Genomic DNA, 45737 nt, shown 5'->3' on the forward strand with positions numbered 1-45737 from the left:
CTGCTGGATGGTCAGGGTGCGTCCCTGGCCGTCCACAAGGCTCAGCTCATTGTCCAAGCCGGCGTTGGAGGTGCCTGTGCTCGCGAACAGCGCCGCGATGGAGGCGATCATCGCCACCAGCACCCGAACGATTACCTTCATGTTCTCCCCTCCGAATTCAACCGCGCCCGCCCAGATTAGGGGTTGATCAAGGTGCGGTTCCGCCGAAGATATAGCGGATTCGGTTCGAGTGGGTCGGATTGGGGCGCATTGGATGCTGTGAGTTGAATGCGGATGACGTTGCCAAAGGCCGCTTTTGAATTCAGGGTTGAGGCAAATTCAGGTCGAGGGCATCGGCAGGATGACGCGGTCAGGGCGGCTGTAGATGTTCATCGAGGTGCCACGCAGGAAGGCGACGAGGGTGATCCCGGACTGTGACGCCAGATCCACTGCCAGCGACGAGGGGGCAGAGACTGCGGCCATGAGGGGAATCCCGGCCATGACACACTTTTGGGTGAGCTCGAAGGATGCGCGACCACTGACCAGTAATACAGTGCCGGTCAACGGTATCCGACCCTGCTCCAGCGCCCAACCGATGACCTTGTCCACCGCGTTGTGCCTGCCGATGTCCTCGCGCAGCACCAGCTGGGTGCCGTCCGCGGTGAACAGTGCCGCTGCGTGCAGTCCGCCGGTGCTGGCAAAGACCTTCTGGCCGGCGCGCAGCTTCTCCGGCAGGCCGGTCAGGGTTTCGGCGGCGATGGTGGTGGGGTCGTCACCAGGGGCGTGACGGCTGATGGTGGCGACCGCATCCAGCGAGGCCTTGCCGCAGATACCGCATGACGAGGTGGTGTAGAAGTTGCGGCGCACGTCCACATCCGGCAGCGGCACCCCGGGCGCCAGCGTCACATCCAGGACGTTGTAGCTGTTGACGCCGTCGTCATCGGCGCCGCGGCAGTAGCGCACCGTGAGTACTTCATCGCGATTGCCGATGACACCTTCGGTGAGCAGGAATCCTTGTGCCAGTTCGATATCGGCACCAGGTGTGCGCATGGTGACGGTCAGCGGGCTGCCGTTGAGCCGGATTTCCAGCGGCTCCTCCACCACCAGGGTCTCCGGCCGCTCGGTGATGTGTTGGGCCGTGACGTGACTGGCCGGTCGACGTGCGGTGACTCTACCCATCTGCGGCTTCCACCCGGATGACCACGGCCTTGGACACCGGCGTGTTGGACTTTTTTGCGGTGTGGTCAAGGGGGACCAGCGGATTGGTCTCCGGGTAGTAGGCGGCGGCGTTGCCGACCGGGGTGGGGTAGGACACCACCACGAAGTCTTCGGCGCGACGTTCCTCGATACCGCCGGCGCCGTCGGGGAACTCGCTGACCAGGTTGACTCGGGCGCCGTCGCGCAGGCCCAGGGTCACGATGTCCTCAGGGTTCAGGAACACCACCCGCCGGCCGCCTTTGACGCCGCGGTAGCGGTCGTCGAGCCCGTAGATGGTGGTGTTGTACTGATCGTGGCTGCGCAACGTCTGTAACACCACGCGCCCCTGCGGTATCGGAACCCATTCAAGTGGGTTCACCGCAAAGTTGGCTTTTCCTGTGCTGGTGGGGAACTCGCGTGCATCGCGGGGTGGATGGGGAAGTTGGAACCCGTCGGGCCGGCGGACCCTGGTGTTGTAGTCTGCGCATCCCGGTACGACGGCGGCGATCGCGTCGCGCACCAGGTCGTAATTGTCGACGAATGACAACCAGGGGACGGGGTGGTCGGCGCCGAACATGGCATGAGCGAGTTGGCAGACGATGGCGACCTCGCTGCGCAGCTGGTCACTCGGCGGGTGCAGGCTGCCTCGCGACAGGTGCACCATCGACATCGAATCTTCCACGGAAACCAGTTGTTTGCCGCCGGCCTGGATGTCTCGGTCGGTGCGGCCGAGTGTCGGCAGGATCAGTGCCGTGCGGCCATGTACCACATGGCTGCGGTTGAGTTTTGTCGAAATCTGGACGGTCAGTGAGCAATTGCGCAGCGCTGCTTCGGTGACCGTGGTGTCGGGGGTGGCTGAGGAGAAGTTGCCGCCCATCCCGATGAACACCTTGCCGTGTCCGTCGCGCATGGCGCGGATGGCCTCGACGGTGTCCATACCGTGCTTGCGCGGGCTGACGATGCCGAATCGTTTGTCGAGTGCGGCCAGGAAGGAGTCGGGCATCTTCTCCCAGATGCCCATGGTGCGGTCGCCCTGCACGTTGGAGTGTCCGCGCACCGGGCAGACCCCGGCTCCGGGCTTGCCGATCATGCCGCGCATCAGCAGCAGGTTGGTGGCTTCACCGATGGTGGCCACGGCATGGCGGTGTTGGGTCAGCCCCATCGCCCAGCAGAACACGGTGCGCTCGGAGTCGATCAGCAGCCGTGCCACATGCTGTAGCTGTTCGAGGCTGATGCCGCTGGCCTCGACCACGGTGTCCAGATCGACAGCCCGGGTCTGGGCCTCGTATTCGGCGAATCCCGCGCAGTGCGCCTCGAGGAACGCTCGGTCGAGCACGGTGCCGGGTGCGGCGTCCTCGGCCTCCAGGAACAACCGTCCGAGCCCGGCGAACAATGCCATGTCGCCACCGAGGCGGATCTGCACGAACTCGTCGGCGATCGGGACGCCGTCGCCGATGACGCCGTTGACTTTCTGCGGATCCTTGAACCGCATCAGCCCTGCTTCGGGCAGCGGATTGACCGCGATCACGATGGCGCCGTTGGCTTTTGCCTTCTCCAGTACCGACAGCATCCGGGGGTGGTTGGTGCCGGGATTCTGGCCGGCGATCAGGATGCAGTCGGCATGTACGACGTCGTCGACGGTCACCGAGCCCTTACCGATACCGATCGACTCGACCAGCGCGGAGCCGGAGGATTCGTGACACATGTTGGAGCAGTCCGGCAGATTGTTCGTTCCGAAGCTCCGGACCAGCAGCTGGTAGAGGAAGGCGGCCTCGTTGCTGGTCCGGCCTGAGGTGTAGAACAGGGCCTCGTCGGGGTCGGCCAGGTTGTGGAGCTCCTCGGCGATCAGCCGGTACGCGTCATCCCAGTCGATCGGCTGGTAGTGGTCGGAGCCGGGCCGCAGCACCATCGGATGTGTCAGCCGCCCCTGCTGGGACAGCCAGTATTCGGGTTTCCCGGCAAGTTCGGTGACCGAGTGGCGGGCAAAGAACTCCGGGGTCACGACCCGTTTGGTGGCTTCTTCGGCGACGGCTTTGGCCCCGTTTTCGCAGAATTCGGCGATCTTGCGGCCGCCGTGTTCCTCGGGCCACGCGCACCCGGGGCAGTCGAATCCGTGCCGCTGGTTCAACCGGGACCACACGGCCGCGGTCCGCAGCGGACCCATCTCCTTCATGCTGCGCTGCAGCGAGACCAACACTGCTTTCACGCCGGCGGCCTCGTGCTTGGGATCGGAAGTGACCAGCGCCCGCTCGTCGACGGTTGCGTTGATGTCCCGATCGAGATGACGGCGCCGGCTCATCTCACCAGCCTAGGCGCCGGGTCCACTGTGACCGGTGGGGCGCCGGTGACCGGATGTTGGCGAGTTTGCCACCTCGACGGGCTGGCGGCGCCACCGCCGCATTCTGGCGTTGACTTCTGCGTAACAAGTTTGCCATCGAACGTTCCTACAGTGGGTCGGTCACGCGTCCACCAGTCAGCCGGGGACGCTTCGCAGTGAGGAAGTCCATGAGCGGAAATGCTGTCCGTCTGCAGGCGATCAACAACGTCGAGGCCTACCTGCCTCCGGCCATCAGCTTCGACCCGGCCGAGGAACCCGGTGAGATCTTCGGTGCCAACGTCTTCACCAAGGCCGAAATGCAGCTTCGCCTGCCCAAGTCGGTCTTCAAGTCTGTCGTCGCCACCATCGAGAAGGGTGCCACGCTGGACCCGGCGGTGGCCGATTCGGTGGCGTCGGCGATGAAGGACTGGGCGCTGTCGAAGGGGGCCACGCACTACGCGCACGTGTTCTACCCGATGACCGGGCTGACGGCCGAGAAGCACGACAGCTTCCTCGAGCCCGTCTCCGACGGGCAGACGCTTGCGGAGTTCGCCGGTAAAACGCTCATCCAGGGTGAGCCGGACGCCTCCAGCTTTCCCTCGGGTGGACTGCGGTCGACCTTCGAGGCGCGTGGTTACACGGGCTGGGACGTGACCAGTCCCGCCTACATCTTGGAGAACCCGAACGGCAACACCCTCTGTATCCCGACGGTGTTCGTGTCGATGACCGGTGAGGCGCTGGACTACAAGACGCCGCTGCTGCGCAGCCAGCAGGCGATGGGCACCCATGCCGAGCGCATCTTGGCGGCATTCGGCCACGAAAAGCTGGAGAAAGTGGTGTCGTTCTGCGGTCCGGAGCAGGAGTACTTCCTGGTCGACCGACACTTCTTCCTGGCTCGCCCGGATCTGGTGAACGCCGGGCGCACGCTGTTCGGTGCCAAACCCCCCAAGGGGCAGGAGTTCGACGATCATTACTTCGGCGCGATTCCGGAGCGGGTGCTGGGCTTCATGATGGATACCGAGCGGGAGCTGTTCAAGCTCGGTATCCCGGCCAAGACCCGGCACAACGAGGTGGCGCCCGCACAGTTCGAGGTGGCGCCGATGTTCGAGCGCGCCAACATCGCCGCCGACCATCAGCAACTGTTGATGACGGTGTTCAAGACCATCGCCAAGAAGCACGGCATGGAGTGCCTGTTCCACGAGAAGCCGTTCGCCGGTGTCAACGGCTCGGGCAAGCACGTGAACTTCTCGGTGGGCAACGCCGACCTGGGGTCGCTGCTGGTGCCCGGTGACACCCCACACGAGAACGCCCAGTTCCTGGTGTTCTGTGCCGCGGTGATCCGCGCGGTGCACAAGTTCGGCGGGTTGCTCAGAGTGTCGGTGGCCTCCGCCACCAATGACCACCGGCTCGGGGCCAATGAGGCACCGCCGGCGATCATCTCGATTTTCCTCGGCGATCAGCTGGCCGACGTCTTCGATCAGATCGCCAAGGGTGCGGCCACCTCGTCAAAGGGTAAGGGCACCATGATGATCGGTGTCGACACCCTGCCGCATCTGCCCACCGATCCGGGTGACCGCAACCGCACCAGCCCGTTTGCGTTCACCGGCAACCGGTTCGAGTTCCGGGCCCCTGGATCGGGGCAGACGGTGGCGGTGCCGATGATCATCCTCAACACGATCATGGCCGACTCTTTCGACTACATGGCCACCGAGCTGGAGAATGCGCTGGCCGAGGGTGTGGAGTTCGACACGGCGGTGCAGCAGCTGCTGACCGAGGTGATCACCGAGCACGGCGCGGTGGTGTTCAACGGCGACGGGTATTCGGACAACTGGCAGATCGAGGCTGCCGAGCGTGGCTTGCCGAACCTCAAGACCACCTTGGACGCGATCCCCGAGCTGATCAAGCCGGAGGCCGTCGAGCTGTTCGAGCGATACGGTGTGTTCAACGAACGTGAGCTGCACAGCCGGTATGAGGTGCGTCTGGAGCAGTACGCGCTGACCATCGCCGTGGAAGCCAGGCTCGCCCTGGAGCTGGGGTCCACGGTGATCCTTCCGGCCGCGCTGCGCTACCAGACCGAGCTGGCGCAGAATGTCGCGGCGCTCAAGGCCGCCGGGGTGCAGCCCAGCATCACTCTGCTGGAAGATGTTTCGGCGCCGTTGGCGGAGCTGGCCGGGGCGCTGACCGTGCTGAAGGCGGCACTCGGCGAGCATGCTGACGGCTCGCTCGCCGAGGCAACGCAAGCCCGCGATGTGCTGCTGCCGGCGATGGCCGCGGTCCGCGCCGCCGCCGATACTCTGGAAAGTGTTGTGGCCGACGACTTGTGGCCGCTTCCCACCTATCAGGAGATGCTCTACATCCTCTGAGCATCTCTCTCGGCCCCAATCCCCGCGAGCGTGCGTGTCGGTACGGCGACACGCGGTGATTCTCGTACAACAACGCACGTTCGTGGGGCTGGCGGTCAGTGTCTCGGTGTTCGCGTCAGGCTGCAGGTGTGTTTGCGGTGCCCGACGGACTAGCCTCGCAGTCATGCCGAAGAGCAAGAGTCGGAAGAAGAAGTCCAATGGCAAGGCTTGGCGGACGGGCCGCGTCGGTTCGGAGTACGACGACAACTCGGATGCGGGTGTTCCGGAGCCCGACTACACGTCGCCGGCCGACATGCTCCTCGCCGACGCGCTGATGGCAGCATTCATCGAGAACGAGGTCTACGGCGACGAGAAGCTCGGCCGGATACTGATCCGGCGCGGCTGGGAGCCGATCCATGTCCACTTCGAGAATCTGTCCGACACGTGGGCGTGGCCGCCGTCGGCTACCGGCGAGGGCTGGGTGCACACGACGGTGACGGTTGAGGAGTTCGGATACGCGGTGGATTACGCGAGTACCGAGGAGACGTCCGACGACGTCGTCGAGGAATTCAGCAGTCGTGAAGAGCTGCTCGAGGTCATCGAGGTCATCGAAGCGTATCGGCATCCGGACGACGCTCGGCCCTGACGGACGGCTTCTCAGCGTTGGTGTTTGGTGATGAAGTCATTCATGGTCGCCAGCTGATACCGCGAAACCTGTTGGGAATTCTCGTCTTCGGCGAACACTGAGGAGACCATGACGGTGTCGGACCGGTCGTAGAAGTTGATATCGGCCAGCGCGGCGAAGAAGGTGTCCCAGTCGATGTCGCCATCGCCGATCTTGAGGTGCTGGTGCACCCGGACGGGATTGCCCGGCGGGTTGGTGATGTAGCGCAGTCCGTGTGAGCGGTGGTGATCCATGGTGTCGGCAACGTGTACCAACCTCAGCTTGTCGCCGGCCGCGCGGATGATCTCACCCATGTTCCCACCCATGTGGAAGCTGTGGCAGGCCACGTACACCATCCCGATGTTGGGGGAGTTGACGCCGCGGATGATGCGCAGCGCTTCGAGTCCGTCTTCGACAAAATCGTCGGGGTGCGGGTCGATCCGGACGTCGATGCCTTCGCGTTCGAAGATCGGCACCAGTTCTTCCATGGAGCGGAAGAACGCTCGCTCGGATTCCTCGGCGCGTTCCGGGCGACCGGAGAACTCGGTGTTGATGACGTTGACGCCGAGGTGGACGGCGATCTGGATGACGCGTTTCCAGTTGCGGACCGCGGCCTCCCGGGCGTCTTCGTCGGGACCGGACCACCGCAGTACCGGCAGCAGTGAGGCGATCCCAACGCCGGCGTCGGCGCAGGCCTTGCGGAACTGGGCCACCAGCTGGTCGTCGGCGCGTGGATGGTTGAAGAACGGGATGAAGTCCCGGTGTGGTGTCAGCTGTAGATGGTCGTAGCCCAATTCCGCTACGATCCGCGGGAATTCGAGCAGATCGTGGTCGTGGTGGAACGGTGTGGGGTCCAGCGCGATCTTCACGTTCAGACCCCGGCCCGGTCGGCGAGCTCGACGGGTTCGGGCTTACCGGATTGCAGCGATCTGACGCCGGCTTCACACACCGCGGTGGAGGCGTAGCCGTCCCAAGCGGTCGGTCCGTCCACAAAGCTGGTGGCCGATGCGCCGTCCTGGATTCCGCTGCGGACGGCGTTGACCCAGCGCTGCACCTCGGTGTCGTAGGCCTGTCCGAAGCGTTCCCGAAAGCCGGGGGTGAGGTGTCCGCCCCAGTGGCCGGGGGCGCTTTTGCGGATCAGGCCGACGTTCAGGCCGATCATTGCGCTGCCGCGCTCGCCGACCACCTCGGTGCGTACCTCGTAGGCGACCCCGGTGGTGACGAACAGCTCGACGTCGACGTGCTTGCCGCTTTCGGTGGTCAGCACGGCGACCTGTGGATCCTGCAGTCCCGGTGGTGCTTTCGGGTTGGCCGATGGCCTGATGATCTGGATCGAGGTGATTTCCTCGCCGAAGAGGAACCGGGTGACGTCGACCTCGTGCACCAGCGAATCACGCACGATCATCGAGCTGTCGAACGACGGCGGCACCGCCGGGTTGCGGTGTACGCAGTGCATCAGCAGCGGCACCCCGAGCTCCTCGCCGTCGATGAGGGTCTTCAGCTGCGAGTACTCGTGATCGAACCGGCGCATGAACCCGACTTGGACCAGCTGAACACCGAGTTCGGCTTCGCGCCGCACGATGTCCAGCGAGCTGGTGACGTCGGTGGTCAGCGGCTTCTCGCACAGCACCGGCTTGCGCTGTTCGAGGCAGGCGAGCAGCTGTTTCTCATGGGTCGGTCCGGGAGTGGCCAGCAGTACGGCGTCGACGCCTTCGTCGGCGATGGCCTCCAGCGGGTCGGTGACCGCCCGGCAGCCGGGAATTTCCGACGCGATCTGTTCGGCTTTTTCGGTGAAGTGGTCATTGACGACGGAAACTCTGGCTCCGCTGATGCGGGAGGTGATCCGGGCGACATGATCGGCACCCATGACGCCGACACCGAGAACGGCAATGCGCAAGTCAGACATGGTAGTTCACTGTCCTTTCCGGGCTGCCGGGCTCATCGGAACTTCACCGACGGGATGCCGCAGGACCCTAGGTATTGCCGGGTGCGTTGGGCGATGGGCAGCGGCGTGTCGACCGCACACGGATACATGTCCTGCTCGACGATCGCGAACACGTCGACTCCGAGGTTCTCGATCTCGGCCAGCAGCGGTGGCATGTCCGGGATTCCACGCGGTGGTTCGGTCATCGCACCCAGTCGGACCGCTTCACCGAACGGCAGGTCCTGGGCGGCCACCGTGGTTCGTACCCCGGGGTCGACCTGTTTGAGGTGCAGGTAACCGATGCGCTCCGGGGCGCGCCGGATGATCGCGATGTTGTCGCCGCCGCAGTACGCGATGTGGCCGGTGTCGAGGCACAGGTTGACGTATTCGCCGTCGGTGCCGTCGAGAAACCGGTAGACGTTCTCCTCGGTGTCGATGTGGCTGTCGGCGTGGGGATGGTATTGCGCACGCACCCCGTACTTCTCGAACATCGCCCGGCCCAGTTCGTTCATGCCCTGGGTCTTTTTCTTCCACTGTTCGGGGGTCAGAGTGCGCTCTTCGAGCACGGCGCCGGTGGCCGGGTCGCGCCACATCTCGGGGATGACCACAACGTGCCTACCGCCGACGGCCGCCGTCAATTGCGCGACGTCTTCGATCTGTTTCCACACCGCCGACCATGAGTCATCCTGGTGGAGACGCTCGAACACGGTGCCGGCCGACAGCTTCAGGTCGCGGGCACCGAGTTCGTCGCGCAGCTGCGCGGGTTCGGTCGGCAGGTACCCGTAGGGTCCCAGTTCGATCCACTGGTAGCCCGAGGCGGCCACCTCATCGAGGAATCGGGTGTAGGGAGTCTGCTGCGGGTCGTCGGCGAACCACACTCCCCAGGAGTCGGGTGCCGAGCCTACGAGGATTGTGCTCACGGTGCGGTCCTAGTGATCTGACGGATTGAGCAGGGGGCGTTGCACTCGTTTCCAGTCCGCATACCGTTGGTAGGCCGACTGGGTGGATTCGAGTGACGAGACTTCGCTGACCGGCACATCCCACCAGGAGTGGCTGTCCGGGGCGAAGATCATCGGATCGGTTTCCACGTAGATCACGGTGATGCGGTCGCCGGCCTTGGCGACCTTGATCGCGTCGGCGAACTCGGTAGCGGTGGCCACCTTGATGACGTCGGCTCCCAGGCTGGCTGCGTTGGCGGCCAGGTCGACGGGCAACCTGGCACCGTCGAGGCGTCCGTCGGCACCCCGGTACCGGTAGGCCGTCCCGAAGCGCTGCGAGCCAATGGACTCGGAAAGTCCACCGATGGAGGCGAATCCGTGGTTCTGCACCAGAACCGGAATCACCTTCACCCCCTCCTGTACCGCGGTGACGATCTCGGTGGCCATCATGAGGTAGGACCCGTCGCCGACCATGACAAACACGTCACGGTCCGGGGCCGCCATCTTGACGCCGATACCACCCGCGATTTCGTAACCCATGCAGGAGAAGCCGTATTCGACGTGGTATCCCTTGCGGTCCCGGGTGCGCCACAGCTTGTGCAGGTCACCCGGCATGGACCCCGCTGCGCACACCACGACGTCGCGGGGGTCGCTCAGGGTGTTGACCAGACCGATGACCTGGTTCTGATTCAGTGCTGCGCCGTCATCGGAGGTTTTGTACACCGATGTCACCGTGTTGTCCCATTCGGTGGCCAATTCGGTGACGCGAGAACGGTAGTCGTCGGATACGCGGTAGTCGCCGACAGCGCCGCTCAGGGCGTCGACTGCCTCCCGGGCATCGGAGACCACACTGATGCCGCCCTGTTTCACCGCGTCCAGCGACGCGACGTTGATGTTGACGAACCGGACGTCCGGATTGTTGAACGCGGTCCGCGACGCCGAGGTGAAATCGCTGTAGCGGGTGCCGATCCCGATGATCACGTCAGCGTCGGAGGCCAGTGCGTTGGCGGCCGTTGTCCCGGTGGAACCGAGGGCGCCCACCGCCTGCGGATGGTCGTGGTGCAGCGATCCCTTGCCGGCCTGGCTTTCGCTGACGGGGATTCCGGTCTGCTCGCAGAAGGCCGCCAACGCCGCGGTGGCGTCGGAGTAGATGACCCCGCCGCCGGCGACGATGAGTGGCCTGGCGGCGGAGCGGATCACTTCGGCGGCACGGGCGATCACCAAGCGTTCCGGCAGTGGCCGTCGAATATGCCAGGTGCGTTCGGCGAACAGGGATATCGGCCAGTCGTGGGCCTCGGCCTGAACGTCCTGCGGAATGGCGACTGTCGCACAGCCGGTTTCGACAGGGTCGGTCAGCACCCGCATGGCACCCAACAGTGCGCTGGGCAGCTGCTCGGGCCGCCACACCCGGTCGAAGTACCGCGACAGCGGTTTGAAGGCATCGTTGACCGTGATGTCACCCGACGATGGCAGTTCGAGTTCTTGCAGTACCGGGGCGCTGACCCTGGTGGCGAAGGTGTCGGCGGGCAGCAGCAGCACCGGTAGTCGGTTGATCGTGGCCAGCGCGGCCCCGGTGAGCATGTTGGTGGAGCCCGGTCCGATGCTGGCGGTGACGGCCCAGGTCTGCAGCCGGTCTTTCTGCCGGGCATAGGCGACAGCACTGTGCACCATGGCCTGCTCGTTGCGGCCCAACACGTATTTGAGTCCGGGTTCCCGGCCGGCCTCGGCTGCTTCGACCTCGTCCTGGAGGAGCGCCTGTCCGAGGCCGGCGACGTTGCCGTGGCCGAAGATGCCGAAGCAGCCGGCGAAGAACTTGGTGCGGTCACCGTCGTGTTCGACGTACTGGTTGGCCAGGAACCGCACCGTGGCCTGAGCGACGGTCAGGCGAACGGTGCCTTCGGTGTCGGCCAGCTTTTCGATCGACTTGGGCGCAGTGGACACCATGAGATCAGGCTCCTCGGGGGTTGTGCAGGGGCAGACGCGGATCGATGTCCTGGCCGTCCCAGGTGCCGCGAAGCCAGGTGTGTTCGGGGTCGTCGACGATCTTCCAGGCGCGTTCGGCGTCCGGTCCGGCCATCACGTTGAGGTAGTACATGTGGTAGCCGGGGGCGGCCACCGACGGGCCGTGGTAGCCGTGCGGCACCAGGACGACGTCACCGGTGCGTACTTCTTCGAGCACCTCGATCGGCCGGTCCGGGGTGCCGTACACCCGGTGGTAGCCGAAGCCACGTGAATTGTCCGGTCCGCCGGCGATTTCGAAGTAGTAGATCTCCTCGAGTGCGCTCTGGGTCGGGGTGTTCTCGTCGTGTTTGTGGGCGGGATAGCTGGACCAGTTCCCGCCGGGGGTGATGACTTCACAGGCGATCAGCGAGTCGGCTTCGAAGGTGTCGGCGGTACCGAAGTTGTGTACCTGTCTGCTGCAGTTGCCGGCCCCGCGCAGCTCCAGGGACACCTCGTTGGCGGCGACCCGGCGATTCGGCAACGAGCGGGTGGCCCGCGCGCCGCAGATGGCGAACCGTCCCTCGCCGACGAGTGAGTAGTCCTGGTTGACACCCAGATACACCATGTCGGCGGGACCGTCGAACACCGATGCGCGCGGCGACAATTTGAAGGTGGTCCAGTTGCATTCGATGGCGCCGCCACCGGCCAGCGGCAGGATCATCACCTCGGTGTCACCGGTGTGCAGGTCGATGCTTCCGGTCAGCTCGAGCACCTGCAACGAGGATTCGGTCCAGCCGGCCGACGCGGGCGTCACGTCGACGGTGTAAGGCGGCGCAGCGCTACGCGCCGGGATGTACAGCTTGCTGTGCACGGTTACTTCCCTCCCGTCGTTTCACCGGTCCGGGCGCCGACCATCGCCACTGCGGTCGCCACCGCCGAGCTCACGTCGTCATCGGGCGGATACAACAGGGTGCGGCCGACGATCAAGCCGCGCACCGACGGCAGGGCCAGTGCCTTTTCCCAACTGGCGAACGCCTCGTTAGGATCCGCCGGATCTCCGCCGAGCAGCAGTGTCGGCAGCGTGGTCGCCTCCATGACCCGGTCCATCTCGTCGACCACCGGCAGTTTCATCCAGGTGTAGGCCGAGGTGGAACCGAGTCCTTGACTGATGTGGATGGACTTGATCACCGCGTCGGGGGAGAGGTCGTTGCGGACTTTGCCTTCGATGCGTGAGGACATGAACGGCTCCACCATGGCGATCAGCCCGTTGGCGGCCAGCTCGTCGATCGCTTGGGCGCAGGCGGTCATCGTGGTGAGCGTGCCAGGATCGTCGAGGTCGATGCGGCACAACATCTTTCCGCCATTGAGCTGTGCTGCCGCGGTGGAGGCGGCGGTGGCGCCGGTCATCCGGTCGTCGAGTTCGAAGGCTGCGCCGGCCAGCCCGCCGCGGTTGAACGAGGAGAAGACCACTTTGTCGTCGAGCGCACCGAGCAACACGAGATCGTCGAGGATGTCGGAGGTGGCCAGCACCCCGTCGACCCCGGGGTCGGCCAGGGCCGCCCGTAACCGGTCCAGCAGGTCGGTGCGGCTGTTCATCGCGGTCGGGCGCGATCCGACGGACAGCGCGCCCCGGGCCGGATGGTCGGCAGCGACGATCATCAGGCGCCCGTTACCGCGCAGCGTCGGGCGGGTGACGCGGCCGGCCCAGGCGCGGGCGATCGCACCGGGGTCGGATGCCCGCAGATCGGTGACCGTCGTGTAGTCGGCACATTCAGACATTGACGGCCTCCGCTGCGGTCTGCTCGGCGAGTGCCGCCACCTCGGCGGCAGTCGGCATGGCTGTCGAGCACTCGAGGCGGGAGGCGACGATGGCGCCGGCCGCATTGGCGTATCTCAGGGTCTTCTCCAGTGGCCAGTTGTTCAGCAGGCCGTGGATCAGGCTGCCACCGAACGCGTCTCCGGCACCGAGTCCGTTGACGACATCGACCGTATTGGGAGCAACGGTCACCGAACTGTGTCGGGTTTTGCCCAGCACTCCGCGAGGGCCTTGCTTGACGACGGCCAGTTCGACCCCGAGATCGAGCAGCGCGTCGGCGGCGCGGTGCGGGTTGGTCTCGCCGACGGCGATCTCGCACTCTTCCCGGTTGCCCACCGCGATGGTGACGTGGCCCAGCGCGCGCTGTACCTGTTCGGTGGCCGCGGCGGGAGATTCCCAGAACATCGGCCGGTAGTCGAGGTCCAACACGGTCAGCGGCGCCCGACCTCTGGCGGCCCAGGCCGCAAAATGTGCGCTGCGGCTGGGTTCTTCGGACAGTCCGGTGACCGTCGACCAGTAGAGGCGGGCGGCGCCGATGGCGTCGAGATCGAGTTCGCCGGGCGTGATCTGTAGATCCGGAGCCGACGGTTTGCGGTAGAAGTACAGCGGAAAGTTGTCCGGAGGGAAGATCTCGCAGAATGTCACCGGCGTCGGGTACTCGCCGTGGACCTGTACGAAGCGGTTGTCGACACCCAACCGGGACAGTTCGGCTCGTACGTAGTTTCCGAACGGGTCCTCGCCGACACCCGAGATCAACGCGGTGCGGTTTCCGAGCCGGGCTGCCGCCACCGTGACGTTGGCGGCGCTGCCTCCCAGGAACTTCCCGAACGATTCCACGTGTTCGAGTCCGATCCCGACTTGCAATGGATAGACGTCGACGCCGCTTCGCCCGATGGCGATGACGTCGAAGGGGTCTGTGAGGGTCACGGCTGACTCCGAATTCGGTTCGTGCGAAGTGGTGCGGTGCGTCGATGACGTGCGGCAGGTGGGGCTCGCAGGCGCCCGGTGTTGGTATCTGACTGTGCGCCGGGTCACCCGCCATGTCAAGAGTTTGTTCGGACATTCTTACTTCCCGTCATGGGGCGGTACTGTGTTGTGCACCACCAGCGAACTCGGTAGGTGGGTGACCAAGGATCGGAGCGAGGGTGATCACGACGTTGTCTGTCGAGTTGGACCGGTCGAGTCCTGTGCCGTTGTACTTCCAGGTGGCGCAGTTCTTCGAAAAGGCCATTCTGGATGGGCAACTCAAGCCTGGGGACCGGTTCGAGAACGAGCTCGCCCTGGCTTCGCGGCTGAGCCTGTCCCGGCCCACAACACGTCGGGCGATCCAGGAGCTGGTCGACAAGGGGCTGCTGGTCCGCAAACGGGGAGTCGGGACGCAGGTGGTCCAGACGCCGGTGCATCGGCCGGTGGAGTTGACGAGCTTGTTCGACGACCTGACGCGCGCGGGGCAGGAGCCGGCCACCCGAGTGCTCGAATACCGCAAAGGTGTGGTCGCCGAGGACATCGCCGCCAACCTCAATCTGGCACCGGACGCCGAGGTTGTCACGATGCGTCGACTGCGCAGCTCAGGTGGTCAGCCGCTGGCGCTGATGACCAATTACCTGCCGGTCGCGCTGGCCCCTGACCAGGAAGAACTGGAGCGGTCCGGGCTCTACCAGGCGCTGCGTTCCCGCGGGGTGCACATTCGATTGGCCCGTCAGCGGATCGGAGCCAAGGCGGCCGACCGCGAGGAGGCCAAGCTGCTCGACGAGAAGCCCAAGGCGCCGTTGCTGGTGATGACCCGCACCGCGTTCGATGACTCCGGGCGTGTTGTCGAGTTCGGCAGTCACGTTTACCGGGCGTCGCGCTATTACTTCGACACCATGCTGGTCGATCGCTGATCCTGTTGCGGTGCGGCGGATTCCGATACCCGGAACGCCGAATCTGAAAGTGCACCGGCGGATTGTCCGGTGCCGACGTCCTGTGGGCGCTCCACGTTTGCCGACCGGATGAATTGATCTCTGTCGCTGTTGTTTTGGTGGGAGAATAGCGGGCCTGTCGGGTGTGGAGTGTTTGCCGATCGATGACGCCTCCGCGATGGATGGCCGATCGCATGTTTGACATGCAGTCCTAATGTCAGAACAAACTATTGACTTCCGCTTGTGATGCGTATTACATCAACGGTTAGTGCGTGATCTACGACTGGCCGGCCCGGCCGCGTCGCGTCATCCGAAAGATCATCCAAGAGGAGAATCCATGAAGTTGCAGGAAGGCCCGCAACGTCGCTGGGTCAAGTTTGCGGGCGTCGTCGCGGCCGTGACCTTGTTGGCCGCATGCTCCAGCACCGGCGGTAAGCCGGAAGACAGTGGTGGCGACGGCGCCGGCGGCGGCGGATCGGTGGATACCCCCCGGGTGACGGTCGCGATGATCACCCATGAGGTTCCGGGTGATTCGTTCTGGGATCTGGTCCGCAAGGGTGCCGAGGCCGCGGCGCAGAAGGACAACATCGAACTGCGTTACTCCAACGATCCCGAGGCGCCCAACCAGGCGAATCTGGTGCAGACTGCGGTGGACAGCGATGTGGCCGGTATCGCGATCACCCTGGCCAAGCCCGAAGCCATGGAGCCGGCCGTGAAAAATGCTGTGGCCAAGAAGATTCCGGTTGTCGCCTTCAACTCGGGCCTGGACTCGTGGCAGGCGATGGGGGTCATGGAGTACTTCGGTCAGGATGAGTACATCGCGGGCCAGGAGGCCGGCAAGCGGCTCGCGTCCGAAGGCGCCACCAAAGCCATCTGTGTCATCCAGGAACAGGGGCATGTCGGACTGGAAGGTCGCTGCGCCGGTGTGAAGAACACGTTCCCTGCCACCGAGGTGCTCAACGTCAACGGCAAGGACATGCCGTCGGTGGAGTCGACCATCACCGCCAAGCTGCAACAGGATCCCACTGTCGATGCGGTGCTGACCCTCGGTGCGCCCTTCGCGCTGACCGCGGTGCAGTCGGTGCAGAACGCCGGCAGTTCGGCCAAGGTCTCCACCTTCGACACCAACGCCGCGCTCGTCGACGCCATCGGCAGAGGCGATGTGCAGTGGGCCGTCGATCAGCAGCCCTACCTGCAGGGCTATCTTGCCGTCGACTCGTTGTGGCTCTACCTCAACAACGGCAATGTGATCGGCGGCAATCAGGCAACCCTGACCGGCCCGTCGTTCATCGACAAGTCGAATATCGAGGCTGTCGCCGAATACGCCAAAGCGGGGACCCGCTGATGAGCGTGCCTTCCACTGATCTCCAACCGGAGGCAGAGTTCTGATGAGTACTCAAACCGATCTTGACCTCGGAACCCACACAGTCGTCCACGACGAACGCGTCAAAGAGCAGAATCGGTTGCAGCGCCTGCTGATTCGTCCTGAGATGGGTGCGCTTGTCGGGGCGGTGGGCATTTTTGTCTTCTTTGCCATCGTGGCGCCTCCGTTCCGTACGCCGGAAGCGTTGGCCACTGTTCTCTACGCCAGTTCCACCATCGGCATCATGGCCGTGGGTGTGGGTCTGTTGATGATCGGTGGCGAATTCGACCTGTCGGCCGGTGTTGCGGTGACCACCAGCTCGCTGGCGGCCTCGATGCTGGCGTTCAACCTGCATCTCAATCTCTGGGTGGGAGCAGCGCTGGCCTTGGTGGTGTCACTGGCGGTGGGCTTCTTCAACGGCTACATGGTGATGAGGACCAAGATCCCGTCATTCCTGATCACGCTGAGTACTTTCCTGATGCTGACCGGGATCAACCTGGCTGTGACCAAACTGGTGGCCGGCCAGGTCGCCACTCCCAGCGTGTCCGATATGGCCGGCTTCGAATCGGGCCGGACGGTGTTCTCTTCGTCGATCACGATCGGCAGCGTGTCGGTGCGGGTCACGGTGTTGTGGTGGATCCTGTTTGCAGTCATCGCCACGTATGTGTTGTTCAAGACCCGTGTCGGCAACTGGATCTTTGCAGTAGGTGGCAATCAGGACAGCGCCCGCGCGGTGGGTGTGCCGGTCACCAAGGTCAAGATCGGTCTGTTCATGGTCGTCGGATTCTGCGCGTGGTTCGTCGGTATGCATCTTCTGTTCTCGTTCAACACGATTCAGTCAGGGCAGGGGATCGGCAACGAGTTCCTGTACATCATCGCCGCGGTGATCGGTGGCTGCCTGCTGACCGGTGGGTACGGCACCGCGATCGGCACCCTGATCGGTGCCTTCATCTTCGGTATGACAAACCAGGGCATCGTCTACGCGGGCTGGAACCCGGACTGGTTCAAGTTCTTCCTCGGCGGCATGCTGCTGTTTGCCGTGATCGCCAACAACGCCTTCCGTAACTACGCCGCCAAGCGGTAGGAGACAGCCATCATGAGTACAGCCGCAGAAGCTCCGATCACTTCGCCGGGTCCGGCAGAGCAGCTCCCATTGGTGGAGTTGAAGAACGTCGGAAAGAGCTATGGCAACATCATCGCGCTCAAGGGCATCAACTTGCGCGTGCACGCCGGGCAGGTGACGGGGGTCTTGGGCGACAACGGTGCCGGCAAGTCCACGCTGATCAAGATCATCGCGGGACTGCACAAGCCGACCGAGGGGGAGCTCCTCGTCGATGGTGATGCCGTCACGTTCGGTTCCCCGAAGGATGCGTTGTCCAAGGGCATCGCGACGGTCTATCAGGATTTGGCCGTGGTTTCTCTGATGCCAGTGTGGCGCAACTTCTTTCTGGGGCAAGAGTTACGCAAGAAGGGGTTGCTGAGATCTCTGGATATCAACGGGATGCGGGCGACGACCATCTCGGAGCTCCGGAAGATGGGGATCGACCTACCTGACGTCGATGCCCCCATCGGCTCACTGTCGGGAGGTCAGCGTCAGTGTGTTGCCATCGCGCGGGCCATCTTCTTCGGCGCCCGGGTGTTGATCCTCGATGAGCCCACCGCAGCGCTCGGCGTCAAGCAGTCCGGAATGGTGCTGCGCTACATCACCGCCGCCAAAGAGCAGGGTTTCGGCGTCATCTTCATCACCCACAACCCCCACCACGCCCATATGGTCGGCGATCACTTTGTGCTCCTGAACAGGGGAAAGCAGAAGCTGGACTGTTCATACGACGAGATCACCCTCGAGCACCTGACTCAGGAGATGGCAGGTGGCAACGAGCTGGAGGCGCTGACACACGAGCTCGGTCGTCGGTAGTGTCCGCGGCGCTCGGTTTTCAGCCCATTGCTGATTCGTCTTGCGGGGCGTGACGGGGTGTTGGCGCGTACGGCTTATGGGCGATCACTGCCGACACCGCAGCGGAAGTCCCATTCTTGGGATCCGCTGGCTCTTTTCTCAGCAAATTCATGTCTTACCGCCCCTATTCCGTTAGGTTACTGGGACCCCTTTGCGGGTAATCTCCGAAGCATGGTCACAGTCGTCGATGTGGACGCGGGACCTCGGACCGTCGCAAGGCGGGTGGAGGTCTCCGCCCCAGCCGCTGAGGTTTTTGCCCTGATCGCAAATCCGCGGGAACACCACGAGTTGGCTGGTGCCGGAGTGACGCGTGATGTCCCGGTTCTCGGGCCGGAGCGGCTGTCGGTCGGTGATAGTTTCACCGTCGGTCTGCAGCAAGCGGGGATCCCCTACCAGGCAACTTCGACCGTGACCTCGCTGGAAATCGACAAGTCCATCGAATGGGTGGACGCTTACGCTCGCAAGTGGCGCTGGGAATTCACCGAGACTGCGGCCGGTACCACTGAGGTCACCGAGTCGATGGATTACAGTGCCGCGGTGACCCCACTGTTCGACCAGATGTTCGGGGATGCGGACCGGGACGGCACGGAGATCGCCGAAACGCTGCGCAACCTGGCGCAGCGTTTTGCTCTCGCCGATGACTACTCGTCGCTTCCGCTGCGGTCGAGGCTGTGCCGCAACCGTTGGGTGAGTCCCAACCTGCGGGCTGCAGGCTGAGGGATTCTCAGCGTTTTCTACCGAAGTGCTCAGCCGGTGAAAGCAGACCGGAACGCTTCGAGCGCCGCAACAGAGTCGCCGGCGGCGAATGCTTCCAATCCGATCGGGCCACTGAACCCGGCTTCGGTCACTGCTCGAGCCACCGCCCGGTAGTTGATCTCACCGGTTCCCGGCTCACAGCGCCCGGGCACATCGGCCACCTGGATCTCGCCGATGGCATCGCCGGCGCGCCGGATCAGATCGATCAGATTCCCCTCGCCGATCTGGGCGTGGTACAGATCCAGCATCATCTTGACGTTCGGGTGCCCGACTGACCGCACGAGCTCCAACGTGTCCTTGGCGCGTGCCAGCGGCACACCCGGGTGGTCGACGATCGTGTTGAGGTTCTCCAGACAGAATGTCACACCGGCGCCGGCGCCGAGCTCTCCCAAGGCGGCCAGGCCACGCTGGGCCGAGAACCACATCGTGCCGGTGGTGCGATACGTCGGGCGGGCCGCCTGGCCGTTCACGAGTTCGCCCGGATGTACGACCAAACGTGGAACACCCAGCGCTGCAGCAGCTCTGATGGCCGATTTTGCGGTACGCACCACCTCATCGGCACCCGCGGGGTCGTGGAGGTCACCGTGCAGGTACCCCGTCATCGACGAGAACCGTGCGCCGGTCGCCGCCAGGGCTTCGAGGTCTTTGTCCTGAAAGCTCCAGATTTCCACCGCGAAGCCCAGCTCGTCGATGCGCCGCACCCGCTCCAGGAACGGCAGATCGGTGAACACCATCTCGGCGCAGACCGCCAAGTCGAAGGCGCTCATGACAGAGCGCCGCGGCCGTGGTGTGGTCGGGGACCGAAAGGCGGTCGACCGGACATGGGTGTCTCCACTTGCTAGAACGATCTAGGGATATGACGAGTAAAGCGGGCGCAGGCCCGGATGACAAGAGATTGCCTAGAACGTTCTAGACATCACCGATTCTGACTCATGCCGCATCGGTGGCGAACATGCGATCGCGGCAGGAGGTGACAAAGCCATCGACGATTCGGCGGGCGAATTCACTGGAATCCCAGTTCACTTCGGGGTGCCACTGGACGGCGGTGACTGGTCGATCCGCGGATTCGAAGGCCTCGACGAGTCCGTCTGGCGCATGCGCAACGGCGGTGAATCCGGGTGCAAGTGTCCGGACGCCCTGATGGTGCTGGCTGTTCACCGCCATCTCCGCTCCGGCCTGCGTCCACGATTGGATGCGGCTCTCCGGGGCAAGTGTCACCGGGTGGGCGGTCTCGAGCAGTGCTTCCTCGCCCAATCGATGTTCGATCGGCGAGGGGTGATCTCGCTTGAGATCGGCGTACAGCGTCCCGCCGCGCGCGGTGGTGATCAACTGCGCGCCCCGGCAGATCGCCAGTGTCGGGATGCCCAGGTCCCACGCGGTCTCGAAGGCCGCGATCTCGTTGCTGTCACGCACCGGATTCACCCAGGTCAACGTGGCGTCCTGCGGATCGCCGCCCCACAGGTCCGGGCTGACGTCGCCGCCTCCGCTGAGCACCAGACCGTCGACACGACCGATCATCTCGGCGATGCCGAGAATCGAGACACCGCAGTCGATGGCCATGGGTACCGCGCCGGCGCTCTGTAGTCCATCGAACATTCGGCGCCAATGGACCATGCGGTCGAGTTCGAGGGCGTTGAGAGTGACCGCAATGAGCGGGCTGGTTGTCATCAGTGGTTCCTTTGTGGTTGTGCCGATCCGGTTCAGCTGATGCGGACCGCGATCCGGCGCAGCAGTTTGGTCAGCAAGATGTATGGGGAGGCGCCGTAGGGCCACTGTGAGACCACCTTGCCGGTACCGGCGCGGAAGTAGTTGTCCGTCCGGGCCCATACGGTTTTGGCGAGCTGGGCCTGAATCCAGTCGTTGTAGATGAGGAACGCCGAACGGCGGACATCGATCACCCGGCGGCCCTTTTTGGCGGCGCGGTTGATCAGCGAAGCCGCAAAGTTGGCCTGAGCCTCGTAGAAATGCACCAGCGGTACCGAGTTGGTATTCGGTCCGTACATGATGAAGAAGTTGGGGAAGCCGGGCACCATCATGCCGAGGAACGCCTCGGGCTCGCCCTGCCAGGCGTCGTGGAGTTCTTGTCCGCCCTGGCCGTACACCTGGTAATTGCCGAGGTAGTTGGCCGCGTCGAATCCCGTCGCCAGCACGATGACGTCGAGGTTGTGCTCGTCACCGTTGGCGTCGATGGCACCGGTGCGGGTGAGGCCTTTCACGCCGTGTGGCACAAGCGTGACCTTCGGGTTGCGCAGCGAGGCGTAGTAGGTGTCGCTCACCACGGTGCGCCGGCCCTCGAAGGCGAACTCCGGGGTGACCTTCTCGAGGAGGTCAGGATGCCCTGCGAGCTCCCGGCGCATGAACTCCTGGGAAGCCTGGCGGCGCCGCCTGTTGAACGATCCGGTGGCGCGGGCATGGCTGGAGCGGATCTGGCGACGGTCATAGTCGAAGTAGAGTGCAAACCGGCGCCAGGCGTAGACGGGGCGCAGCTTGTTGAGTCGCCGTTCCGCATGCGTGAAGTCCCGGCTGTTCTTGGGTACCAGCCAGTTCGGTTCCAACTGGAAGATCGTCACGTCGGTGGCCGTTTTCTCGGCCTCGGTGACGACCTGCACCGCCGAGGACCCGGTGCCGACGATACCGACGGACTTCCCGTCGAAATCGAGACCGTCGATCCACGACGATGTGTGGCACATCGCCCCTTCGAAATCGTTGTCTCCGCGCGCAAAAGGTGGTACCACCGGAATGTTGAGGAAGCCGACCGCGCTGACGACCGCGGTGAATTTGCCGTGATCGGCACCGGAGGAGGTCGACACCGTGTAGACCAGGTCCTCGTCGGACCAGCGAACGTCGATCACCTTCTCGTTGAACTTCATTCGCCGCGGAAGGTCCCAGTCGTGGGCGACTTTTTCCAGGTACGTCTGAAGTTCTTGCCATCCCACGTGGGTGCGGGTCCAGTCGCTGCGTGCGTAGGAGAACGAGTACACGTGCGATTCCAGGTCGACCTCCGCGCCCGGGTAGCGGTTGAACCACCAGGTGCCGCCGATGCCCTCGGATTTCTCGAAGATGACGAAGTTCTCGATGCCCTTCTTGCGAAGAGCGATCGCAGCGGCCAGGCCGCTGAATCCGGCACCGATGATCGCCACGCGTGGGGATTGTTCGGGTGCGCTCATCGGTGCGTGTCTCCTTGCTCATGCCCTGGTTGCGGGCGATTCATGTCGTTAAAGATCTATAGGTCGAGTATTTGGACCAATGATGAAGTTGTCAACACCTTTGAATGGTGTCGTGGAGGTCAGACGGTCTGGGCGATCCATCCGCCATCGACGACAAGCTCGGTTGCCGTGATGAACGAGGCTTCGGGTGAGAGCAGGAATCGGATGGCGTTGGTGATGTCTTCGGGAAATCCCATGCGACCCAGCGGTGTTCGCTGTTCCATATTGGTACGACGAGAGGGGTTCTCGAGGTAGAGAGGTTCGATCATCGGAGTCAGGATCGCACCGGGGCACACGCTGTTGGCGCGAATCCCCTCAGGGGCCAACTGAAGTGCGAGGCTGCGGGTCAGAGACACCACTGCGGCCTTGCTGACCTGGTAGGCGTCCAGCGGCGAGTCCATGTTTCGGAGCCCGGCGATGCTGGCGACGTTCACGATGCTCTTCCCGCGGCCCGTTCGCAGATACGGCACCGCAGCGGCAGTCAGGCGCCGCAGCCCATGCAGGTTCACTCCCAGCGTGAGCTCCCATACGGAGTCGTCGCTGTCCAGCACGGATCCGTCGCGGTCGAAGAGGGCCACCCCGGCTGCATTCACCAGGTAGTCCAACGCACCGCCGGGCACCGCGGCAAGCAGCGAATCGGGATCGCCGTCGAGCAGGTCGAACGGTACATAGTCGGTGTTCGGGGCCAGGCCGGTGACGGTCTCGGCGACATCGGTGGCGATCACGTGAACACCGTCGGCGGACAGTCTGGCCACGACGGCGGCGCCGATGCCGCCGGCGGCTCCGGTGACCAGCGCGGTCGGGGTCATCGCTGTGCTGCCGAGAAGGCCTGGGCCAGCTGTGCGCCGGCGAAGGTCATGGCTTCGGTGGCAGACGGGAACACCTCGTCGAGGCCGAAGAATCCATGCACCATCCCCGGCGTGAGATGGGTGACGGTGGTGACCCCGGACTGCTCGAGCGCCTTGGCGTACAGCTCGCCCTGCGGGCGGATCGGGTCGCATTCGGCGAGGATCACCGTGGTGTCCGGGAGGCCGGTCAGATTTGCGTTGAGGATGCTCACCCGCGGGTCGGCGGCGGCTTCCGGTCCTGGCAGATAGTTGTCCTGGTGCCACTGCATCTCATCGCGCTCCAGCATCACGCCGTCGTACTCGGTATCGAAGCCGAGGTCGAGGTCGGTGGTGGTGACCGGATAGATCGACAGTTGGTGGCACAGTGTGCACACGCCGGTGTCGCGGACGTGGAGGGCGACCGCCGCGGCGAGGTTCCCGCCGGCGCTGTCACCAGCGACCGCGAGCCGAGTGTTGTCGACCCCCAGATTCGAGGCCGGTCCCGCGGCCCACACGAGCGCGTCGATGGCGTCGTCGACCGCAGTGGGGAATCGCGACTCGGGGCCGCGGCGATAGCCCACCGAGAGCACGGCACCACCGGAGGCGTTGGCCAGCAGTCGGGTTGCCACGTCGTGGGAGTCGATACTTCCCAGTAGCCAACCCCCGCCGTGGTAGTACACCGTCAAAGGCAGCGTGGCGCTCTCGTTGGGGAGGTAGAGCCGGCCCGGGATGGTGCTACCGTCGCGGGTGGGGATGGCGACATCGACGGTACGGTGAATCGGCGGTTTGGTCAAAGCGCCGAACGTGTCCTCGAAGTTCTGCCTGGCGGTGGGGACCGGCAGTAGGTGGGCGTTGGGCCGGCCCGACTCCTTGGCGTCGTCGAGCATCTTCTGGGCAATGGGGTCAATCGGCATCCGGGGGCTCCTGTGGGACGGTGAAGGGGGATCGAGCGAGATTGCGCTGTGACGGGTCAGACGCGTTCGTAGTAGCGGCGCTTCTCCCAGTCGGTCACGGTGTGAGAATCGAAGGCGACCAGCTCACTTCGCGATGACGCCAGGAGGTGGTCGAACACCTCGTCGCCGAACGCCTTTCGTGCCATGGCGCAGTCGGCGAATCGACCCAGCGCCTCGTGCATCGCGGTGGGCACGATCTGGATGTTGTCACCCGACCAGGCGTTGCCGTCGAAGATCTCCGGTGCGGGCAGTCCGCGTTCGATACCGTCGAGTCCCGCCGCGATGGTCGCAGAGTAGGCGTAGTACGGGTTGACATCGCCACCCGGGATGCGGTTCTCCACCCGATACGACGGTCCTTTACCGACCAGCCGGAAGGCGCAGGACCGGTTGTCGTTGCCGAGTGCTATGGCGGTGCCGGCGAACTGATCGGGCTGAAAACGTTTGTAGGAGTTCACAGTCGGAGCCAGCATCAGCGTGATGTCGGCGGCATGCTCGAGTTGGCCGGCCACAAACGAGCCGAATTGAGCCGACATGCCGCCGGCCGGATCGGTGGACCAGCACAGGCTGTTGTCGTCGGTGGACCACATGCTGACGTGCAGATGGCAGGATGAGCCGACTTCATCGATCTTGGGTTTGGCCATGAAGGTGACGGTGAGATCCGCGGCGTGGGCCAGCTGTTTGACGCCGTACTTGAACAACACGTGGCGGTCTGCCATCTCGAGGGTGTCGGAGTAGTCGAGGGTGACCTCCTGCTGTCCCAGACCCCACTCCGGTTTCGACGATTCGATGGAGATGCCAAATCCTGGCATCTGATTGCGGATCCGCTCGATGAACCAATCATCTCGACTGGACTGCACCATCTGATAGTCGGATCGATAGTCCGACAACATCTTCAGATTCTCATACCCCAGCTCCCAGGCCTGCCGGGGTGGTGTGCTGGACAGGAAGAATTCCAGCTCCGAGGCGAATTTGAACGTCAGCCCCTCGCGTTCCGCGCGTTCTATCTGACGCCGAAGAATGGTGCGCGGCGCCACCGAAAGCAAGGTGTCGGAATCGGATTCGTACGCGTCGCAGATGACCACGGCGACATTGGGCTCCCAGGGAACCCGTCGCATCGTCGACAGATCGGGGATCAGCCGAATGTCGGCCCAGCCGTTGGCGGCGTTGGATACCGGCAGATCCAGCGGGTTCATCTCCAGGTCCACCGCAAAGATGAAGCTGCTGGCGTTGATGCCGGCACGACTGATCCCCAACGAGCGGAAAGCCCCGATGGTCAGGCGCTTCCCGACCAAGCGGCCGTAGGGGTCCGGGGTGGCGCAAACCACGGTGTCGATTTCTCCGGTGCGCGCGAGTTCGTCGAACCGGTCGAGGTCCAGGAGGGCGGAATCAGTGTTCATTGGTGCTCCAGGTGACGGGCGAGTTCCCAGGTCGTGATGGTAGTTCTGAGCCATTCGTCGTACCGCTGGGCTTCGGCGTGGCGCGTGGCGGCGTAGGAGGAGCAAAACGGCTTGCCGAGAAGGTCGGCGAGCCAGGGCGAGTTCTCGAACGCGTCGGCCGCGGTGGCGAGGTCACCGGGGACCGGCACGGGGTCGGCGCCCGGTTCGGGTAGCACCAGCCGCTCCTGCAGTCCGTGCAGACCGGCCGCCAGAACTGCCGCTGCAACCAGGTACGGGCTGGCGTCGGCGCCGGGACGGCGATGCTCGACCCGGGCAGAGTTCACGTCGTTGAGGATCACCCGGCATGCGGTGCTCCGGTCGTCATGGCCCCAGCTCGCCGTGGCCGGGGTGAACATGTCCGGATCGATGCGTTTGTAGGAGTTGACATAGGGGTTCAGCAGCGCGGTGGTGTCGGCCATGCCGGCGAGCAGTCCGGCCAGATACGCCTCGGCTTCCGGGGAGAGCCGCAGCTGCTCGTCGGCGAAGATGTTGGTGTTGTTGCGGGTCAAGCTCGAATGCAGATGGCCGCCGGCACCGGATTTGCCGGCAAACGGCTTGGCCATGAAGCTGGCGTAGAGGCCGCGTTCGGCGCACAGATCACGCAGATACTGTTTGGCGCGGACGGCGTTGTCCGCGGCCCGACAGGCTCGGGCCGGCGCCAACGTGAATTCGAAGAATCCGGGACCGAGCTCGCTGTGGAACATCTCGACCTCGATGCCCACCGCGTGCATCCGGGTGATGTATTCAGTTGCCAATTCCTGGGTTTCGGCAACTCGGGTGAGGCTGTAGGCGTTCTCGGTGCTGCTCAGCGAGCGACGTGCGTTGGCGCCCTCGGTGCGGTCGTGGAACAGCCACAGCTCGTACTCGAACCCGAGCACCGGCTCCAGATCCAGGTCTAGATACTTGCTGACGAGCGAACCGAGGGCGGCGCGCGGCGAGATGTCGATGGGTGTGCCGTCGGCGCCGGCGAGGTCGGCGATCACGGCATCGGTTCCCGGTCGCCAGGGCAGGGCAACACGAGTGCTCTCGTCCGGAATCAGCGTCGCATCGGGATATCCGTTGTCGGCGTTGCTGAATGGTGTGTCGGTGACGTCATCGACGACCGACAGCCCGTACAGGATGGTGCAGAACGCCAGGTTGGTGGGATGGACCGTCTTTGCGGTGCGGACCAGTTTCCCGCGAATGCCCAGGTCGTAGTCGGGCACTTCGAGTTGTGTCATCGCCATTGGTTCTGCCATCACAGCTCCTCTCGTCGACTCGGCCGGCGGTCGGGGCTGCGGCCGACACGTTCGTAGACGTCATCGGGTATATCGGCCGGGTCCCGGTATACCCACCAGGTGCAGTCGGTGGTCGGGTTGTCCGGGTTCCAGATCGGCGCGTCGATCACGCGGGTGGGATAACCCAACCGGTCGATGGGCATGACTTCGTTGAGCAGGCAGCAGTGCACGCAATAGCTGCAGACGCCGATCTTGTTCCAGGCGAAGTCGTGCGCGGTGGTGGTGACGGCAAATCCGAAGGGGGAGCCTGCCCTCGGCTGGTTGTCGGTGATGCGGGCATCGAGACTTCGCCCGCCGGAACCGCAGGGGGCAAACCGGAAGCCGATGCGGGTGGGTTCGTCGATGATCTCGATGTCGCCTTGGCGGCCGGTACCGCTCAGGTGGGCGTGGAAGCCGTCGACGATGGCGATCATGAGTTGGTGTGCCGAGGTGCTCCATGGCTGGTTGCTCAAGGCGTAGCGCTGCGCGTGGATCTCATACCAGTCGGCCATCAGCGAATCCCACAGCTCGCCGAGGCTGTGCTCGCCGACGGTGGTGACGGCGATGTCGATGAGGCCGCTGACGCGGTCCACGGCGTGGTCGTGAATACGCTGCCAGACGGCTCGGGCGGTTTCGACAGCCGTCGCCGCGTCCGGGCGCTGCCTCCGGCAGGAGTCCGCGGCGATCACGACCGCGGCGGTGAACTGTGGCCATTCCGCCGCGATACCCGACATCGCCGGTTCGCCGATCGTCGTGGTCAGCCGAGTGAGGGCAGCGTCGACCAGTTCTGCTGGGACACCGCGGGCTTCGATCCAGGCCCGGATGGCCTCGGGCCATCGTTGATAGATGTCATGGAGCTCTTCGGCTTCGGCCACCGAGATCTCCACCAGTGTGGCCGCGCCGTCCCAGTCACCGACGGCAAGATGTTCTACCGCGGTTCGGAAGGTTCCCTTGGCGAGCTGCTCCCAGGATCCGGCTCGGGTCTGGCGGCCGAGTGAGGGTTCGTAAACCACCACCGGGTCGGGGGTTTCGGTATCGGTCATGTCAGCTGAAAGCCTCCGTCGACCCGCAGGTCGGATCCGGTTATGTAGCCGGCTTGGTCGCTGAGCAGGAAGGCGACCGCATTGGCGATATCGCCCGGGTCCGCGAAGCGTCCCGCGGGCACCCGGGAGGCCAGGGCCGGTGGCAACGTGGAGGTGTCGCCGTGGGCCGCGGCCATCGGGGTGGCAACAAATCCCGGCGAAACGCTGTTGACCCGAATGCCGTCGCCGGCCAGCGCGCGGGCGGCGGTTTGCGTCAGCATCTGCAACCCGGCTTTGGACGCGGCGTACTGGGGCGTGGGGTCGGGATTCGACAGCGCTATGACCCGCGCGGCCTCGATCGAGGTGATGTTCACGACGGCCGCCGCCGCTGCGGTGCGCAGGACCGGGCCCAACACATCGATGGTGTTGTAGGCGCCGACCAAATTGATCTCCAGACACCTCATCCAGGCCGCACGTTCGACACCATGGAAGCCCGTGTTGTCGATCACCCCAGCACAATTGACCAGATAGCCAAGGTTCTCGGGGCGCGCTCCGGCATCGGTCAGCAATGTCAACAGGTTCGGGTCGCGCACGTCGCCGGCCACCGCCGCCTGCAGGTGCGGCGGATGACCGGCCTCGGCTTCTGGTTCCCGCAGGTCCACTCTGATGGTGCGGACTCCCGCCGCCATGAGGGTACGGGCGATGGCCGCGCCGATTCCCGAGGCGGCGCCGGTGACGAGGGCGTCACCGCCGCTGAAGGTCAGCGGCAGTGACGGTGTGGAGGCCCCGGAAGTCACGAGGGTCCGAACTGCCGGTGGTGCTCGGCGAGTGCGTCGGCGAAGCATTCCCGCGGGGCGCGGATGACGCCGGCGCCGATCTGGCCGCCGTCGCGTCCGGCCAGCCCGACATCCATCACCGGCAGCACGCCGGTCTCGAGGACCTTCCGGGCGTCGATTCCGGTGGGGGTGCCGCGGAACCCGAAGTGTGGGATGCGGTAGGTGCTGTTCTCGCCGTGGGTGATCGAGTACATCTCGAGGTTGCGCTCGATCATCACTTCCGGTGACCCGCCCTGGTACTCCTGCAGTGACAGTGCGCAGGCCTGGGCAAACCCGCCGAGCCCGATGGTCTCGGTGATGGGGGATTCGCCGCCCATCCAGGTGATCTCGTCCTCGGTGTGGCCGGCGAACAGCTTGCCCTGATGGATCGGCGGCGGGCCTTCGAACCAGGTCTCGCCGAGGCCTGCGAGTTTGACCGCAAAACCGCGGCAGCTGAATGCCATGGCCGAGATCAGGGTCGAGCCCGGCACCACCATGGCATCGGCCGAGGCTTTGGCGGCGGCCATCGACAGCCGCAGGAAGAAGTAGTCGTTCTCGGCCAGGTGGAGCATGGTTTCACGGACACCGGGCACCCGCTCGTCGGTCATGTCCAGGACCGCGGGCAGGATCTCGCGATTGAACAGGATGGACGCCGCTGCGTTGCGGCTGTGCACCTCATCGCCCATCCGCAGTGCGCGGGCGATCAACGGCTTCAGCGCGATCCCGCCGCGGCGGCGGATGGCTTCACCGACCACCGGGGCCAGCACGGTGTTGACGTGCAACAGGCGCTCGTGGACACCCTCGTCGTAGCAGCCGTAGTTGAGGCGGCGGGGCTCTTTGCCTTCGTAGAAGTTGCAGAAGCCGCGGTTGCCGTGGGCACGGTTCTCCACCACGAAGACCGGCATGGACGCGGTGTAGATGCCGGCCAGCGAGCCGACTGCCGCATAGTCATGGCACGCACCGACTTCGATGCTGCCGGAGTCGAATCCCGCGATGGCCTCCTCGCGGCTGTTGGCCAGGCCTTCGAACAGCGCCCCACCGATCAGCGCCTCCCGTTGCCCTCCGGTGTAGTTCGACCAGGCCATCGGTGCGCCGGAGGTCAGTACCAGGTTGTCCCGGTAACCGGGCAGCACATTGCGTGCCGCGGCGACATCGACGACCCATGGGTCGGCAGCGTTGAGCCGGTCGAACGATGTTGCGTTGGCGGCATCGACCGTGCTGAATTCCGCCGCCAGGGTGCCGGCCGGCTCGGTTGTGGTCACCATGCGACGACGCCTCCGTCGACCAGCAGGGTCTGAGCGGTGATGAACGAGGCACGCGGGGACAGCAGGAACTCCACCGCTTCGGCGACCTCTTCCGGTTCGCCGATGCGCTTGAGCATTGCGTAGGACGCGCTGAGCTCTTCGCCTCCGGAGACTCGTGCCATCGACGGACTCATCGGTGCCCGGATGACTCCGGGGGCGACGTTGTTGACCCGAATCTCGCGTGGTGCAAGCTCTTCGGCGATGTAACGGGTGTAGGCGGCGATCCCCGCTTTGGTTGCGCCGTAGACTGAAGCGCCACGGAACCGGCCGAAGTGCCCGGTCAGGCTGCCGACGTTGACGATGGCGCTGCCCTTGGTCAACAGCGGTGCCACCGCATCGGTGACCCGCGCCATGCCGGCGATGTTGACCTGGAACATCAACTCGAGCTTGCTTTCGTCGAGTTCTCCGAGGAAAGAATCACGCAGGATCCCGGCGCAGTTGACCAGCCCGAACAGGGTTTCGCCCTGCTCTGCCACCGCCGCCACCGCGGTGTCGACGCTGTCGCGGTCGGTCACGTCCATCACCACCGCTGCCGTGCCCTGCAGGTCTGCCTGGGTGAAGTCGACGGCGTCGATGGCCGGCTTCAGGTCGGCGGCAACCGGAGAGTAGCCGCCCTGCAACAGCCGACGACAGATCGCTTGGCCGATGACGCCTGCGCCCCCGGTCACGATGACTTTGTTTCCCAATGCTCCAACCTTTCCGCTGGTGGTGTGAAATCGCAGATTCTCCACCAAGTTTCATTCACAAAGTACTAATGGTCAAGTCTTTAGGTCTTAAAAATATGACGCTACAACCCGGTGTCACCGGCACCGAAATTTTTGGTCTAAAGGGCAGGGCAAAACGGTTTTCTCGAGCTGGATGCGGTAGTCTCTGCGGGCAAAGGAAGGGGCTCGTCATGACCGCCGAACGCCCGTCGGCATTGAGTCCGGTCCGCCAGATACCTGCTCATGAGCTGGTGGTGGATCAGATGCGCCGAGCTCTCGAGCTGGGGCAGTTTCGTCCGGGTGACCGGCTGCCCACCGAGCGTGAGCTTTCCGAGATGCTCGATGTGTCGCGAACCACGGTCCGGACGGCGGTGGCGGTACTGGAGCGTGAAGGTCAGATCGCGGTCCGGCGCGGCCGCGGTGGCGGATTCACCGTTCAGGCGCCCGCCATCGACGCCGCGGAAATGCGGCGCGAGCTGCGCCGGAACAAGCGGGCGATCCGCGACGCCTTCGACTACCGCATCATCGTGGAGACCGGTGCCACGCGGCTGGCTGCCACGCGCCGCCGCAGTGCTGATCTCACCGACCTGCACAAGTTGCTCACGGGTATGGACGAGGCGCTGGAGACCGCACTCGGGGATCAGTCCGCGCAGCACACCACGGAGTTTCAGACCCTGGATACGGCATTTCACATGGGAATCGCCCAAGCTGCCCAGAATGATCGACTGCTGGACGCGGTGGGTGATGCTCGCCGCCGGATGTGGCTGCCGGTGGGTGCGATCTTCGGGCGGTTGGAACCCAACGCCAACGACTACCACGAGTCGATTCTGGAAGCCATCGAGAACCGGGATCCCGAGCTGGCGGGGGTGCGGATGGAAGAGCACATCAACGACACCCGCAACACCCTCGAGAGCTGGCTCAAACGCTGACCGCGGGAGCCGGCGGCCCGGCTTCAATTGCTCTCCGGGAGCTCGGGAAGAGTCTGACCGCCGTCGACCACCAGCGTCTGACCGGTGATGAAGGAGGCCTCTTCGCTGGCGAAGAACATTGCGGCCGCGGCGATATCGGCGGGTGTGCCGAGTCGGCGCTGTGGGATGCACGCGACCATCTGGGCGACCGCGGCTTCGCCGAGCCCGTCGAGTCCTTCGGTCCGGATACTGCCCGGCAGTATCGAGTTCACCGTGATGCCGTCGTCGGCGAGTTCCAGCGCCGCGGAGCGCGCGAATCCCAGCTGTGCAGCCTTGCTCGCGCCGTAATGGGACAGCCCGCGGTAGCCGGTTATCGCGCCGGTGATCGATGACGTGATGACCACGCGGCCGCGGCCACTGGCGCGCAGCGCGGGTCGACAGGCTTGCACGCTGAAGACGGTTCCACCCACGTTGGTGCCGAAGATCGCATTCACGTCGGCTTCGTCGAGGTCGTCCAGGTCGCGCTCTGGATAGATACCGGCATTGGCGCACAACACATCCAAGCCGCCGAGGGTGTGTGCGGCTGCCTCGGCCATGGCCACACACGAAGCGCGGTCGGCCACGTCTGCCACGACCGTGTGTACGTGATGGCCGCGTGCGGCAAGTGCTTCGGCCGCGTGCTGCAGCTTCTCGAGGGAGCGACCGCTGATCGCCACTGCGGCGCCGGCATCGGCAAAGCCCTCGGCGATACCCAATCCGATTCCCTGGCTGCCGCCAGTCACCAGGACCCTTGTTGTCGACCAGTCCGTCACGGTTCGCCTCTCCGAAGTGCTGTCGTCTGTTCTCAAGTGGTGTGAGTCCCGGTGGGGCCACCGCGGAGGTGGCCCCACCGGGACCCCCGATCAGTCGGTGGGCTTGTCGTCGAACACTGTCGATCCGATACGGGAATAGAGCTCGGGCTTGGCTTTTCGCCAATAGAGCGCGACCGCGATCGACCCGAACAACAGCAGCGCGAGGATGTACGGGATCAGCTTGAAGAACAGCGTTTCCGACGCGCTTCCGGCGGCGGCAGACATGTTGGAGGTCATGAGGTAGATGACGTAGAGCATCCCGGCGCCGCCGATGATGGGTGCGGCCAGCGTCCGCCACCAGCTGGCCGTCTCCGGGTGCTGCTTGCGGACGTGGAAGTAGACCACGGTGGCAATCGAGGACATGGTTTGCACGATCAGCAGGCACAGCGTCGCCAGGATCGCGACCACCACAAACAGCACGGCGTAGGGGTCGGCGCCGCTGATTGCGCAGATGGTCAGCACCATGGCGGCGAAGGCGCTCTGGGTGAGTGACGCGATCCAGGGTGAGGCGTGTTTGGGGTGTGCCTCCCCGAGCCGCCGCGGCAGCAAGCCGTCGCGACCGAAGGCGAACAGGTAGCGGGCTGCCGAGTTGTGAATGGCAAGCGCACAGGCGAACGACCCGAAGATCACCAGCCACTCGAACACCGTGACCGCCCACTGTCCGACGTATTGCTGAGTCGGTGCATAGATCAAGTCGAACGGGTTGGGGCCGGAAGAGAGTTCGACGGCTTTGGTCGGACCGTTGCCGACGATGACACCCCAGGCGATGAAGGTGTAGAAGACGCCGATACCGATGACGGCGATCATGGTCGCCTGAGGCACGATCTTCTTGGGATTCTTCGATTCTTCACCGTAGATGGCCGTCGATTCGAAGCCCACCCACGACCAGAATGCCATCAACATGCCCAGGCCCACGACGCCGCCGGCGACACCGTTGGTGCTCAATGCGCTGACCGGGTTCAGTGATTCCCAGCTCATGCCCTCGGGGTGATGCAGCAGCGATGTCGTTGCGGTGAGGGCCAGCATCACGATCTCGGAGACCAGTACGACACCAAGGACCTTTGCGGCAACCGAGATATCCCAATGTGACAGCACCGCGATGGTGACCAGGCCGATCACCGCGAAGACCGGCCAGGGCACGTCGATCCCGAACTGCGACGAAACCGCCTGGTTGGCAAAAGCGGAGAAGATGCCGATCAGGCCCGCTTCCATCGTCATGTAGGTGAAGGCGGTCATCACGCCGGCAGGCAGACCGGGGATCTTCGACCAACCCCGCGAAACAAAGGTGTAGAACGCCCCGGCTGCGGTGATGTGCCGTGCCAGTGCGATGAACCCGACGCTGAAGATGCTCAGCACGATGGTGGCGATGATGAAGCCCGCCGGTGCTCCCAAGCCGTTTCCGAATCCGACGGCGACCGGGAGGTTGCCCGTCATTGCGGTGATCGGCGCGGAGAACGCGACCACCATGAACACCACACCTGCCAGGCCGATGGCGCCGCGCTTGAGTGTGTGGCGTTCTGTCGGTTCAGCATTGGATTGCGATACGGGTTCTGGAATGACGGCCATCCAAGCCTGCCTTTCGTCCTGGGGTGATGTGAGTCACTGAGTTCACGAGAGCGTAGGACTCAAAAGAACTAAAAACAAGACCTATGGACCTTTTACTGGTTCTTGTAACACGCTCTTGACGTGAGGGTTGTGAGATTCGACGTCGGAGTTGCGGAGTAGAACCTCGGGCAATAGTGCGGTCGGGGAACGGCTCTCCGTCCCGCCCGGCCCCGCTGTGGAGCAGCGACTCGGATCATGTAGATCGTTCTAGAATCCCGGTGTGCAGAATCGCAGGCCGACCTTGGCGGATGTCGCGGCGCGCGCGAACGTGTCGCGTGCCCTGGTGTCCATCGTCATGCGCAACGCGCCGGGCGCCAGTGAGGCCACCCGCGAGAAGGTGCGGGCGGCAGCCGACGCGCTCGGCTACCGCCCCGATCCCCGTGCCAGAAGGCTGCGCCAGCGGCGGTCGAACCTGATCGGTGTGGTCTTCACCCCTGCCCAGGAGTTCCACGCCGGGCTGGTCGACGCCGTGTACGTGGCCGCCGACGCCGCTGGTTACGAGGTGGTGCTGAGCTGTGTCACTCCCCGCCGCGACGAGCGGCGGGCGATTCGCACGCTGCTCGACGACCGCTGTGATGCACTGATCCTGATCGGCAGCGACCTACCGCGACGTGAGCTCGTTGCTCTCCGGGCGCATGTGCCGGTGGTGGTGATGGCCCGCCGGGTGCAGGGTGTGGATGTGGTGCGCAGCGACGATGCTTCGGGCGCCGGGCTGGCAGTGCAGCACCTTGTCGGTCTGGGGCACCGCTCGATCGTCTACCTCGACGGTGGCCGCGCGCCCGGAGCGGCGCAACGCCGCCGTGGGTTCACCCGTGCGGTGGCCGCCGCCGGCATCGTCGGGCGGTTGGTCGACGGCGGGCTCACCGAGCGGGAAGGGGCGGTCGCCGCCGCGGCGTTGCTGGCCGATCCCGAACCGCCGCCCACGGCGATCTTCGCCTTCAACGACCGGTGTGCCCTCGGGGTGCTCGACATACTGATCCGCCACGGGATGGCGATTCCCGATGATGTATCGGTGGTCGGCTATGACAACAACCCACTCGCCGGCCTGGCTCACATCGACCTCACCACCATCAGTCAAGACACCGACACGCTTGCGGTCGCCGCGATCGATCGGGTGGTCACGCAGCTGGGCGGAGTAGATGTCGGCGGCTCTGTCGACAGGACCAGTGCACCCCGGCTGGTGATCCGGGGTTCGACCGGAGCACCGCGGAATTGATTCTGCGCTGTCAACGCGGCTGCATTCCCGCAGCCCGGTAGGCGTCGTCGATCAGCGCCATGTTGGCCACGGCATCGGCGGAGTCGATGGGCAACGTGACACCGTGTTCGACGTGTGCGGCAAAGGCTTCCAGCTGGTAGGTGTACGAGGCTCGCTTGCCCATCTGCTCCACCCTGGTGCCCGAAGACGTCGTGATGGTGATGCGGTCATCCTCGTTGGGTTTGATGAAGTCGTGCACCAGCACGTCGCCCGCACTGCCGAACACCTGCAAAGTGAACCGGTACGCGTCGGACACCATGGTGTGTCGAGACATACCCTTCGCCCCGCCCGGGAAGGCCAACTCGACGTTACAGCTCTCGTCCACACCGGGATGACGCTGCACCGCGGTCGCCGATGTCACCCGCGGTGCGCCGCCGGTATGTGCGCCGAAGGTCCGCATGATGTGCAACCCGTAACAACCGAGGTCCATCAAGGCGCCGCCGGCGAGTTCGAGTGACCAGCGCGGATCGCTGTCGGCGGGCTCCGGCATGGTCATCCGTACCTCGATGCGCCGTAGTTCACCCAGGGTGCCGTCGCCGGCGAGTTCCAGTGCTCGCTGGGTCACCGGATGGAACAGATAGTGAAACCCCTCCAGCACGGTGACGCCGGCCGACTCAGCGGCGGCGGCCACTTCGGCGGCCTGTTTCCTGTTGTCGGCGAACGGCTTTTCGCTGAGCACCGGCTTACCGGATGCGATCGCGGCCAGGTTCCACGGTGCGTGTAATGCGTTGGCCAGCGGGTTGTAGATGACGTCGACGTCCGCGTCGTCGATCACCTCCTGATAGGAGCCCAACACCCGCTCCACGCCGTACTTGTCGGCGAACACCGCGGCGCGGTCCGGATCGCGCGCGGCCACCGCCACCAACCGGTGTCCGAGTTCAGCGGCCGGTCTGACGATGGCGTTCTCCGCGATGCGGGAGGCTCCCAGGACACCTATTCGCAGGGTCACGAAATGCTCTGCAGGAAGCGGACACTGGCCAGAACGTCGGAGAGTGGGCCCTCACCTTCGGGCTCACCGTGGAGAATGTTGTCCTGCTCCATCACATACCAACCGGAGTAACCGCCGTCCTCCAGTGTCTTGACGATGCCGGCGATGTCGACGTCGCCGGCGCCGAGCGGGACGTACATGCCGGCCGCGACGGCCTGGGTGTAGCTGAGATCGCCCTCTTGTACCTTGCGGGCCAGCTCGAGGTTGACATCCTTGAGATGCGCGTGTTCGATCCGGTCCGGCACGTCGCGGGTGAGCGTCAACGGGTCGGTGCCCCCGATCAGCAGGTGTCCGGTGTCCAGGCACAGGGGAATCGCCGAACCGGTCAGTACCCGGTCGACGTCGGCCCGGGTCTCGACCATGGTCCCCACATGCGGGTGCAGCACAGCTTTGAGGCCGCCTCGCGCCACGATGTCCGCCAGCCGATCCAGGTTGGCCAACAACGTGTTCCACTGTGCCTCGTCGAGGTCGGGCCGGGTGTCATAACCGTCGGCGCCGGTGGCCGCCGCCAGCACCACCACGTCGGCCTTCGCGGCGACCAGCGACTCCAGCGGCGCAGCAAGATCGTCGGCGGGATCGTGGGCGGGGTCGTGCAGCACAACCGGTACAAATCCACCGACACACGACAGTCCGATCGTGTCGAGCAGTGTGGTGAGCTCGGCGGGATCGGCAGGCAGGAAGCCATCAGGGCCCAGCTCCGTGGCCGTCAATCCGGCTTCGCGCATTTCGGTGAGTACCCGGTGGCTGTCGAGCTGATAGCCCCAGCCGGGTACCTCGCATACCCCCCAAGAGATCGGTGCGCCGGCGATCTTCACTTGCGAACCTCCTCGATGCGCACCGGAACTCCGCGGCGCAGGGACTCTGCGGCGGCCTCGGCGATCCACGCCACCTCGATGGCATCGGCGACCGTGGCGCCCTGAATGGGGCCACCCTGCACCACGCGGACGAAGCCGCGCAGCTCGCGCCGGAAGGCCTCGGTGAAGCGGTCCATGAAGAAGTGGTGGGGCTGCCCGGTGGGGAAGTCGATGTGTGGATCGGTGTTCTGAACCGGCACGCCCTGATCCCAACCTGCCACCACGGTGTCGTTGAACCCGTGCACTTCGAGTCGGCAGTCGTAGCCGCGGCCGTTGTACCGGGCCGCCGACACCACGCCCAGCGCACCGGCATCGAAGCGAACGATGATCGCGGCGGTGTCCACGTCGCCGTATTCGGTGAACAGTGGGTCGCCCTGCACGCTGCCGGTGGCGTACACCTCGACGGCCTCCTGGCCGGTGATCCAGCGCAGGGCGTCGAAATCGTGGACAGCACAATCCCGGAAGATGCCACCGGATTCTTTGATGTAGTCCAACGGTGGGGGAGCGGGGTCCATGGTGGTGCTCCGGACAGTGTGCAGGTTGCCCAGGGAGCCGCTGTCCACCGCGGCCTTGGCGGCGGCGAAGGCGGCGTCGAACCGGCGCTGGTAGCCGATCTGCACCGGGACACCGTAGCGGGCGATCGCCTCGGCGACGCGGGCGCTCTCGCTGGCCGTGGATGCAACGGGTTTCTCGCAGAACGTGGGTAGTCCTCGTTCGACAGCGGCCAGTGTCAGCTCGGCATGCGCCGCGGTGGCTGCGGCGACCACCACACCGTCGATGCCCGCCGACAGCAGCGCCTCCACCGAGTCCACCGGCCTGGCACCGTATTTGTCGGCCACCTGCCTGACGATCTCGGGGCGTGCGTCGGTGATGACAAGCTCGTCGACTTCGGCCAACCCGGTCAGGGTCTCGGTGTGAAATGCTCCGATACGGCCGAGACCGATGAGTCCGAGGGTGGTCATGAGATTCTCCGTTCGTTGTGTGCGCGCAGTGCTTCGTCGAGTTGATCGAGGGTGAATTCACTTGCCAGAGCGTCGAGTACGACGTCGACCTGGCTCGGCGGGGCGAGGCTTCCGATGGGCTGGTCGAGGTCGAGATTGGTGGGGAACGCGTAACCCTCGGCGGTGGCGACCACGGTGTTGAGGACGTGCTTGCCGGAGCGGCCTGCTGCCCGCATGGTCTGCAGCGCCGGGTAGATCGCCCGCACCATGGCGGTGCGATCCAGCGATTCCATGGCCCGGCCGAACGGCGAGGACACCTGCAACAGGTTGGCCATTCGTTTGATGTCGGCCGACTTGTTTTGTCCGGCAGCGTGATACAGCGCGGGGTTGAAGAACGCCGCATCGCCTTTGCGGAGTGGGGTCTGCACGTGGTGTTCGGCGAAGAACTCGATGAACTCGGGCCGGTAGAAGGCGACGTAGCCGGCCGTGAACTGCTGGGAATACGGCAGTAGCATGGTGGGTCCACTCTCGACCGGCATGTCACAGTGCGCCACCGCGCCCTGCAGGGTCAGCGCCGGGGACAGCCGGTGTTGATGGGCGGGGTAGTCGGTGAGTTGATCGACGTCGACAAAACCCAGGTGATAGTCGCGGTGCGGAACCTGCGCTGCACCGCCGGGATTGACGACGTTGACCTGAGAGGTCACCTGGTAGCGCGGACCGAGCCAGGCCTGGCAGATCAGCGCGAGCGCGTCGTTGGCGTAGTAGTCGGCGAAGACGTCCGGGGAGTGCAGCGCCAGCTTCTGGGCGGCGTTCCACACCCGGTCGTTGGCTCCGGGCTTGCCGAAGTGGTCACCCGCCGCGGTGCCCTCGGACCGTTGCCGGGCGATCAGCTCGTCGAACGCGGCGCTGGCGCGGTCCACGACGGCGCCGTCGAAGGCGTTCTCGAAGACCACCACGCCGGGGCCGTCGGTCAGGGCGCGGATCAGCTCGGCCTGCAGCGTGCGGCGATCGGCCGCGGCGAACGAATCGGCTGGGTAGACGAGGACGCCGTCGCGGGTGGCATGGGCGTGCGGGTAGTCGGCCAGATCGGTGGTGCGCAGGACCTGTGCACGGAAATCGTCGAGGTTGCTGTCTGAGTCCTCGATCCAGGCGCCCGGTGCCGTGGTGAGGGGGTGGAGGGACATGGCCACGAGTCTTGCTGTGTGGTGGAACACAATCAACACCAAAAAACCATCAAAAACACCTCATTCGGTAGGCTGCGGACGGCGCAGTGGCGGGACCACATCCGCATCGCACGCAGGAGGGCTGATGGCGCACCGGTACAAGGTTCGGGAGATCGCTCAGCAGTGTGGCCTCAGCGAGGCGACCGTCGATCGGGTCCTCAACGATCGGTCCGGCGTCCGGGAGAACACCCGCGCGGAGGTTGTGCAGGCCATCGCGGATCTGGACAAGCAGCGCGCCCAGTTGCGGCTGAACGGCAGGCGCTACCTGATCGACGTGGTGATGCAGACCCCGACGCGGTTCTCCGACGCCTTTCGTGCCGCGGTTGAGGCTGAGCTGCCGTCCTTTGCGCCTGCCATGTTGCGTGCCAGGTTCCATCTCTGGGAAAGCGGTGCCACGGCAACCACCGTGGACCAGCTGGCGAATCTGCGCGGCAGCCACGGGGTGATCCTGAAAGCGCCGGATGAGCCGGAGGTCGCCGAGGCGATCGACCGGCTGGTGGGTGCCGGGACTCCGGTCGTGACGTACACGACGGACGTGCCGGGCAGCCGGCGGTGCGGATACGTCGGCATCGACAACCACGCCGCGGGGGTGACAGCGGCCTACCTGATTCGCGAGTGGCTGCGCCCCGCCGCGGCTGACGGATCACCGGGGGTGCTGATCACACTGTCTCGAAATGTCTTCCGCGGGGAAGGGGAGCGCGAGGTCGGTTTCCGGGCCGGCCTGCGGGGCTCGGGGCTGACCGTCGTCGACGTCACCGACAGCGACGGTATCGACGAGACCAACGAACGGCTGGTGCTCGAGGCGCTACGGCAGAACCCAGGCATCGAAGCCGTCTACTCGGTGGGCGGCGGCAACGCGGCAACCGTTGCCGCGTTCGAGACACTGGGCAAGAAGTGCAGGGTGTTCGTGGCCCACGATCTCGACGCGGACAACCGTCGACTGCTGCGGGAAGGGCGGATCTCGGTGGTGCTGCACAACGACCTGCACGCCGATGCGCGGCTGGCGCTGCGGATGATCCTCCAAGAGCGAGGGGCGCTGCCTGCCGGACCGGTTCGCCCGGTGCAGGTGCAGGTGGTCACGCCCTACAACATCCCAGGCTGACGCTGTGATATCGGCAATCGGGTACCGGCCGATGAACAAGTTGCCGGCGCGTACGAATTCGTTCTTATTTTCCGGGCGCAACTAACGTGACGAAAGCCACAATTTTGTCTCATTGGCGCGTTCGTCATGGTCCTGAACTGCATCGACCCGAACGGGTTGATGGCGTGTCGGTGAGTCCAGGCGTCGGGCCTTGCCTAAGGAAAGTGCAATAATCGGTACTAAGAGTGACATCAACTTCTGATGAGCTGTTCATCCCAGGTGTGTTCACCGAACTGCGCCGGGGCAAGCTCGATCCGAAGCTGCACATTTTCGACGGGTGAAAGGCGGGGACGTGGGGCCGATGGATAACGGAACCAAGTCGCAACCTAGGGAAAAACTGGAGAAGGTGGTCATCCGCTTCGCGGGTGACTCCGGCGACGGCATGCAGCTCACCGGCGACCGTTTCACCTCCGAGGCCGCTCTCTTCGGTAACGACCTGGCCACCCAGCCCAACTACCCCGCCGAGATCCGGGCGCCACAGGGCACCTTGCCCGGAGTTTCGTCGTTCCAGATCCAGATCGCCGACTACGACATCCTCACCGCGGGCGATCGCCCCGACGTCCTCGTCGCGATGAACCCGGCGGCGCTCAAAGCCAATATCGACGACCTGCCCCGTGGTGGCCTGATCATCGCCAACTCCGACGAGTTCACCAAGCGGAACCTGGCCAAGGTCGGTTACGAGGCCAACCCGCTCGAGACCGAGGAGCTTTCCGACTACAACGTCCAGGCCGTCGCGATGACATCGCTGACGCTTGGTGCGGTCGAAGTCATCGGCGCCTCCAAGAAGGACGGTCAGCGCGCCAAGAACATGTTTGCCCTCGGGCTGCTGTCCTGGATGTACGGGCGGCCGATCGAGACCAGCGAAACGTTCATCCGGGAGAAGTTCGCCCGCAAGCCCGACGTGGCCGAAGCCAACGTGCTCGCGCTGAAGGCCGGCTGGAACTACGGCGAGACCACCGAAGCGTTTGCCACCACCTACGAGGTGGCGCCGGCGAAGCTGAAGTCGGGTGAGTACCGGCAGATCTCGGGTAACACCGCACTGGCCTACGGTCTCGTCGCCGCCGGCCACCTCGCTGACCTGCAGGTGATGCTGGGCAGTTACCCCATCACGCCGGCCTCCGACATCCTCCACGAGCTCTCCAAGCACAAGAACTTCAATGTGCTGACCTTCCAGGCCGAGGACGAGATCGCCGGAATCGGTTCGGCCATCGGTGCTTCCTACGGCGGAGCTCTGGGCGTCACCACCACATCAGGCCCGGGCATCTCGCTGAAGTCCGAGGCCATCGGCCTGGCGGTGATGATCGAGCTGCCGCTGGTGATCATCGACGTGCAGCGTGGCGGTCCGTCGACGGGTCTGCCCACCAAAACCGAGCAGGCTGATCTGCTCCAGGCGATGTTCGGCCGTAACGGCGAGTCGCCGGTGGCCGTGCTGGCGCCGCGTTCGCCGTCCGACTGCTTCGACGTCGCGGTGGAAGCTGTGCGGATCGCCATCAAGTACCACACCCCGGTGATCGTGCTTTCCGACGGCGCCATCGCCAACGGCAGTGAGCCGTGGCGGATTCCGGATATCGCCGGCTACGCCAAGATCGCCCACGCCTTTGTCAACGAGGGCGAGCCGTTCCAGCCCTACGCGCGTGACCCGAAGACCCTTGCGCGGCAGTTCGCCATCCCGGGCACCCCGGGTCTCGAACACCGCATCGGCGGCCTGGAATCGGCCAATGGTTCGGGCAACATCTCCTACGATCCGGCCAACCACGACCTGATGGTGCGCCTGCGGCAGGAGAAGATCGCCGGCATCGAGGTTCCCGACCTGGAGGTCGACGACCCGACCGGTGATGCGGAACTGCTGTTGCTCGGCTGGGGCAGTTCGTACGGCCCGATCGGTGAGGCCTGCCGGCGCGCGCGTCGCAAGGGCATCAAGGTGGCGCATGCCCACCTGCGGTACCTGAACCCGTTCCCGGCGAATCTGGAAGAAGTGCTGCGGCGCTTCCCCAAGGTGGTCGCCCCCGAGATGAACCTGGGCCAGCTGGCGCTGCTGCTGAGGGGCCGTTTCCTGGTCGACGTGCAGTCGGTGACCAAGGTGCAGGGTATGGCGTTCCTGGCCGACGAGCTCGAAGAGGTCATCGATTCCGCACTCGACGGAACGCTGGCCGAAAAGGAAAGTGACAAAGCCAAACTCGCCCGACTGGGCGCGGTAATTCAAGAAGTGCGGGCGCCGGCCGAGACCGGTGTAGGAGCAGACTCATGACTGACCTGATGGGTAGCGTCAACGGACTCGACCACGCGGATCTTGGCCTGACCCCGATCTCGAAGACCAGTGGTGTGCCCACCACCGATCAGCCGATGAAGGGCAAGGACTTCACCAGCGACCAGGAGGTCCGTTGGTGCCCCGGGTGCGGTGATTACGTCATCCTCAACACCATCCGCAACTTCCTGCCGGAGCTGGGCCTGCGGCGCGAGAACATGGTGTTTGTCAGCGGTATCGGCTGCTCCAGCCGCTTCCCGTACTACTTGGAGACCTACGGTCTGCACTCGATCCACGGTCGCGCGCCGTCGATCGCGACCGGACTGTCGCTGGCACGTGACGACCTGTCGGTGTGGGTGGTCACCGGTGACGGTGACGCGCTGTCCATCGGTGGCAACCACCTGATCCACGCGCTGCGCCGCAACATGAACATCACGATCCTGCTGTTCAACAACCGGATCTACGGCTTGACGAAGGGCCAGTACTCACCGACCTCCGAGGTCGGCAAGGTCACCAAGTCGACGCCCATGGGCTCCCTCGATCACCCGTTCAACCCGGTGTCGTTGGCGCTGGGCGCCGAGGCCACCTTTGTGGGGCGGGCGCTGGACTCCGATCGGGCCGGACTCACCGAGGTCTTGCGCGCCGCCGCGGCTCACCGCGGTGCCGCATTGGTGGAGATCCTGCAGGACTGCCCGATCTTCAACGACGGCTCCTTCGACCTGCTCCGTAAGGAAGGCGCCGAAGAGCGTGTCATCCGGGTGAAGCCGGGCGAGCCCATCACCTTCGGTTCGGGTGACGAGTACGCCGTGGTGCGCAACGGATTCGGACTCGAGGTCGCCAAGACCGCCGACGTCTCCGCCGAGGAGATCGTGGTACACGATCCGTCGCTCAACGATCCGTCGTACTCGTTTGCGCTGTCGCGGCTCAGTGATCAGAACCTCGAGCACACCGTGATGGGGATTTTCCGGCAGATCAGTCGGCCCACCTACAACGACGCCGCTCGTACCCAGGTGGCCAGCGCCATGGAGACCCTCCCGAACGACACGGCTGCACTTCAGTCGCTGCTTCGGGGGCGAGACACCTGGACCGTCGACTAGCCTGAGGCGCATGTCCTCTCCGCTGGCCGGTGTTGTTCTGGCCGGTGGTGCGTCCCGACGGATGGGGCGCGACAAGGCGAGCATGGTCGTTTCCGGACCTACGGGCTCCAAGACCATGGTCGAACACGTCCTGGCTGCGGTTTCCGCGCGCTGTGCGCCGGTGTTTGTGATCGCGGCTCCCGGCCAGGCGTTGCCGGAGCTGTCTGCCTCGGTGCTACGGGACGAGGTTCGCGGGGTCGGTCCGTTGCTGGCCACCGCTCGAGGGCTGCGGGCGGCTGCCGATGCGGGCGCCGAACGGGCCTTTGTCTGTGCGGTCGATATGCCGCAGATGACGGCGGATTTGATCGACGAGCTTGCCGGTCACACCGGAGCCGACGTGATCCTGCCCTGGGACGGTCGTGATCACTACCTGGCCGGTATCTACAGCACCGCGTTGGCCGGCCGGATCGAGGAGCTGATCGCGGCAGGGGAGCGCAGCATGCGGGCGCTGGTCGACACGGTCAACACTCAGCGGATCGTGATGGCGGCCTCGCCGGCGCTGACCAACGTCAATGCTGCCGCCGACCTCGTCTGACAATTACCGACCCAGCTGAATTGTTGTCGAACAATTTGGCGCGTTGTTGTCGTGGGTGCGTGGCCCGGCAGCGGTGAGTACCGCCGATCTTTCTGCCGTGACCGTCAAGATTTGTTGTCCTCCAGCACTTTATGGAGTTGCATGGGTTATCGGAACGTTTGTTTCTGAGTGTTGGACACGCACGGTCGCCGCGCGAGACGGTGGGCGCCGGGAATGGCTGTCGCCGCGGCGCTGTGACAAACCAGTTACTACGCCCGCCGACGCGAGATGGGTGAGATTGGCGGCTATCGAAAAACTCTGCTGTACAGCATGATTGGAGGCGCGCTGCAGATGGTTGCGAAAGCTGTTGGTATAGATCATATTTCGAGGAGGTGCCGAGGGTGAGTTGGCTGGTGTGGTGATCGATCGTGTTGACGTGTATGTGACTGATGGGCAACAGATTCAGGTCATGATGACAACGCCTCGCTGGAGCGGGTGTGACTCGAGGAATGGCAAAACGATTGCTGGAGAGTCATTTTGCGACTGCAAATCCATCTGTGCACATCCGTCACACCATTAACTTCTGCCAATTTGGCTCGTGCGCAGGTCAATTGGGATTGTCTGCAAAAACGTGTCCGGCTTCACAAAATATGAGTGACATATGTCACGATTGCGGGGTATTTGGTAACAAGTGGCGGCACTCGCAATTGTGCCGTTGACCTGCGTGGACCAGGCCAACAATTCATCGTTATCTGCCCGTGATCAAAACGAGATAGTGGTTTCGGCGATGTGACTCGGTGCGAATCGGCACGTACGGTCCTTTTTGTCCCGCGAGGGAACAGACAACTTCACATGATCTGAAAACAACCCTGCGTGTGAGTGGGGAGTGGCAGCCCGAACGGGCAGGCCGCCGCTGTGCGAGAGCCGGCGGGCATGTCTTGTCTCGAGACACGCCTCCCCTGTTGTGCCTGACCGAGATGGCACAACCCGATGAATCCGCGGTCTCCCATGGACCCCTGCACGCCCGCCTCTGGCGGGTGTGGCGATGGCGCGCGCGTGGCGAAAGGAAAAGTTTTGCAGAACGTCCGTAAGAAGCTCGCGATGGCTGTGATGGGTGGGGCGCTGGTTGTGGCCCCGATGGCGCTGGGCGCCGGCGCAGCCAATGCCGATTCCGTCAACTGGGATGCCGTCGCGGCCTGCGAGTCCGGTGGCAACTGGGCGATCAACACCGGCAACGGCTACTTCGGCGGCCTGCAGTTCACGTTGGGCACCTGGCAGTCCAACGGCGGCAGCGGATCTCCGCAGCACGCATCGCGCGAAGAGCAGATTCGGGTCGCGGAGAACGTGCTGCAGTCCCAGGGGATCGGCGCGTGGCCGGTCTGCGGCCGTCGCGGATAGCAAGAACTGAACAGCAAGAGCTGATGCGCCGACGGTGCCGGGCAGTATGCCCGGCACCGTCGG

The 45737-nt window shown here is 64.7% G+C and carries 39 protein-coding genes and 2 pseudogenes; 14 read left to right on the forward strand and 27 right to left on the reverse strand.

The features are described 5' to 3' along the window. The 3 genes and pseudogenes from WBB07_RS11640 to WBB07_RS11650 all read right to left on the reverse strand — a co-directional run. A pseudogene (locus WBB07_RS11640) lies at window positions 1–141 on the reverse strand (MspA family porin); the annotation flags it as partial. A 177-nt stretch (window positions 142–318) separates the two neighbouring features. Then, entirely contained in the window at window positions 319–1158 is an 840-nt protein-coding gene (gene fdhD / locus WBB07_RS11645) for a formate dehydrogenase accessory sulfurtransferase FdhD (protein ID WP_526307769.1), read from the reverse strand. Continuing rightward, entirely contained in the window at window positions 1151–3475 is a 2325-nt protein-coding gene (locus WBB07_RS11650) for an FdhF/YdeP family oxidoreductase (protein ID WP_526307771.1), read from the reverse strand. The genes fdhD and WBB07_RS11650 overlap by 8 nt, the downstream gene beginning before the upstream one ends. Before the next feature lie 206 nt (window positions 3476–3681). Between WBB07_RS11650 and WBB07_RS11655 the strand changes: the two genes are divergently transcribed. Together WBB07_RS11655 and WBB07_RS11660 are read left to right on the forward strand one after the other, a co-directional pair. Then, window positions 3682–5856 carry a glutamine synthetase III family protein gene (locus WBB07_RS11655; protein WP_526307773.1) on the forward strand — a complete coding sequence of 725 codons (2175 nt, stop codon included), beginning with the start codon at window positions 3682–3684 and terminating at the stop codon, window positions 5854–5856. A 163-nt stretch (window positions 5857–6019) separates the two neighbouring features. After that, on the forward strand, window positions 6020–6481 hold the full coding sequence (locus WBB07_RS11660; RefSeq protein ID WP_526307775.1) for a hypothetical protein: 462 nt from the start codon (window positions 6020–6022) through the stop codon (window positions 6479–6481). Window positions 6482–6492: 11 nt separating this feature from the next. Here the strand turns inward: WBB07_RS11660 and WBB07_RS11665 are convergent, their stop codons facing one another. The 7 genes from WBB07_RS11665 to iolC are packed head-to-tail and all read right to left on the reverse strand — an operon-like array spanning window position 6493 to window position 14045. After that, entirely contained in the window at window positions 6493–7368 is an 876-nt protein-coding gene (locus WBB07_RS11665; protein WP_526307777.1) for a sugar phosphate isomerase/epimerase family protein, read from the reverse strand. Between the two features lie 2 nt (window positions 7369–7370). Beyond that, window positions 7371–8405 carry a Gfo/Idh/MocA family protein gene (locus WBB07_RS11670; RefSeq protein ID WP_526307779.1) on the reverse strand — a complete coding sequence of 345 codons (1035 nt, stop codon included), beginning with the start codon at window positions 8403–8405 and terminating at the stop codon, window positions 7371–7373. Between the two features lie 32 nt (window positions 8406–8437). Beyond that, window positions 8438–9343 carry a sugar phosphate isomerase/epimerase family protein gene (locus WBB07_RS11675; protein WP_526307781.1) on the reverse strand — a complete coding sequence of 302 codons (906 nt, stop codon included), beginning with the start codon at window positions 9341–9343 and terminating at the stop codon, window positions 8438–8440. A 9-nt stretch (window positions 9344–9352) separates the two neighbouring features. Beyond that, window positions 9353–11305 carry a 3D-(3,5/4)-trihydroxycyclohexane-1,2-dione acylhydrolase (decyclizing) gene (gene iolD, locus WBB07_RS11680; RefSeq protein ID WP_526307783.1) on the reverse strand — a complete coding sequence of 651 codons (1953 nt, stop codon included), beginning with the start codon at window positions 11303–11305 and terminating at the stop codon, window positions 9353–9355. Window positions 11306–11309: 4 nt separating this feature from the next. Further along, on the reverse strand, window positions 11310–12173 hold the full coding sequence (gene iolB, locus WBB07_RS11685) for a 5-deoxy-glucuronate isomerase (RefSeq protein ID WP_526307785.1): 864 nt from the start codon (window positions 12171–12173) through the stop codon (window positions 11310–11312). A 2-nt stretch (window positions 12174–12175) separates the two neighbouring features. Continuing rightward, entirely contained in the window at window positions 12176–13081 is a 906-nt protein-coding gene (locus WBB07_RS11690) for a Cgl0159 family (beta/alpha)8-fold protein (RefSeq protein WP_526307787.1), read from the reverse strand. After that, entirely contained in the window at window positions 13074–14045 is a 972-nt protein-coding gene (gene iolC, locus WBB07_RS11695; RefSeq protein ID WP_526307789.1) for a 5-dehydro-2-deoxygluconokinase, read from the reverse strand. Before iolC ends, WBB07_RS11690 begins: the two co-directional genes overlap by 8 nt. A gap of 218 nt (window positions 14046–14263) precedes the next feature. Here iolC and WBB07_RS11700 point away from each other — a divergent pair, with 218 nt between their 5' ends. The 5 genes from WBB07_RS11700 (at window position 14264) to WBB07_RS11720 (ending at window position 19053) form a co-directional block, all read left to right on the forward strand. Then, window positions 14264–15001, forward strand: coding sequence for a GntR family transcriptional regulator (locus tag WBB07_RS11700; protein ID WP_526307791.1), 738 nt, complete (start codon window positions 14264–14266; stop codon window positions 14999–15001). Between the two features lie 355 nt (window positions 15002–15356). Then, window positions 15357–16364 carry a substrate-binding domain-containing protein gene (locus WBB07_RS11705; RefSeq protein WP_526307793.1) on the forward strand — a complete coding sequence of 336 codons (1008 nt, stop codon included), beginning with the start codon at window positions 15357–15359 and terminating at the stop codon, window positions 16362–16364. Between the two features lie 43 nt (window positions 16365–16407). Then, window positions 16408–17466, forward strand: a complete 1059-nt coding sequence (locus tag WBB07_RS11710) for an ABC transporter permease (RefSeq protein ID WP_526307795.1) — start codon at window positions 16408–16410, stop codon at window positions 17464–17466. Between the two features lie 12 nt (window positions 17467–17478). Continuing rightward, window positions 17479–18297 (forward strand): ATP-binding cassette domain-containing protein, encoded by an 819-nt coding sequence (locus tag WBB07_RS11715; RefSeq protein ID WP_526307797.1) that lies wholly within the window; start codon window positions 17479–17481, stop codon window positions 18295–18297. A gap of 210 nt (window positions 18298–18507) precedes the next feature. Beyond that, window positions 18508–19053, forward strand: a complete 546-nt coding sequence (locus WBB07_RS11720) for an SRPBCC family protein (protein WP_526307799.1) — start codon at window positions 18508–18510, stop codon at window positions 19051–19053. A gap of 29 nt (window positions 19054–19082) precedes the next feature. On the opposite strand, the gene WBB07_RS11725 is transcribed toward WBB07_RS11720, so the two are convergent. The 11 genes from WBB07_RS11725 to WBB07_RS11775 all read right to left on the reverse strand — a co-directional run bounded on the left by WBB07_RS11725 (window position 19083) and on the right by WBB07_RS11775 (window position 30597). After that, the gene (locus WBB07_RS11725; protein ID WP_526307801.1) at window positions 19083–19859 is read right to left on the reverse strand and encodes a TIM barrel protein; all 777 of its coding nucleotides are present in this window, start codon (window positions 19857–19859) and stop codon (window positions 19083–19085) included. Between the two features lie 163 nt (window positions 19860–20022). Continuing rightward, window positions 20023–20760, reverse strand: a complete 738-nt coding sequence (locus tag WBB07_RS11730; RefSeq protein WP_526307803.1) for a gamma-glutamyl-gamma-aminobutyrate hydrolase family protein — start codon at window positions 20758–20760, stop codon at window positions 20023–20025. A gap of 32 nt (window positions 20761–20792) precedes the next feature. Continuing rightward, entirely contained in the window at window positions 20793–22259 is a 1467-nt protein-coding gene (locus tag WBB07_RS11735) for a flavin-containing monooxygenase (protein ID WP_526307805.1), read from the reverse strand. Between the two features lie 119 nt (window positions 22260–22378). Further along, a complete protein-coding gene (locus tag WBB07_RS11740; protein WP_526307807.1) occupies window positions 22379–23107 on the reverse strand; it encodes an SDR family NAD(P)-dependent oxidoreductase in 729 nt (242 codons plus the stop codon). Further along, window positions 23104–24039 carry an alpha/beta hydrolase gene (locus WBB07_RS11745; RefSeq protein WP_526307809.1) on the reverse strand — a complete coding sequence of 312 codons (936 nt, stop codon included), beginning with the start codon at window positions 24037–24039 and terminating at the stop codon, window positions 23104–23106. Before WBB07_RS11745 ends, WBB07_RS11740 begins: the two co-directional genes overlap by 4 nt. A gap of 56 nt (window positions 24040–24095) precedes the next feature. After that, entirely contained in the window at window positions 24096–25475 is a 1380-nt protein-coding gene (locus tag WBB07_RS11750; RefSeq protein ID WP_526307811.1) for a glutamine synthetase family protein, read from the reverse strand. Continuing rightward, complete coding sequence (locus tag WBB07_RS11755; protein WP_526307813.1) at window positions 25472–26752, reverse strand: glutamine synthetase family protein; 1281 nt, start codon at window positions 26750–26752, stop codon at window positions 25472–25474. Before WBB07_RS11755 ends, WBB07_RS11750 begins: the two co-directional genes overlap by 4 nt. After that, a complete protein-coding gene (locus tag WBB07_RS11760; protein WP_526307815.1) occupies window positions 26752–27813 on the reverse strand; it encodes a hypothetical protein in 1062 nt (353 codons plus the stop codon). The genes WBB07_RS11755 and WBB07_RS11760 overlap by 1 nt, the downstream gene beginning before the upstream one ends. Beyond that, window positions 27810–28589, reverse strand: coding sequence for an SDR family NAD(P)-dependent oxidoreductase (locus tag WBB07_RS11765; protein WP_526307817.1), 780 nt, complete (start codon window positions 28587–28589; stop codon window positions 27810–27812). The genes WBB07_RS11760 and WBB07_RS11765 overlap by 4 nt, the downstream gene beginning before the upstream one ends. Further along, window positions 28586–29872, reverse strand: coding sequence for an oxamate carbamoyltransferase subunit AllG family protein (locus WBB07_RS11770; protein WP_526307819.1), 1287 nt, complete (start codon window positions 29870–29872; stop codon window positions 28586–28588). Before WBB07_RS11770 ends, WBB07_RS11765 begins: the two co-directional genes overlap by 4 nt. Continuing rightward, complete coding sequence (locus tag WBB07_RS11775) at window positions 29866–30597, reverse strand: SDR family NAD(P)-dependent oxidoreductase (protein WP_526307821.1); 732 nt, start codon at window positions 30595–30597, stop codon at window positions 29866–29868. The genes WBB07_RS11770 and WBB07_RS11775 overlap by 7 nt, the downstream gene beginning before the upstream one ends. Before the next feature lie 209 nt (window positions 30598–30806). On the opposite strand from WBB07_RS11775, the gene WBB07_RS11780 reads away from it, so the two are divergent. Next, on the forward strand, window positions 30807–31544 hold the full coding sequence (locus WBB07_RS11780; RefSeq protein WP_526307823.1) for a FadR/GntR family transcriptional regulator: 738 nt from the start codon (window positions 30807–30809) through the stop codon (window positions 31542–31544). Window positions 31545–31567: 23 nt separating this feature from the next. On the opposite strand, the gene fabG is transcribed toward WBB07_RS11780, so the two are convergent. Beyond that, entirely contained in the window at window positions 31568–32335 is a 768-nt protein-coding gene (gene fabG / locus WBB07_RS11785; protein ID WP_526307825.1) for a 3-oxoacyl-ACP reductase FabG, read from the reverse strand. A 90-nt stretch (window positions 32336–32425) separates the two neighbouring features. Continuing rightward, the gene (locus tag WBB07_RS11790; RefSeq protein ID WP_526307827.1) at window positions 32426–33940 is read right to left on the reverse strand and encodes an amino acid permease; all 1515 of its coding nucleotides are present in this window, start codon (window positions 33938–33940) and stop codon (window positions 32426–32428) included. A gap of 259 nt (window positions 33941–34199) precedes the next feature. Here WBB07_RS11790 and WBB07_RS11795 point away from each other — a divergent pair, with 259 nt between their 5' ends. After that, window positions 34200–35195 carry a LacI family DNA-binding transcriptional regulator gene (locus WBB07_RS11795; protein WP_526307829.1) on the forward strand — a complete coding sequence of 332 codons (996 nt, stop codon included), beginning with the start codon at window positions 34200–34202 and terminating at the stop codon, window positions 35193–35195. A gap of 10 nt (window positions 35196–35205) precedes the next feature. On the opposite strand, the gene WBB07_RS11800 is transcribed toward WBB07_RS11795, so the two are convergent. From WBB07_RS11800 to WBB07_RS11815, 4 genes are read right to left on the reverse strand one after another with little or no spacing between them, the layout of a single operon-like run. Beyond that, the gene (locus WBB07_RS11800) at window positions 35206–36183 is read right to left on the reverse strand and encodes a Gfo/Idh/MocA family protein (RefSeq protein ID WP_526307831.1); all 978 of its coding nucleotides are present in this window, start codon (window positions 36181–36183) and stop codon (window positions 35206–35208) included. Further along, window positions 36180–37037 (reverse strand): sugar phosphate isomerase/epimerase family protein, encoded by an 858-nt coding sequence (locus tag WBB07_RS11805; RefSeq protein ID WP_526307833.1) that lies wholly within the window; start codon window positions 37035–37037, stop codon window positions 36180–36182. The genes WBB07_RS11800 and WBB07_RS11805 overlap by 4 nt, the downstream gene beginning before the upstream one ends. Continuing rightward, complete coding sequence (locus tag WBB07_RS11810) at window positions 37034–38038, reverse strand: Gfo/Idh/MocA family protein (protein WP_526307835.1); 1005 nt, start codon at window positions 38036–38038, stop codon at window positions 37034–37036. Before WBB07_RS11810 ends, WBB07_RS11805 begins: the two co-directional genes overlap by 4 nt. After that, window positions 38035–39201: a phytanoyl-CoA dioxygenase family protein gene (locus tag WBB07_RS11815; RefSeq protein WP_526307837.1), complete on the reverse strand. Its 1167-nt coding sequence runs from the start codon at window positions 39199–39201 to the stop codon at window positions 38035–38037. The genes WBB07_RS11810 and WBB07_RS11815 overlap by 4 nt, the downstream gene beginning before the upstream one ends. Window positions 39202–39325: 124 nt before the next feature. Here WBB07_RS11815 and WBB07_RS11820 point away from each other — a divergent pair, with 124 nt between their 5' ends. The 5 genes and pseudogenes from WBB07_RS11820 to WBB07_RS11840 form a co-directional block, all read left to right on the forward strand. Beyond that, window positions 39326–40342, forward strand: a complete 1017-nt coding sequence (locus WBB07_RS11820; protein WP_526307839.1) for a LacI family DNA-binding transcriptional regulator — start codon at window positions 39326–39328, stop codon at window positions 40340–40342. Between the two features lie 340 nt (window positions 40343–40682). Next, window positions 40683–42629, forward strand: coding sequence for a 2-oxoacid:acceptor oxidoreductase subunit alpha (locus WBB07_RS11825; protein ID WP_526307841.1), 1947 nt, complete (start codon window positions 40683–40685; stop codon window positions 42627–42629). Next, complete coding sequence (locus WBB07_RS11830; RefSeq protein ID WP_526307843.1) at window positions 42626–43723, forward strand: thiamine pyrophosphate-dependent enzyme; 1098 nt, start codon at window positions 42626–42628, stop codon at window positions 43721–43723. The genes WBB07_RS11825 and WBB07_RS11830 overlap by 4 nt, the downstream gene beginning before the upstream one ends. 10 nt (window positions 43724–43733) lie before the next feature. Next, on the forward strand, window positions 43734–44297 hold the full coding sequence (gene mobA, locus WBB07_RS11835) for a molybdenum cofactor guanylyltransferase (RefSeq protein WP_526307845.1): 564 nt from the start codon (window positions 43734–43736) through the stop codon (window positions 44295–44297). A gap of 1143 nt (window positions 44298–45440) precedes the next feature. Then, window positions 45441–45674: pseudogene (locus tag WBB07_RS11840) on the forward strand (transglycosylase family protein); the annotation flags it as partial. Between the last annotated feature and the right edge of the window lie 63 nt (window positions 45675–45737).

It is taken from the genome of Mycobacterium sp. (assembly GCF_049647605.1).
In the GTDB taxonomy this organism is placed as follows: Bacteria; Actinomycetota; Actinomycetes; order Mycobacteriales; family Mycobacteriaceae; genus Mycobacterium.

What these genes read in the sequence shown, in the direction of transcription:
- fdhD (WP_526307769.1), bottom strand. Translation starts at nt 1,158, where the DNA reads ATGGGTAGAGTCACCGCACGTCGACCGGCCAGTCACGTCACGGCCCAA.
- WBB07_RS11650 (WP_526307771.1), bottom strand. Translation starts at nt 3,475, where the DNA reads ATGAGCCGGCGCCGTCATCTCGATCGGGACATCAACGCAACCGTCGAC.
- WBB07_RS11655 (WP_526307773.1), top strand. Translation starts at nt 3,682, where the DNA reads ATGAGCGGAAATGCTGTCCGTCTGCAGGCGATCAACAACGTCGAGGCC.
- WBB07_RS11660 (WP_526307775.1), top strand. Translation starts at nt 6,020, where the DNA reads ATGCCGAAGAGCAAGAGTCGGAAGAAGAAGTCCAATGGCAAGGCTTGG.
- WBB07_RS11670 (WP_526307779.1), bottom strand. Translation starts at nt 8,405, where the DNA reads ATGTCTGACTTGCGCATTGCCGTTCTCGGTGTCGGCGTCATGGGTGCC.
- iolD (WP_526307783.1), bottom strand. Translation starts at nt 11,305, where the DNA reads ATGGTGTCCACTGCGCCCAAGTCGATCGAAAAGCTGGCCGACACCGAA.
- WBB07_RS11690 (WP_526307787.1), bottom strand. Translation starts at nt 13,081, where the DNA reads ATGTCTGAATGTGCCGACTACACGACGGTCACCGATCTGCGGGCATCC.
- WBB07_RS11705 (WP_526307793.1), top strand. Translation starts at nt 15,357, where the DNA reads ATGAAGTTGCAGGAAGGCCCGCAACGTCGCTGGGTCAAGTTTGCGGGC.
- WBB07_RS11710 (WP_526307795.1), top strand. Translation starts at nt 16,408, where the DNA reads ATGAGTACTCAAACCGATCTTGACCTCGGAACCCACACAGTCGTCCAC.
- WBB07_RS11715 (WP_526307797.1), top strand. Translation starts at nt 17,479, where the DNA reads ATGAGTACAGCCGCAGAAGCTCCGATCACTTCGCCGGGTCCGGCAGAG.
- WBB07_RS11720 (WP_526307799.1), top strand. Translation starts at nt 18,508, where the DNA reads ATGGTCACAGTCGTCGATGTGGACGCGGGACCTCGGACCGTCGCAAGG.
- WBB07_RS11725 (WP_526307801.1), bottom strand. Translation starts at nt 19,859, where the DNA reads ATGAGCGCCTTCGACTTGGCGGTCTGCGCCGAGATGGTGTTCACCGAT.
- WBB07_RS11730 (WP_526307803.1), bottom strand. Translation starts at nt 20,760, where the DNA reads ATGACAACCAGCCCGCTCATTGCGGTCACTCTCAACGCCCTCGAACTC.
- WBB07_RS11735 (WP_526307805.1), bottom strand. Translation starts at nt 22,259, where the DNA reads ATGAGCGCACCCGAACAATCCCCACGCGTGGCGATCATCGGTGCCGGA.
- WBB07_RS11740 (WP_526307807.1), bottom strand. Translation starts at nt 23,107, where the DNA reads ATGACCCCGACCGCGCTGGTCACCGGAGCCGCCGGCGGCATCGGCGCC.
- WBB07_RS11745 (WP_526307809.1), bottom strand. Translation starts at nt 24,039, where the DNA reads ATGCCGATTGACCCCATTGCCCAGAAGATGCTCGACGACGCCAAGGAG.
- WBB07_RS11750 (WP_526307811.1), bottom strand. Translation starts at nt 25,475, where the DNA reads ATGAACACTGATTCCGCCCTCCTGGACCTCGACCGGTTCGACGAACTC.
- WBB07_RS11755 (WP_526307813.1), bottom strand. Translation starts at nt 26,752, where the DNA reads ATGGCAGAACCAATGGCGATGACACAACTCGAAGTGCCCGACTACGAC.
- WBB07_RS11760 (WP_526307815.1), bottom strand. Translation starts at nt 27,813, where the DNA reads ATGACCGATACCGAAACCCCCGACCCGGTGGTGGTTTACGAACCCTCA.
- WBB07_RS11770 (WP_526307819.1), bottom strand. Translation starts at nt 29,872, where the DNA reads ATGGTGACCACAACCGAGCCGGCCGGCACCCTGGCGGCGGAATTCAGC.
- WBB07_RS11780 (WP_526307823.1), top strand. Translation starts at nt 30,807, where the DNA reads ATGACCGCCGAACGCCCGTCGGCATTGAGTCCGGTCCGCCAGATACCT.
- WBB07_RS11790 (WP_526307827.1), bottom strand. Translation starts at nt 33,940, where the DNA reads ATGGCCGTCATTCCAGAACCCGTATCGCAATCCAATGCTGAACCGACA.
- WBB07_RS11810 (WP_526307835.1), bottom strand. Translation starts at nt 38,038, where the DNA reads ATGACCACCCTCGGACTCATCGGTCTCGGCCGTATCGGAGCATTTCAC.
- WBB07_RS11815 (WP_526307837.1), bottom strand. Translation starts at nt 39,201, where the DNA reads ATGTCCCTCCACCCCCTCACCACGGCACCGGGCGCCTGGATCGAGGAC.
- WBB07_RS11820 (WP_526307839.1), top strand. Translation starts at nt 39,326, where the DNA reads ATGGCGCACCGGTACAAGGTTCGGGAGATCGCTCAGCAGTGTGGCCTC.
- WBB07_RS11825 (WP_526307841.1), top strand. Translation starts at nt 40,683, where the DNA reads ATGGATAACGGAACCAAGTCGCAACCTAGGGAAAAACTGGAGAAGGTG.
- WBB07_RS11830 (WP_526307843.1), top strand. Translation starts at nt 42,626, where the DNA reads ATGACTGACCTGATGGGTAGCGTCAACGGACTCGACCACGCGGATCTT.
- mobA (WP_526307845.1), top strand. Translation starts at nt 43,734, where the DNA reads ATGTCCTCTCCGCTGGCCGGTGTTGTTCTGGCCGGTGGTGCGTCCCGA.